The organism is Clostridium punense, assembly GCF_017874425.1.
In the GTDB taxonomy this organism is placed as follows: domain Bacteria; phylum Bacillota; class Clostridia; order Clostridiales; family Clostridiaceae; genus Clostridium_J; species Clostridium_J punense.
This window is the reverse complement of record NZ_JAGGLL010000032.1, coordinates 1-41,189: the sequence shown is the minus strand read 5'-3', so window position 1 is coordinate 41,189 and position 41,189 is coordinate 1. Positions and strand designations below refer to the sequence as shown.

Below are 41,189 nucleotides of genomic sequence, written 5' to 3'. Positions count from 1 at the left end.
GCTATGCGACCGCAAATGGTGACTCCTAGGGGAATCGAACCCCTGTTACCACCGTGAAAGGGTGGTGTCTTGACCGCTTGACCAAGGAGCCATATGTCATTTATCTTTTGTTATTCGAGTTACTTCGCCTTTCGGCTCACCCGACATGTTCTATAATACAAAAATTTTTAACGTATGTCAACATTATTTTAAAACTTTTTTTATTTTTTATTTTGGTAATTTTTTTATTGTCTAATTTCATAGGTTTATAGCACTATTTATTGACAATACTTATACTGTTATTAAATTTTATTAGCTCTATAAAACTATTATGACCTTTATACTGTATAATGAACCTATAATTAGCTCAAAGATTAACCTAGGTTATTTCTTTTAATAACTAAACTTGTATAAATATGATTATAAATGTTAGAAGCTATAGTTTCTTGAAAAAAATATAAAAACCCATTACTCTTAGATATATAGCTTTATATTAAGAAAGGAGACTTAATATTGAATTATGACTTAATTATTATAGGTGGCGGAGCCTGTGGTATTACTGCTTCAATTATGGCTAAGGACTTAGGAATAAATGTGGCGCTAGTTGAGGGCACAGATAGAATAGGAAAAAAATTATTAACTACAGGAAATGGAAGATGTAATATAACTAATTCTAAGATAAATTACTTAAGATATCACAGTGATAATGACTTATTTTTTAAATCTACCTTAGATAATTTCACTTTAGAGGATACCATAAATTATTTTAACACTTTAGGGATTTATTTAACTACCTTAGATGAGGGTAAAATGTACCCCATGTCCTTACAAGCTTCCTCTGTATTAGATATTTTTAGGATGAATTTAGAGGATAAATCAATTCCAATCCATGTTAATACTAAAATTAATAGTATAAAAAAAGATAAGAGTTTTAAGATTCAGGCTGAAAATGGAGATATATTTACCTCTGAGTATGTTCTTCTATGTACTGGAGGAAAAAGCTATACTAAGACAGGCTCTGATGGCTCAGGCTATAACCTAGCTAAAACCTTAGGTCATAGCATTATTTTCACTTCCCCTGGCCTTGTTCAACTTAAACTTCAATATAGTAAATTAAAAGCTATTTCAGGCGTTAAATTTGATGGTACAGCATCTATATTAGTAGATGGAACATTAAAAAGGGAAGAAACCGGAGAAATTCTTTTTACAGACTACGGTATTTCGGGCCCTCCTATACTTCAACTTAGTAGAATTGCTTCTAAAGGTATCCAGAACAATAAAAGTATTTCTCTTAAAGTTGATATGATGGATCAGTTTTCTAAGGATGATTTGATAAATTTCTTAGAAAATCATTTTGCCCTCTTTTCTTATCGTTCTATTTCAGAAAATCTAATTGGAATCATACATAAAAAACTTATTCCAATTATACTAAAGGAAGTTGGCATTGAAGATATCCATGAAGCTACCTATAATATTTCTTATGATCTTAGGTATAAGCTTTATAGCTTACTAAAGAATTGGACTTTTACTGTTTCAGGTACTAACTCCTTTGATAACGCTCAAGTGACCTTAGGCGGAGTTAATACTACTGAGGTAGATAATGTCACTCTCCAGTCTAAATTAGTTCCTAAGCTATATTTCGGGGGAGAAATCCTAGATGTGGATGGAGATTGTGGTGGCTTTAATCTACAATGGGCTTGGAGTAGTGCTAATACAGCAATAAAATCAATCTATAATTCCTTAAGTTCAAACTAATAGTAAAAGATAAGGTAAGAAGAACACGCTCTTCTTACCTTATCTTTTATAGAAACTATTCAACTGCTTTATTTAATTCTTGTAAAAGATCTTCTAAGTTAATTCCATGAACCATTGCTGCCTCTTCTAAGGTTTCAGCTTGAGCTGATGGGCATCCTACACATCCCATTCCAAATCTCATTAATATTTCTGGAGATTGTGGGTAAGTTCTAACTATTTCACCTATTGTCATTGTTTTTTGTATTTTCATATCTATCACCTCATAAATTATTTTAATTATATTATGTTTATAATGTATTTTTAATATTCTCTATGTGTCTATTATAGCATCAAGGAGAAATAATTAGTGTAACTTATGTTACAAAATTTATTTTATTTTTTTATTAATGAATTTTATTTATAGATTTATTAAATATCATCTTATAAGTATCCATACTTGTATCTTCTAGTAAAATTTCTTTGCTGGAAAATAAACTTATGCGTGAAGGTTTTTTTAAATTAAATCCTCTAAATGTTATTTTTGAAATACACTTATCCCTTGCTTATAATTACATTCTTTTAAGACAATTCACCCTATAGTTTTTTCCATTAGATTTCATCATTGCTAGTAAAACTAAAAGGGCACTAAGTCAGATTATTCCAAACTTAGTACCCTATTTATAATAATTATAAGCTATTTACCATCATAGTTTGGTCTCTTCTTGGACCTACAGATATGATAGAAATATTAACTCCTGTAAACTCTTCTATTCTCTTTAAGTATATCTTTGCATTTTCAGGTAATTCTTCATAGGTTCTAGCATCCTTAATGCTCTCATCCCAACCATCAAACTCTTCATATATTGGTTCACATTTAGCTAAATCCTCTAAGCTTGCTGGGAAGTAGTCAATAACCTTATCCTCTAGTTTATAACCAACGCATACTTTTAACTTTTCAAGTCCTGCTAGAGTGTCTATTTTAGTAACTCCAAAGCTTGTAAGACCTGAAATCCTAGCTGCTGTTTTAAGTATTACAAGGTCTAACCAACCACATCTTCTGCTTCTTCCTGTAGTTGTTCCATACTCAAAGCCCTTTTCTCTAATCCAGTCTCCAGTTTCATCATTAAGTTCTGTTGGGAATGGTCCCTTTCCTACTCTTGTAGTATACCCCTTAACAATTCCTATTGCACCATCAATCATAGTAGGTCCTATTCCTGCTCCAGTGCAAACGCCTCCAGCTACAGTATTAGAAGAAGTTACATAAGGATAAGAACCAAAATCTATATCAAGTAGAGTTCCTTGTGCTCCTTCAAATAACACTTTCTTTCCTGCTTTTATACTGTCATAAACTTTAACAGATGTATCTGTCACATATGGTTTTATTCTTTCTCCATGCTTAACATAAGCTTCATAAACTTCATCAAAATTAAGCTCTTTTCCTTCATAAACTTTTGAAATTAATGTATTCTTCATCTCTAAATACTCTTGAAGCTTTTCTTTTAAAACTTCAGGTTTTATTAAATCGCAGACTCTAATTCCACATCTTTCAACCTTATCTGTATAACAAGGTCCTATTCCTTTTTTTGTAGTACCAATATCATTCTTTCCTCTTGCTTCTTCCTTTAGCTCATCAAGTATCTTATGATATGGCATTATAACTTGAGCTCTATCGCTTATTAATAATCTCTCTGGAGTGATATCTTCTCCTAGAGCTCCTAAATAATCCATTTCTTTAAATAGAGCTTCTGGATCCACCACTACTCCATTTCCAATTATATTTAATTTTTCCTTATATAATATGCCTGAAGGTATAAGATGAAGTTTATATTGCTTCTCCCCAACTTCTACAGTGTGACCTGCATTATTTCCTCCTTGGAATCTAACAATAACCTCTGCAGTTTCTGCTAGGTAATCAGTCATCTTCCCCTTTCCTTCGTCTCCCCATTGAGCTCCTAATACTACGTATGATGACATAATAATTCCTCTCTTTCTTTTACTAAATCATATATAGAACAGTTGGGTTAAAATAACACTACTCAACTGCCTTACAAAAATTAAACTCTGCTCACTTATAAATTTTGCCTTCATTTTAGTATTTATCATATTAAACAGAATTTAATGAGTTAAATAACTAATTATACTTTTTCTCTAAAATTCTTGCTACATATACTCCACTAGCTGAAGCTTGAGATAAAGAATGAGTTACTCCTGAACCATCTCCAAGCACATATAGGCCTTTTATCTTAGTTTCTAAGTTATTATCTACTTCTATATTAGAGTTATAGAATTTAACTTCAACGCCATATAAAAGGGTATCTTCGTTGGCTGTCCCTGGCGCAATATTATCAAGAGCATATATCATCTCTATTATAGCATCTAATTGACGCTTAGGTATTACTAAGCTTAAATCCCCTGGTGTAGCCTTTAAGGTTGGGTTGGTAAAACTCTTGCTAAGTCTATGGTCATTAGTTCTTCTTCCTTTAACTAAATCTCCAAACCTTTGAACTAACACTCCTCCACCAAGCATATTGCTAAGTCTTGCAATAGATTCTCCATACTCATTACTATTCTTAAAGGGTTCAGTAAAATTATTGGAAACTAGTAGGGCAAAGTTTGTATTATCTGTATGAAGTTCTGGATTAGAATAGCTATGTCCATTTACTGTTACTATTCCATTAGTATTTTCATTTACTACTTCTCCATGTGGATTCATACAGAAGGTTCTTACTAAATCCCCATACTTTTTAGTTCTGTATACTACTTTACTTTCATAAACCTCAGCGGTTATATGTTCAAAAACTGCTGCTGGCAGCTCTACCCTAACTCCAATATCTACTCTATTGCTCTTAGTTTCTATTCCTAAATTCTCACAAACCTTAGATATCCACTTAGACCCTGAACGCCCACTAGCTACTATTAAGTCCTTGCACATATACTGTCCATTATCAGTAGTAACTATGAAGTTACCTTCCTCTTTAGAAATCTCCTTAACCTCTGTATTGAAAATCATATCTATTTTTTCTTTCAAATGATTGTACATGTTTCCTAATATCTTAAGGTTCCTATCTGTACCAAGATGTCTTACTTTTGCATCTAGTAGGTGTAAATCATGTTGAAGTGCTTTAGTCTTTAGAGAACTATTAGCTGTAGAGTAAAGTTTTGCATCACTTCCTCCATTATCACAGAGAACTTTATCTACATAATACATTAAATCTAAAGCTTCTTCTCTTCCAATATATTTATATAAATCTCCACCGAAATTGTTTGTAATATTATATTTTCCATCTGAAAGACTTCCTGCTCCTCCATATCCATTCATTATGTTGCAATATTTGCAATGAATACAACTTTTTATAGTCTTTCCATTAATAGGGCACTTTCTTTTTTCTAAACTATTACCTTTTTCAATCATTAAAACCTTTGCCTTAGAATTTAAAGCCATTAATTCATAAGCAGCAAATATTCCGCTGGCACCTGCACCAACGATTATAATGTCATATAAGTTATTCATTATTATCACCCCATAATTATATTAGCAAAGTACACTTACTTTAGTCAACGAAAACACGAATAATTATATTAATTAGATTTAAATAATTCGTTAATCGTCTATGTACTACCTTCTCCTTTTACTTTCATATAAAATTATCATGAACCTTTAAGTTGAAATTTATGTAACCACAACTACAAAGATGGATAAATAAAAAGCTATTTAAATTACTTTTAATAAGCAACTTAAATAGCTTTATAGGCTCCTAATATATATTTTGCCTTGCCCATATCTTTAAAAGATTCAAGGGAATCAAGGTAGACTCCTGTATAAGTTCAATCTACCTTGATTCCCTATATATTAAATCTTAGATTTATATAAAGTTATATTTTCTAAGCTATATATCTTCTCTGAGAATTCCCCTTCATTAACATCATGTAACGCCTTTTGCATATCATACATTCTAGCATCTAAAATATCTAAATAATGAAGCATTTCGGCTTCAGGGATCATAGGTTTTTTAGGACTTCCGTATTCTGGCTCATAGTGATGAGATAAAATCATGTGTTGAAGTAACATTATAACTTCATTATCTGCTTCTAGTTCTCTACCAGCTCTATCGATTAAGTTAATTCCAAGGATTATATGACCTAAAAGCTGACCTTCAGCAGTATATTGAGAAACTATGCCTAATTCACTAGAATCCATCTCATAAATCTTGGCAATATCATGAAGGATTATTCCTGCATATAGCAAATCCTTATTTAAATGAGTATAAACCTCTAAAAGTTTTTCCCCAGCTTTTAACATTGTAGTAGTATGATACAGTAGCCCTCCTCTTATGGCATGATGATTAGACTTTGCTGCAGGATAGTGCATCATCTTATTACTACATTTTAAAATTATATTTTCCACAATACCTCTTATATCCTTGTTCCCTATTTTCTCCGTAAATTCTAGTATGGTATCGAACATATCCTCAGATTTATAAGGTGCTGATAACACAAAATCATCAATATTAATCTTATCTTCTGAAGTGATATTTCTTATTTTTTCAATTTTTAATTGTAGTTTTCCCCTATACTCATTAACTACAGCTCTAACCTTTACTACCATATTGTCCTTAAACATTTGCTCAAGCTCATTATTCCACTCCCAAAGCTTTGCATTAATCTCTCCTGTAGAGTCTGTAAGGTTAAAGTCCAAATACTTATTAGTGCTGCTGTTATTTGTTATTTTACAATCCACAGTTTTTACTAAAAAATATCCTTCTATTTTATCATTCCTATTAAACTCTGCTATTTTCTTATTTACCATGTAATCTCTCCTCAACTTAGCTTTAATAAGCCCATATGATGTTTTATCACATAAGACATCTGAAAATAAATAATAAGTAAACTATGTAACGAATATTTTGAGTTCATAAGCAAGCTTGTGGCGAAAAAGAAACAGGGTCCTTAACTAGTAGCACCATCTAAGGATTCTGTTGACGCAGTATAAATCAAATAGACAAGCATACTAACTTATTTATTTTTGAAGATGCCTAAATGAATATTATCAAATTAAAAATAATTATACAATAATAATTATGAAAAAAGATGTGACCTTAAATCACATCTTTATGCTACCTCTGCAATAGAGTTTTTATTTCTCTTTATTTTTCTTCCATCTTCATCTGTAAATTCATTCAATGCAATAATTACCAAATCTACTAAAGTCCATATTCCAAAGCCTCCAAAGGTCAGTAGCATTAAAATTGCAGTACCTCCTTTTCCTACATAGAATCTATGAAACCCTATAAGTCCTAAGAGTATACATAAAATTAATACCATAGACCACTTCTTATTACTTACTTCTTCAGCCTCTTCTGCAGACTGTGAAGAAGTAACTATGTTTTGGTTTTTTACATGTTTAGAATTTATTTCATCAAAGCTTTCCTCTATTAAAAGATTATGTCCACAGTTTGAGCATACCCGTGCATTACTATCGTTAATGTAATTACACTTAACACATAGCATAAGGATACCACCTTTCTCTCAAAGTTATATTATATCCTTATGATTAATATTATGTTTATATTACTCTAAATTCTTTATGAAAGATTAATTTATTGAAAATAATTTTAGCGAAAATGTTAATGATAAAGTAGCTGTATATACTTTGCTACTTAGTATTCGTATTGCTATCTATGAGACTAAATAAATCTTAATTATCCACCATATAAGCTTCACTAAAATTATATAAATCAATAGGGAAACCAAGGTAGCTTTTCATTATAATACATTCCTAACCTTGCTTCCCCTATTATAATAGTTTTTTATAACTGGTGATTATTGTTGGTGAACTACATCTAAATTGCCAAACTTACTAAACTGACCAAGCCAAGCAAGCTTTACTGTTCCAACAGGACCATTTCTTTGCTTAGCAATTATACACTCAGCCACATTTTTTTCTTCCGTTTCCTTATTATAATACTCATCTCTATATAAGAACATAACTAAGTCAGCATCCTGCTCAATAGAACCTGACTCTCTTAAGTCAGATAACATTGGTCTATGGTCTGCCCTTTGCTCTGGCGCACGTGAAAGCTGTGATAGTGCAATTACTGGACATTTCATCTCCTTGGCTATAGCCTTAATACTTCTTGATATTTCAGATACCTCTTGTTGTCTATTATCTGGATTGCTTCCACTCATGAGTTGAAGATAGTCAATTATTATCATATCTATACCATGTTCAAGTTTTAATCTTCTACATTTTGAACGCATTTCCATTACAGAAATACCTGCAGTATCATCTATGAAAATTTTAGCAGCTGCAAGTGGTCCTGAAGCTCTTGCAATACTCTCCCAATCTTTATCCTCAAGATTACCTGTTCTAAGCTTTAACATATCTACATTAGCTTCTGCACATAAGAGTTTATAAGCAAGCTGCTCTTTACTCATTTCTAGGGAAAAAATAGCTATTTTCTTTCCTGCCCTAAGTGCCGCATGTTGAGCTAAGTTAAGAACAAAGGTAGTCTTACCCATAGAAGGTCTAGCAGCAATAAGAACCATGTCTCCGCTTTGAAAGCCAGAGGTTTTATCATCAAGATCCTTAAATCCACTAGGAACTCCAGTAGTATCCCCCTTGTTATTAAATAGTCTTTCAATCTCTAGGAATCCTCTTTCAAGTACTACATTCATAGGCTCAAAGTCACTAGAATTTTTTGTTTGAGAAAGTCCAAATATTTTCTTTTCCGCTAAATCCATTACTGCGTCTACATTATCTTGCTTATTATAACTTTGCTCTATTATTTCTGTAGAAGTTCTGATAAGTTTTCTTAAAGTGGACTTATCTTCTACAATTTTTATGTAAGAAGCTATATTAGCCGTTGTGGGCACTGAAGCACTAATTTGACTTATGTAAGTAATCCCTCCAGCTTCTTCAAGCTTCTCTGTGGATTTTAAATAATCAAGAAGTGTTATCATATCAACGGGTATATCTTTTTGGTATAAGTCTCTTATAGCACTAAAAATCACTTTGTGTGTATCTCTATAAAAGTCTTCTGCATTTAATACCTCTACAGCTTGAGCTATAGCAGTTTTGTCTATAAGCATAGAACCTAGTACCGACTGCTCTGCATCTAGGTTTTGAGGCATACTTCTAATAGTTTCTTCCATGTATTCATCTCCCTTCAAGCAAGGTTCATAAAAATAATAAATATGATTACTAAACTAATATTCGAACAAGCTCATTACTTCAAGTATTTATAAATATATAAACTCTTTATACTTTCTCTAGCTTGCTGAATGTATAAATTATACCCTGCCATGTAATTATAGCAGGGTTTAAAATTTAAACATATAATGTTAGTACTTATAACAATTAAAATATAATATTTAAACCACAATAACTCACCCTAACTTCTAAGGCTTTAACTATGTTTTTATATTTTATATAAAATCTAAGGTTTAAAATACTATATCTAATAATTCCTCAATAGTTGATACTACCTTAACTTCTATATCTTCAAGACCTACTGGAACTTCTTTTTCATTGTCTTTTGGTACAACTACAGTTTTGATACCTTTTCTTCTAGCACCATAAACTTTTTCAAAGATTCCACCTACTGGTTTAACCTTACCCCTTAAAGATACTTCTCCTGTTACTGCAATGTCTTGTTTTATAGGTCTGTTTAAAAGCGCACTGATTATACATACAGTTATTGCTGCTCCTGCAGAAGGTCCATCAATCTTTCCTCCGCCTACAATATTTACATGTATATCATAATCCTTAATATCCTTATTAGTTATCTTTCTTATAACAGAAGCTGCATTAAATACAGAGTCTTTTGCCATGGAACCTGCAGTTTCATTAAATCTTACAGTTCCTGCCCCTTTATCTTTAGCCTCAAAAACTACAGCCTCAATTTCCAAAGTTGAACCTAAGAATCCTGCTACTCCAAGTCCATATATTTGACCAATTTCTTTTTCATCATTGGTGTTTACCTCTTCATAAGGCTTCATTCTGCTTATAGAAATAACTTCATTTAAATCTTCCATAGTTATAAGAGTTTCGCTGCCTTCCTCATAACCCTTATTATATAATACGTATCCATATACATCAGCTAGCAAATTAACTGCTTTTCTTCCTTCTATTGTATACCTGCTAATTTCCTTTGCAATGCCAGGCTCTAACTTAATATTTAACTTTTTAGCAGCATTTAATACAATGTTTTCAACATCTTTAGTTGAAAGTGGCTCAAAATATACCTCTGTACATCTTGATCTTAAGGCTGGGTTTATCTCCCCTGGTTCTCTAGTAGTTGCTCCTATAAGTACGAAGTCTGCTGGAGCTCCCTTATCAAATAAAAATTTTATATACTGAGGAGTGTTTTCATCATCTGGGTCATAATAAGAAGATGAAAATTCCACTCTCTTATCTTCTAAAACCTTTAATAACTTATTTTGAAGAGTTGAATCTAACTCCCCGATTTCATCTATGAATAATACTCCACCATGAGCCTCTGTAACAAGACCTGGTTTTGGTTCTGGGATTCCGGTCTCTGCTAAATCCCTTTTACTTCCCTGATAAATAGGATCATGTACTGAACCTAAAAGCGGATTTGCTATTTCCCTTGGATCCCATCTTAAGGTTGTCCCATCTACCTCCACAAATTTAGCACTCTTTTCATAAGGAGTGTACTTAAGCTTCTTAGCTTCTTCTAGAGCTAACCTTGCAGCACTAGTTTTTCCTACCCCAGGTGGTCCATATAAAATAATATGTTGTGGGTAAGGAGAAGACATTTTTGAAATTAGAGACTTTATGGCTCTTTCTTGTCCCACAATTTCAGAAAAACTTTCTGGTCTTAACATAGACATTATATTCTGAGTAAGCTTTTTAGAATCTAAAACTTCTAATTCAGCATATTTTTTTAAAGTCTTTGCATTCTCTGGGCCCTTTTGTTTTTTCAGTATACCAAGCCTAAGCTCATCTACATACTTGTCTTGTTTTTCCATTAAGTATTGTTCTACTTGAGTTTCAATTTTATTTTGAACATATCTTTTAGCAACTACATCACTAAGTGCCTTGCTAGTTGCTTGTAAAACCTCTAATGCATTACTGCTGTTAGGGGTTATTTCAACTCCCTTACCATTAGTAACAATCTTATTTAAAGCATAAAGTCTTTTATAAACATCTTTACTATTTATATATTTTTGCAGCTTGTACTTAACGGTTCTAGCTTTTATTGTTCCTTCATCTAGCACCTTATAAAGAAGTTCAAACATGACTTCTACTTGCATATCTACTGATATTGTCTTATCAAAATCAAAGCCATTGAATTCATTAATAGATTGTAATCTCAAAATTAAGTCGCATTAGAAGGTATCATAAACCTTCTAATGCATTTCCTCCCTTCAGCTTTTAAAGTTATTGGGCATTACTCTGAAACAACAACCTTAATCTTTGTAGATACTTCTGGATATAGTTTTATCTCCACATCAAAAGTTCCCATAGTTTTTATAGTATCCATTACAAGTTTCTTTTTATCGATATCTACATTATGTTGTTTGTTTAGCTCTTGAGCAATATCCTTGCTTGTTATGGCTCCAAATAGCCTTCCATTTTCTCCTGCTTTAGCTGAAAGCTTAACAACCTTATCTCTAAGCTCTCCAGCTAATTTTTGAGCTGCTTCAATTTCAGCAAGCTTCTTCTTTCTATCTGCTTCATTCTTCTTATTTAAAATGTGCATATTAACATCATTGGCTTCTTGAGCTAATTTCTTAGGAAATAAAAAGTTTCTTGCGTATCCGTCTGAAGCATTAATCACCTCTCCTTTTTTTCCTACTCCCTTAACATCTTGTAATAATATAACTTTCATTACTTTTCACCTTCCCTTAAGTATTTGTCTATGGCCTCATTTAACTTTTCTGCTGCTTCATCTAAGCTCATAGATTTGAGTTTTGCACCAGCCATAGTCATATGGCCTCCCCCACCTAAGGATTCTAGTATTACCTGCACATTAACATCACCAAGTGATCTACCGCTAATATAAGCGTCTCCTTCCATTTTAACAATAACAAAGGATGCTTGGATACCTGTAATATTTAGTAATTCATCCGCTGCTTGGGCAGTTAATACAGTATCTTCTATATTTGGAGGACATTTTGCCACTGCTATTCCATTTTTAACCTGAGCTGCCTTAATTATTTCAGCACGCATTAAGTAAACATTTAAATCATCAGTAAAAATTCTTTTCACATCTATGGTATCTGCACCAAGTCTTCTCAGAAATGCTGCTGCTTCAAAGGTTCTTACCCCAGTTTTGAAGTAAAAATCTTTAGTATCAACACAAATACCTGCTAGTAGTCCAATAGCTTCTATTTTACTTAGTTTTGGTTTTTCCACCATATACTGAATTATTTCAGTTACAAGCTCTGCGGTAGAAGAAGCATATGGCTCTATATAACTTAATATAGTTCCTTGAATAAAGTCCTTAGCTTTTCTATGATGATCTAAAACTACTACTTTATCAAAAGAATTGACCACATCCATAGAAAGCACATAACCCTCATTATGAACGTCTACTAATATTAATAGACTTTTTTCATTTTTGTAGACTTTAGTTTTTTCAATATTAATAAAGGTATCAACATAAGAACCATCTTCATCTAATACGTCTAACATTTGCTTAACAGCATTATTTGGCCCATCTAAAACTACATAACACTCTTTATTCAAGGACTTAATTATGCTGTACATTCCAATGGCTGAACCAAGGCAATCTATATCAGGATTTTTGTGGCCCATTATAAATATATTACTACTTTCATTAATAAGGTCAAGTAATACATGACCTATAACTCTAGCTCTTACCTTAGTTCTCTTTTCTACTTCCTTAGTCTTTCCACCATAGAAGGATAGTTTTTCAAAACTTTTTACTACTACCTGATCTCCACCACGGCCTAAAGCTAAATCTTTAGCAGTTACTGCAAAGTCATGATTTTGAGCAGGTGTTTCTCCTCCACGTCCAATACCAATACTTAATGTAACCGCTAATTTATTTCCCACATTTATTTCTCTAATGGCATCTAAAATCTCAAATTTTCTTTCCATTTCTTTTTCAATATGTCTATCTTTAGTGGTTAATACATATTTATTAGAAGCATACTTTTTAATCATAGCATCTAGGTTTTGAGCATAGCTATTTATGGTTCTTTCAATATCTGCTACTAGCTGAGGAGCTGTCCCCTCTGCCGTAGTTTTAATAACATCATCTAAATTATCAACTTCAATAAGCATTACACTTTCTTTATTTTCATTAATATTTTTCAATAGCTTTACTTTTTCAGTAACATCATAAAAATATAATAGTATTATTTTATCGTTTTCATCATTAGAAATTTCAATATCTATAATATTAATATATATATCATAGAAGCTATCTTTTATTGGAATGTTGTTGTATACTTCCCTCTTACCTTCAATTACTTGTTTTATATTAAATTCCTTTATAAACTCTTTAATATTTTTTCCTAAGATTTGTTCTCCTTCAAGCTTAGAAGACAAGTTAGGATTATACCAAAGTATGTTACCTTTATTTCCAACCATTATTAAAGGAAAAGGTAATTTAACAAAAGTACTAGTAGTTGCTATATCCATTTTAGAGGATACTGATTCAATAAACTTTTTTAGTTCCGACTTCTTATTTTTTATAGTATATATATTATATACTACAAGAATTATATAAAAAATTAAGGACACAATACCAATTACAAAATGTTTAAAATAAAAAATTATGCCTATTAATATGGCAATTAACATCATATAAACCTTACTGCTACCAAGATTGAAAAAATTATATTTCAGTTCCTTATTATCCATAAACTACACCTTTCTTATTCTATAGGGGTCTAGTCTTCTATAGTCAAATATCATTTCTACAAAACCAATAGTAAAATATAGTTCTCCTAATCCAACGATAAAAGAAAAGAATATTAGTAAAGTAGTAACCCTTTTAGATAATAATCTCTTTTTTTCCATGAAATATGAAGCTGCTGCAACACCATTTAAAATGAAAATAAATTTTATTATAGAAATCATAGATTTATAGAAATACTCAGCTCCATAAACATTTTTTCCACTTAATATAATACCAATACAAGTAACTCCAATTAATGCAGCTCCTACTAAGTTGGAAACATAGAAATTACTAAAAGGTAAAACTTCCTCTATCTTATATCTTAATTTTTTTAAAACTTTTATTGAAACTATATAGTTTATATAAGCTGCCATAAATCCATAAAATAAAATGCTTACTGGTAACATGAGTAGCATATTTTCTATATTTATCATAGTCAGTGCTTGATCCATTTGCTCTAACTGTTTACCACTAACTCCCATGTTCACATAATAACTTCTAGCTTCTTCAAAAGAAGCTTTAAAACTATTTATAGCAGTGTTGGCTGAATCAGTTAAGAAAGTTATCAAGCTAGTTTTTTCTATAAAAACAAGCATTATGAGAGCACTTAAAATATTTGTTAGAATACAAGCTAAAGTTAGCATTAACACAGTAACGTAAGCGCTTTTTTTGCTTTTTATACAGTAACCTAAGGTTAATCCTATTGAAGCATAATTAATTGCTGCATTTATTGATATTATTGGATTAAACAAAAGTGCAGTAATTATTGTACTTACCACTATACAGCTTAGAGTTATATTAAAGTTTTGTCTTAAATATAATACTGCAATGGGTATTGGTAAAATTAAAGTACCAAAGAAAGATAAAATTGGCACATAACCGGTTACAATTAATATAACTATAACAAAAACTGCCATAAGTGCTGCTTCTACCATTGCATTAGTATTAAATTTTGTTTTTTCCATGATTCCCTCCTTTAACTTCTTTCTCTTATGTGATTATAAAGTTTACTTAAACTTTTTCCCTCTCTTTCCATCTGATCGTCCTCAACCATACCTATTTTTAACTTTCTCTTCATACTTTCATCAACGGCTAGATGTGAATATCCTAATTTCTCTGCTAATATATATAACATTATTATTGCACCAGATATGCAGTCTAGTAATGCTTCTTGTGCTATATTGCTGCCCTTACTTAAAAGCTTGAAAAGGTCACCTATAGCACATAGTAGTTCTGCCTTTAACCCTTCTACTACTTTAACATTGGACATAATATTAAAATCTTCTTTTCTCACCTAAACCACCCTTTCCCAGAGGTTATAAATCTATTTTAGTTTTTTTTCTATATTTATGCAACAACAGAAAGCTTTTAAAAATTTTTACAATAAATGGATAATATAATTATACTATATATTCCCATTATTACATATACTTATAAATTAAGATATATAACTTAAATATTATTTTTCTTTCATTATCAATACTTTCACTTCAAGAGTTCATATGTTTTAAATCTCTCTTGTTTATTTTCCTTAATAAGTTTATCCTAAAATGGTAAAAATACTAAAGATTTTATTGTATATAGAATGTAATAAAGCTATTACATAAAAATATAATTGCATTTTCTTTAATATAAGCTACTTAAAGTTTTCATATAATGTAGAAATTATATCTATAATTATATAATAAGTATTTTATCATATAATATATAAATAAATAAGCAGAGCTAACCTGCTCTGCTTGTTTATTTTTCTCCCTTTTCTTCACCTTTTTTAACTATTTTCTTAATGCTGTTCTCAAACTTATTTCTAGGTAACATTACTATTCTATCACAGCCTAAGCATCTTATTTTAACGTCTGCTCCAACTCTTATAACTTCCCACTGTTTGCTGCCACAAGGGTGAGTTTTCTTTGTTTCAACAATATCATGTAAATCAAATTCTTTCATATAATCAGACTCCTATCTTTATACCTATTATGTAATACCTATAACTCTAGCTTAGAAACTTAGATTGAAAATCATAAGTATATGTTCTAATAAAGTTTATATATTTATAAACTAGGTTTTCATTCAGTAACCTTATAGTGAAATTAATTTTCATTACTGGAGATCACATATTAAAAAGTTTAATTTATAATTTAATATTTACCTAATATTAATCAAACTTTAAAGTTTTTTAAATTCTTATAAAAACCTATATGTATATTATATAAAAAATAAGTAATATCTCCATAGACATTACTTATTTTTTATACTATATTCTTACAACTCAACTTGTTTAAGAATATTTTCGTTCAATTCAAATACACCTTTATAAGTTATTTTATTATCGCTTATGAGCTCTTTTAAGCCTTCAAAATCACCTTTACCTACTCTAAGGCTTATACCACAGCTTTTTGTTATATAAGTTGGAGTTGGCATCATAATAACCTTTATTTGTGAACTTAAACACGCACTCTCAGCTTTCATTGCTTCATGAGTATTATTAAAAGTTAATATATAAAAATTATTCATTAAAATCTCTCCTATTTATTATGCTATAATTTTATAGTTTTAGAGTTATTCATAATTTCTATTATAGCATACATGTTTGTAATTTCACCAATTCTTAATGAATCTTTTATTTTATAAAAATCAAGACATAGTCCACAGCTTTGGATTTCAACACCTCTTTGTTGAAGTTTTTCTAGACTATCTAAAACTAAGGACCCTTCTACAACTAATTTTACACCGCTATTAAGAAAAATTAAGTTATTCGGAATTTTTTCAGCTTCAGATAAGGCAAATAAATAACTTTTCATTAAAGCTATGCCTAAATCATCATCACCATTACCTAATTTATCTGACCCTACAACTATAGTAAAAATTTCATCATTGGATTCTTTAACCTCTGAAGATTTATCCTCTTTGATGCCTTCACCCTTTGTTATTAATATATGATAAAGGCCATCTCTTTCCTCCACCTCATATTTAAAGCCGCTATTTTCCACAAACTTAATTATATTATTTTTAGCTACTTCATTGTCTACTATAGTAGTACTTATTCCCTTTTCTATAGTATCAAAGTATTTTTTTGTATTCACTACTGGAAGTGGGCAATTCATTCCCTTGCAATTAATTATATTACTCATAATGTCGACTTAAAGTCTTCCCCCTTTATTCTTATAGGTTTTAAATATTTTTATTAACCTTTATATTATGATATTATTCTAATATATATATTACTTAATTCTAATAAGTTTAGCTTACTCACTTATATGTTAATTCATCACACCACTACTTTAAAGTGGTAGCATTGCAAATTAAATAAATATTCTACAATATTGAATTTTCCTCTTAATATATTTATTATAATACGTGTATATTCTAATTTTATTAGTATATTCTTTAATTATATCAAAGGAAATTAGCAATAACTATTTTTATTACAAATAGATAACTTATATCTATTTGAATTGCCTATTAAATTTATTAACATTATTGCAAGGAGGACTTATTTACTATGCAAATATATTTAGATAATGCTGCAACTACCTTTCCTAAGCCAACTTCAGTTTATAATGCCATAATGAACTACATGACAAACATTGGTGCAAATCCAGGAAGAGGTGCCTCTAGTTCTTCTCTTAAAGGAAACAAGGTAATCTTTGAAGCTAGAAATACCCTGTCAAATTTTTTCCACTTTGAACAGGTTGAAAATGTAATTTTTACTCCAAATATAACCTACTCATTAAATATGCTCATAAAAGGGTCTGTTAAAGCTGGATGGCATGTAATCACTTCCGCAATGGATCACAATAGCACCTTAAGAACATTAAATAGCCTATCTAATGCTGGAACCATAGAACTAGATATTTTAAATGCAAATACTCTTGGGGAAATAAGTATAGATGAATTTAAACAGAAAATTAAATCTAATACTAAGCTAGTAGTACTATCTCATGGGTCAAATGTTACTGGTACTATACAACCACTTATAGACATTGGCAATATATGTAAGGAAAGAGGGATTTATTTTATTATCGATAGTGCTCAAACTGCTGGTGTTTTAGACCTGAATTTTGATGAACTAAATTGTAGTGCACTTGCTTTCACTGGTCATAAAAGCTTATTTGGTCCGCAAGGAATCGGTGGTTTCTTAATTAGTGAGGAATTTAATAACATTTGTACCCCTCTTATAGAAGGTGGAACTGGAAGTGTATCTTCTGATATAATTCAACCAAACTTTCTACCTGATAAATTTGAAAGCGGAACCATGAATGGCCCTGGTATTGCTGGCTTACTTGAAGGAATTAAGTTTATTAACGCCGAAGGACTAACTGCTATTAAGGAGCATGAGGATTTCTTAACAAAAGAATTCATAGAGGGCGTTTTAAATATTCCCACGATCCAAGTTTATGGACATAAGGATGTTGCTCACAGAACCTCAACTATATCTATTAATTCAAGCAAAATAGATAATAGCGAACTTGGGTTTTATCTAGACTCAGAGTATGGAATAACTACTAGAACAGGACTTCATTGTGCACCTTTAGCCCATAAGGCCATTGGTACTTATCCAAATGGTTCTTTGCGTTTTAGCTTTGGATATTTTAATGATTTAAAAGATGTTAAATATGCACTTTCAGCTATCAATAAAGTAATAAATAATTCAAACTATAGATAAACCTTAAAATAAAAGCTTACATTATAATAACCACATAAAAGCACTTCAATAACTTCTAAAGTTAATTTTAATCAATAGCTTTAGAAGTTATTTATTTTAAAAGTAAAGTTTGTTCCCTTGAAATATTATAAAGCAAAAATATTATTGAACTTATACTTTGGGACTTTTTACTCTCATGAGGAATATTTGTTTTTCAAAGTTCATAAACTTTAATACATTTCTACAAACTGGCTCTTAATTATTTACTTACTTAAAAAACATTTTATAAACCAGTTTATCTTGTGGAAATATTTATAAATAAAAGTATACAACCCCTTTTATATGTCAATAATTTTATATAGGAGGGGTTCATTTATGATTAACAAATTAACTTTTGATTCTTTATCCCATGATTGTGCTTATAACATTAGAGAAGCCTTATCAAAAGAATTACTGCCTGTTATTAAATCTAATAAAGAAATAGTAATATTATGTATTGGAACTGATAGGTCTACTGGAGATAGTCTAGGACCATTAGTTGGAGATAAGTTGAAATTTTTAATTAGGGACAAGGTTCATATTTATGGAAACCTAGAGAATCCTGTTCATGCTAAAAACATAAGGGATGTATTAAATGATATACATGTAAAACATATTGATCCTTTTATAATTGCAATAGATGCCTCTTTAGGAGCTCTACAAAATGTAGGAAAGGTTGTTATAGAATCAAAACCTCTAAGCCCTGGTGCAGCTCTTAATAAAGACTTACCTAAAGTTGGTGATTTAAGTATCACTGGTATTGTGAATATTTCTGGATCTTTAGAATTTATGGTACTTCAAAATACTCGCCTATATGTAGTTATGAAACTTGCCGAAGCAATATCTACTGGAATTTATCATACAGTCTTAAAAACTATAGGAGGTAAAAAAAGCTCTGTCCATCTCTCAAAAGATATAGTTACTGAACTAATAAGTAATTTAGAAAGTTAAAACTCATATAGTAGAAATTTGTAATATTAGATTTAAGCATAATAGTAACTCAGTGATAAACAACGTATAAATATATATTTTTAAACTTTCTCATTTTTCTAAATACTTTTCTAATTCTTCTTCTATATCATCTAAATAACCTTAGGTTTTAATGATTTGAATCATAAGCCTATGAGTTTAAATAATATCTTTAAATATTATTTTTTCATTATATAATAATTTTTAACAACTCATATTAAAGAGAATGCAAAATAAAATTATCTATATTTATTCACCATCTTTATTTCATTTTATATATTAATATAATAACTTTCTTTCATATTCACATATAACTAACAAAAACTTAACTCTACAGTTATGGAGCCAAGTTTTTGTTAGTTATGAAATTATATGCTCATCATTTTTTTACTAAGGTCATAAATCTTATGCTTATTAATAACTAAGATGATATTAATTCTTACACTTTCTAAAGTTAATAATAGGTAATTTAAAGCTATATTTGTATAAAAATATACCACATCTTAAATATACCATTTAAATTTCGAGTGAGTTCCTTATATTAATTCCTATTAAGCTAAATTGTATAATAAAAAGTTCTATTGTTTCACATGAAACAATAGAAAAAATAACTAAACATACATTTTCACTTTATCCATGCAAGTACTTAAATTATACACAATTTGAATTATTTAAAACACAAATTATCACATAGTAATATTTAGTCCCCGTATGTAGGCATGCCTAGCGAACTCAACTTGTATCTAGCTTATTTTTTTAATACAAATTGCTTTATAGAATAATAAATGTAAATTTTAAAATTATTTAAATATAAAATACCAATTAGCTTTTAGGATTAATATATAATTGTAATGTAAGGTCACAAGTTTATTATAATAATACAGAATTACATATTATGCTCATACTTATCCTTAACGTTAAATTCTCTACTTTTAATTATATTCTCAATATCATTCACTGATTTACTGCCTTTATCTATAATTAATGTGCCATCTTTTTTATAGGTATTTCCAAAGTTATATTTTATTAAGTCATCATTTTTTAAATTACATATTATTACGTCATAATTTTCATTTTTTTCATTTTCTAAATAAACCTCAAAACCTTTATTAGATAGTTCCTGTGCAATATTATCATATTCACGTGAAACTGCAATTTTCATGAATTAATCACCTCTTAGAGTAGTATTGACATAAAATAAAATGTTTAATCTATTTATATTTTCAAGTCTATATACATTTATTTTCCTTTTGTACTTTTATTTAAGACTTGTCTCTCATCTTTATGACCCATTACTTACATATAAAAAAATTAAGGTTTTCATTAATCAAAGGAATATATTAAATAATAAAAAAGCACTAAAACTAGAATTTTAATCCTAATTTTAGCACCTTACCTGTTAGTGTTCTGTATTTATAGCCTGATGTAATACTTTTTCTTCTTCTTCAGATAAATCATATCTTGAGATTCCATTGTCTATAGGCTTAGCATAGGTGGTACTTTCATTTCTTCCATAAATGCTTGTTATTAAAATACCATTATTCTTACCATCTAGCATAGCTATTGAGTAGCTTAAGTCACTACCAATATCCTCAAAGGCCTTATATCTAATAATAGATACTTTTTGTACGCAATTAGTAGTTATCTTAGTTGTTTCATCACAAAGAGTCTTTACTTCATCTGAAACTTGTTTAACTTCATCAATTTTATCTAAGTAACTTAATAATAATTCCTCTATGTTTTTGCTATTTGTTCCTCTCATAAGTCTTTTGTACTTACGTTCTAACTTATTCAAAGCTGTTAAACAAGTAATTACTACTATAATTAATATTAAAACTAAAGCACATAGTGCAATTGTTATGTAAAGTTGCTGCTCATTAATAAAGGTTAGTATATTATCCATTGCCTCTTCTCATCCTTCCTATGTTTTGTTTCATGTGAAACATTAAACCTTTAGTAATTCCACTATTCTTTGTAAATCATCTTCAGAGTAATATTCTATCTCTATTTTGCCTTTATTATTACTTTTTTCACTTAACACTACCTTAGTATTAAAATATCCCTCTAACTTAGCTGCAATATCCTTGTGATATGGATTTACAATGTTTTTCTTTTCTCTTAGAGCTTTTTCATTTCCATAAGTCTTAATTAACTTTTCTGTTTGTCTCACATTTAAATCTTCATCTATAACTTTTTGTGCAACCTCGTATTGAACATTATTATCCTCTATTCCAAGAATTGCTCTACCATGGCCCTCAGATATTACCCCATCAATTAAGTATTCTTGAACTCTCTTATCCAAATTTAATAATCTCATACAATTAGCTATAGCACTTCTAGACTTAGAAACTTTTTTACTAATTTCCTCTTGAGTTAAACTAAAGTCTCTAATTAACTTTTTATAAGCTAAAGCTTCCTCTATTGGATTTAAGTCTTCTCTTATAATATTCTCAATTAATGAAACCTCTAATACTTGTCTATCAGATAAATCTAGAATCACCACAGGAACTTCTTTTAATCCAATTGACTTTGCGGCTCTCCATCGTCTTTCACCAGCAATGATAGTATAAGTATCTCCATCCTTTTTTAAAACGATAGGTTGAATTATTCCGTGCTCTTTAATAGATTCTGCTAACTCCATAATTTTTTCTGGGTCAAAGTACTTTCTTGGTTGATCTTCATTAGGCTTTATGGAGTTAATTGATACAGTTAATATGGACTTACTATCTTCTGTTTCAATATTGTCTTCTGGAATTAAAGATGCTAGTCCCTTTCCTAGTGCAGACTTCTTCATCATATTACTTTCCCCCTTGTCTCTTTAAAAACTCATTTGCAAGATCTTCAAAGGCTTCTGCCCCTTTACACTTATCATCATAAAGCATAATTGGAAGGCCAAAACTTGGAGATTCAGCTAGTCTAATGTTTCTAGGAATTGTAGTGTTATACACTTTTTCCTTAAAGTACTTTTTAACTTCACTTACTACTTCATTTGAAAGTTTTGTTCTTGCATCATACATACTCATAACAACACCTTCAATTTCAAGGGTCTTATTTAAGGATTTTTTAATAAGCTGTATTGTATTAACTAGTTGACTTACTCCTTCAAGTGCATAGAATTCACACTGAATAGGTATTAGTACTGAATGAGCTGCTGTAAGCGCGTTAATAGTAAGTATGCCAAGAGAAGGTGGACAGTCAATAAATATGTAATCATATTCATCTCCTAGTTCCTGTAACTTTCTCTTAAAAATTGTCTCCCTATGAGGAGCATTTATTAATTCTACTTCAGCTGCAGCAAGTTGCATAGTTGAAGGAGCTATATGAAAATTCTCCACAACCTCACATTTTTTTATTACCTCTTTTAGTGGCTTATCTGATGTTAATACATCATACATAGAAAATTCTAATTCTCTTTTATCAAAGCCTAAGCCACTAGTTGTATTACCTTGAGGGTCAATATCAATTGCTAAAACCCTATAACCATTCATAGCTAAGTATGAACATAAGTTAATATTAGTAGTAGTTTTACCTACTCCTCCCTTTTGATTAAAAACGCATATTACTTTCACAATTCTAACCCCCAATCTTTCTCTTATTTCTAAAATTTCATGAAGAATTAACCTTCATATATATCCTATGATATTTTAATTGTTTTTAATATGTAAATATCCCAGTTGTAATCTACTCTATTCACATAAAGGCACTAAAATAGAACCAAGGTGTAAATAATATACTTAATAAGCCTTGTCATTGCTTTTCTACAAATTTATATAAATTTAAACATAACTTTAACTGATAAGCTTATATAATATTAATCTAAAATCATGAATTATATAATAAATAGATGATTTATAAACTCATTACTCAGTTATAAATAAATTCTATATATTAAATATATGAAATCCATGAACTTACAGTTTTTTATACAGAATTTTATGTTATATTAATTATTATAGCTTTATAATAAAATTTATTAAAGTACTTATGTATAATATTATTAAATTTTATTGAAATAATATTATAATTATTATCTTTAATGTGATTGAAATAACATTTATCTTGTAAAATTATTCAATGTTCTAGAATTTTATCATATTTATAGCATATTTAGTTCTACTACTTAGTAGAACTTTCTCTACCAAGTGTCGTTAAAAGGCATATGTTTCATGTGAAACATATGCCTTAAATTTATCTATTAATTTACTTTTTTTGAATTGTAATAGTAACTTGAATACTATCTTCTAATTCTTTTGATCTATATTTAGCATCAATTCCATATTTATCGAACACTTGTTTTACAGTGTTAACATAAATCGCAGCATTGAATATTCCCTTAATTCTTTTTTTGCCATCTGCGGCAACTTCGCCATTAGCTAATTTTAAAAGTTCTCTATCAATTAACTCTTCAGTATTTTTAACATTTAAAGATTTTTCTACAACCTTTTCAAGAACCTCTTTTTGTAATTCTACAGTAGGTAATTTTAACAAGGCTCTTGCGTGACGCTCAGTTAACTTATTCTCAATAATTGTATTTGTTATTTCAGGTGGCAGTTTTAAAATTCTTAACTTATTAGCAATAGTAGATTGCTTTTTGCCGATAGTTTGAGCTAACTGCTCCTGAGTATAAGAATGATCTTGAATTAAATTATAATAAGCTAAAGCTTCCTCATAAAAATTTAAATCTTCTCTTTGTAAATTTTCTAAAAGTGCAATGGCAGCTGAATCCTTATCACTTATATCTACCACTATAGCAGGAACCTCAGATAGACCAGCAAGCTTAGCAGCTCTAAGTCTCCTCTCCCCTGCTACAAGCTCATATTTGTCTTCTCCTAGTTTTCTAACTGAAAGTGGCTGAATTATACCGTAAGCCTTTATAGACTGAGCAAGTTCTTCTATAGTATTATCATTAAATACTTTCCTAGGTTGATAAGTATTTGGAGCTATTAAATCTGTAGATATAAAACTAACATTTTTTTCCATAATGTACCATCCCTCTGTATATTTCCTTATATTTACAATTCTATATAAGTTTCAAAATCCCTTCTTTTTTCTTATAATTTAACAAATATTATTATACATTATTTTAGAGGATTTTTAGTTACCATTCCAGCTTTTCGTGGATATTTTTTAGGAGTTTCCTTAATCTTTCTTATTACGACTAAATTATGATTTAAGTCACTACCTTCAATATCTACTTTTAGAATTTTTTCTACTTCTCCCCCAAGAAGTTTTATAGCATTTTTTGCATCCTTCATCTCTTCATCGATTGCTGGACCCTTCATTGCTACAAAATATCCTCCAACTTTTACATAAGGTAAGCAAAATTCGCTAAGTACTGCCAAATTTGCTACTGCCCTAGAAACTGCTGCATCAAATTTTTCTCTATATTTAACTTCCTTTGCAAAGTCCTCTGCTCTACCATGTATAGTTTCTATATTTTCTAGGTTTAGTTCTCTTATAACTTCATTTAAAAAGTTAATTCTTTTATTTAAAGAATCTAAAAGTACAATTTTTGAAGTAGGATTTATTATTTTCATAGGTATTCCAGGAAATCCTCCCCCAGTACCTATATCGATAATTTTTCTTGCATTCTTTAGTTCTTCACATTTAAAAACCTTAATGGAATCAATAAAATGTTTTTGTATTATCTCTTTATCTTCAGTAATAGCTGTTAGATTAACTTTTTCATTCCATTCCTTAATAAGTTCCTTATATTTTATAAATTTACTATATTTATCCTCATTGAATTCCAAGCCTTCATTGTTACTAGCTTCATTTAAAATATCAAAATACTCCATAAATACCTCCAAAGGTCTATTCACTTTTCTCTATATTGTCACTATTAGCATTAATTCTATTTCTTTGTTCTAAATAAATAAGCAGAACAGAAATATCTGCAGGGGAAACTCCAGATATCCTAGATGCTTGCCCTATGCTAATAGGTCTAATGTTGTTTAGTTTTTGTATTGCTTCAATTCGTAAACCTTTTATATCTTCATAATTCAAATCTTTAGGTATAAGCTTCTCCTCATACTTTTTGAATTGATTAATTTGCTCTAGCTGTTTTGTAATATAACCTTCATACTTAGAAACTATATTAACCTGCTCTTTTACTGCCTCACTTAGTTCTTGTCTTTCTAAGTCTAATTCAGCTACGTTATAATAGTCTAACTCTGAACGTTTTATAAGTTCGTATAGGCTAATAGGCTTTCTTAATGCTACAGAACCTTTACTTTCTAAAAACTCATTAACTTCTCTTTTGTTAGTTATCTGCAATGATTTTATTCTTTCAATCTCTTTTTCTATATCCTCTTTTTTAGAAGTAAACTTATTATATCTTTCCTCTGTAACTAGTCCTACTTTATATCCTATTTCCGTTAATCTTAAATCTGCATTATCTTGCCTTAAAAGCAGTCTATACTCTGAACGTGAAGTCATCATTCTATAAGGTTCATTAGTTCCTTTAGTAACTAAATCGTCCACTAAAACTCCAATGTAAGCATCAGATCTACTTAAAACTAATGGTTCTCTATTTTGAAGTTTTAATGCAGCATTTATTCCTGCTAATATTCCTTGGCCTGCTGCTTCCTCATATCCAGAACTTCCATTTACCTGCCCTGCTGAGAAAAATCCATCAATATGCTTAAATTCCAAGGTTGGTTTTAGTTGAGTTGGATCTATACAATCATACTCAATTGCATAAGCAGTTCTCATCATTTCCACATTTTCAAGCCCTGGAATTGTTTTAAGCATCTCTATTTGTACATCTTCTGGAAGAGAGCTACTCATCCCTTGAAGGTAAAGTTCTTCTGTATATTCTCCTTCTGGTTCAACAAATAATTGATGTCTTTCCTTATCTCTGAATCTCATTACCTTATCCTCTATGGAAGGACAATATCTAGGTCCCGTACTTTTTATAGAACCATTATATAACGGAGATCTATGTATATTTTCCATTATAACCTCATGGGTTCTTTCATTGGTATAAGTTAGATAACAAGAAACTTGAGGTCTTTCAATATTTTCACTTATAAATGAAAAAGGTACTACCTTTTCATCTCCTCTTTGTTCCTCCATTTTTGAAAAATCCACGGATCTTCTATTGACTCTAGCTGGAGTTCCTGTTTTAAATCTTCTTAGGGATATTCCAAGTGATTCCAAAGAACTTGATAACTCATTGGCAGGGAATAGCCCACTTGGTCCTTCATTTAAGGTTACTTCTCCAATTATTACTTGAGATTTTAAATATGTACCACTAGTTAAAATTACTGCTCTACAAGTGAAATAAGCTCCATGTCTAGTAAGAACTCCTTTAACTTTATTATCTTCAACATCTATGCTTACAACTTCAAGTTGCTTTAGATATAAATTAGGTTCTTTCTCAATAACATTCTTCATTCTTTCAGAATATCTTTTTTTATCTGCTTGAGCCCTTAAAGAATGAACTGCTGGGCCCTTTGATGTATTTAGCATTCTTGACTGAATATAGGTATGGTCAATATTAATACCCATTTCTCCACCTAAAGCATCTATTTCTCTGACTAAATGTCCCTTTGCTGTTCCCCCAATATTAGGGTTACAAGGCATAAATGCTACACTATCTAAGTTCAAAGTACACATTAGAGTTTTACAATTCATTCTAGCTGTAGCTAGTGCAGCTTCACAACCTGCATGACCAGCTCCAATTACAACTACATCATAATCTCCTGCAACATATTTCATAAGCTCACCTACTTTCCTAAACAAAACTCTTTAAATATTTTATCAATAATATTCTCTTCAAGAGAATCTCCTGTTATTTCGCCCAAATATGACCAAGCATTTCTAATGTCTATAGAAGCTAAATCTATGGCAAAAGTATTATTTAATACATCTATAGCACTAACTATACTTTCCTTAGCTCTAAATAAAGCTTCTTTATGGCGAGTATTGGTTATAATAATGTTATTTGCATTTATCTCTCCTTTAAAGAATAATTCTTTAATGGTAGTTTTTACTTCATTTATTCCTTCACCTGTTTTTACAGAAATGTTAATCATATACTTTGAATTAAGTTCTTTTAAATCATCTTTATTTATTTTAACATCTAAATCAGATTTATTTAATAAAACAATATATTTCTTATCTTTAATATGGCTTATTATTTCTTTATCTTCCTCATCTAACTCTCTACTAGAATCCAACATTAAAAGAACTAAGTCAGCCTCATTTATTTTTTCCTTAGATCTTTCTACCCCGATCTTTTCCACTACATCTTCCGTTTCTCTAATTCCAGCAGTATCAATTACCTTAATTGGAACTCCAGAAATATTTATATATTCCTCTATTACATCTCTTGTAGTGCCTGGTACATCAGTTACTATAGCTCTATTTTCTTTTGTTAAAGCATTTAATAGAGAAGATTTACCTACATTAGGCTTTCCAACTATTACTGTACTTAAACCTTCTCTTAATATCTTGCCTTCTTCTGATGTTTCAATTAGCTCCCCTATTTCATCCTTAATCTCTAAAAGTTGTTTTACAGCCATATCTGCAGTAACCTCTTCTAGATCGTCCTCTGGATAATCAACTGTGGCTTCTATATGAGCTATAGTTGAAAGTAAGGTTTCTCTAAGTCTTCTAATCTCCTTTGATACTCCTCCCTCACTTTGCATAAGGGCAGATTTCATACTAAGATCTGTTTTCGCTCTAATAATATCAATTACTGCTTCTGCTTGAGATAAGTCTATTCTCCCATTTAAAAAGGCTCTCTTAGTGAACTCCCCTGGGTCTGCCAGTCTAGCTCCATTTTTTATCACTTGCTCTAAAATTTTATTAGTAGCTACTACTCCCCCATGACAGTTTATTTCAATTGTATCTTCAGCTGTAAAGCTTCTTGGCCCCTTCATAAAAGATACTATAACTTCATCTATATGTTCATTATTTTCATCAATAATATATCCATATCTCATAGTGTAAGTTTTAATATCATCAATGGTTCTTCCATTTCTTCCTTTAAAAATCCTTGAAACAATTTGTAAAGCCTTATCTCCTGATACTCTGACAATTGCAATACCGCCTTCTCCTAAACTAGTAGCTATAGCTGCAATAGTATCAAAATCTTTCATGTTTATCACTCCTATTTATGAAAGTATCTATATTATAGTTGCTGGCTCAAATATAAAGTAAACTAAGTTTAATTATTTATATAACAGTTATAACCAGCTAAAATACTATATCTTCTTATCTTCTTATCTTAATATATTCTTATCTTTATTTCATTTTGAACAGGTTCATTTTTCGTGCTGCTTTGGAACCATACTTTAATTTATTCAGTATGAATAAAATTTATCTTCATAAACCCTTAGGGGAACCAGATCAGGACTCATGTATAAGTTAAGTTCTAATTCTGGTTCCCTATACTTAAACAAATATATCTATATTTTGTCCCTTACTTCCAATTATATCCTATAATCTAATAGAAAATATAAATTAAACTAGCAATAACTTCTATATTGCTAGCTTTTAATATACAAGCTTATTATAAATTATACTCTAAGCTATGTCATTAACTTATTGTATTATTATGTATCAAATTGAACTTTTTATATGATAAGTTTTAATCTAAACATAATAAAAAGAAAGCCTATTAAGCTTTCTTTAATTCAATAACTACTCTTCTATAAGGTTCTTCACCCTCACTATAAGTTTTAACATAAGGGTCGTTTTGTAACGTAGAATGTATTACTCTTCTTTCATATGGATTCATAGGCTCTAATTTTAAGGTCTTTCCACCAACTCTAACTTTATAAGCCATTTTTGATGCAAGCTTCCTTAAAGTTTCTTGTCTATTGAATCTATAGTTCTCTGTATCTAGAATTACTCTTTTATACTCATTATTGTGATCTTTATTTATAACCAAACTTACTAAGTATTGAAGAGAATCCAAAGTTTCTCCTCTATAGCCTATTAAAATCCCCATATTAGGACCAACTAAATTAATTTTTACATCATTGCCTTCTTCTTTAATTTTTATTTCAGCCTTAATTTTCATAGAATTTAAAACTTCTCTTAAAAAATCATAAGCTTCAGCAATGTAATCTCTTTTAACTGTAACCCTAACTTTAGCTGGCTTTACACCAATAATATTTAAAAATCCTTTGCTACCTTCTTCTAAAACCTCAATAGTAACCTTATCTTCAGTAACCTTTAACTCTGATAATGCATTTTTAATAGCATCTTCAGTAGTTTTCCCCATGCTTTCTATAGTTTTCATACCCTAGGCACCGCCTTTCTACTATTAAAATAGGCTATATTATAATACTTCTGTATTTGGTTTTTTAAATTCTTTTTTTAGTAATAAGTTTTGAAGTAATTGAATTATGTTGTTTACAACCCAATAAAATACTACTGCTCCTGAAAACTTAAGAGACATAAAAACAAAGAATATGGACATACCAATATTCATTGTAGATGCTTGCTTAGCTGCTGCATCATCTCCGCCTGCTTGCATTGATTTAGTAGATAAATAAGTTGTTAAACCTGAAATTATCGGCATTATATAAGTTTTATCTGGTGATGATAATGGTTTTAGCCATAAAAAGCTTGCGTCTCCATAATTAATATGCTGTAACACATAAAACATTGCAATTACTATTGGAAACTGAATAAGCATTGGTAAACATCCACCCATTGGACTTACATTATTATCTTTATAAAGTTTCATAACCTCTTGCTGTGCTTTTTGAGGATCCTTTTTATACTTTTCTTGAACTCTCTTTATTTCTGGCTGAATAGCACTCATTTTTGCTGTAGATTTTGTTTGTCTTATGCTTAATGGTAATAACAATACCCTAATAGCAACAGTAAACAGTATTATAGTAATACCAAAAGACCAATTTGGATCTGATACCATATTTTGAACTAATCCATGAATGCCATTAAAAAAATTTTCAAACATTTTATTTAAGAATGTCGTCAAATTTAAACCCTCCTAATATTTTATTTTACTGGGTCATAACCACCCTTATGATACGGATGACATCTTAGAATCCTCTTTAATGCCATAAAACCACCTTTTATTGCCCCATATCTTTCTATTGCTTCTATTGCATACTCAGAACATGTGGGGACATAGATACAACAAGGTGCTTTAAGTGGTGATATGTACTTTCTATAAAATTTAATTACTTTTAGTAATATTTTTTTCAACATTATTAAGACCTGATTTCCTAAATAAGTCCTTAATTGAACTTTCTATTTCTTTATAACTTTTATTATTAGAAGCAGTTCTTGCAACAAAAACCAAATCATACCCTTGTTTTAATCCCTGTTTATTAAGCCTATAACTTTCACTTACTAACCTTTTTACTCTGCTTCGAATTACACTTTTTCCTACCTTTTTACTTACGGAAATTCCTACTCTATTTATATTCTTGTTATTTTTAAAGATGTACAGTACTAATAGAGCATTTGAAAAAGACTTACCTCTTCTATAAACTAATCTAAATTCAGGATTTTTTCTCAATCTCTCTTCTTTCATTTTAAGTTGCGTCCTACTTTCCTAAGTAACTTTATTAAATTGCAGAAAAAGGCCACATCTGCGGCCCTTATGCTGTCAATCTTTTTCTTCCTTTAAGTCTTCTTCTTTTAAGAACGTTTCTTCCAGACTTAGTGCTCATTCTCTTTCTGAATCCGTGCTCTTTTTTTCTTTGTTTCTTTTTAGGTTGGTATGTCATGAACATGCGCTCCACCCCCTTCTGTTTTTTCCTACATTTTATTTATAGCAATTTGTTATTACTATTTTATCGTTTTACTATTAGATTATATAGTCAAGGTTTATTAATGTCAAGACACCTATTGTGACAAAAGAATGTTAGTTTTTACATAATTTTGTTGATAAATTATATAAGTTATTAGTTTTTTTGTGGATAACTTCTTGAATAGCTTTTTAAGTTTTGATATCATGTAAACATAACTGTTAATAACTTATACTTTTAAAAGTTATGCACAACCTGTTGATAAATATGTGTATAACTTGTTTCTTTGTTGTATATTACTTGTTTTTCTTAGGATATTATAGTCTAATATCCGGGATTTTATACAGTTTAATAATGTGAATAATTATCTTATTACATATGTTAATAACTTTTTGTAATCATAATTATCCATATAATTATAAACATGTGAATAATTTATTGGACATTTGTCAACAACTCTAAATGTGTCATAAATTTGTTAGTATTATTGTTTATTTGTTGTTAGTCTTATGTGAATAATTTTTTCTCATTTATATAAATAATTTTTTCATAGAACGGGAGGATATGAAATGAGCACCCAAGTAAGAGAAATATGGGACAAAACCTTAAACACACTTAAGGGCGAGCTTACTGAAGTAAGCTTTAATACTTGGATAAAAAGCATTGAACCGATGTCTATAAGTGATACTACTATAAGATTAGGTGTTCCTAACAATTTCACAAAAGATATCCTTGAAAATAGATATAAAGACTTGATTAAAAATTCTATACAAGCAGTGTTTAATAAATCCTATAATATTGAGTTTTTTATTATATCTGAAGAAGCTGTTGAATTAGAATCTAATAAAAAGTCTGAGGAATCAAAACCTACCTTGATAGTAAATGATGAGATGTCTGCTACGCTAAATCCAAAATACACCTTTGACTCTTTTGTCATTGGTAATAGTAACAGGTTTGCTCATGCTGCATCCCTTGCCGTTGCTGAATCTCCAGCTAAAGCCTACAACCCCTTATTTATATATGGAGGCGTTGGACTTGGAAAAACTCACTTGATGCATGCTATTGGACACTATATTCAAAACATAAACCCTAGATCCAAAGTTGTTTATGTTTCCTCAGAAAAGTTTACTAATGAACTTATCAACTCTATAAAAGATGATAAAAATGAGGAATTTAGAAGCAAATATAGAAATGTGGATGTACTGCTAATAGATGATATTCAATTTATTGCTGGGAAAGAACGTACACAAGAAGAATTTTTCCATACCTTTAATACCTTACATGAGGCCAGCAAACAAATAATTTTATCTAGTGATAGACCACCAAAGGAAATTCCTACTTTAGAGGATAGGCTGCGTTCAAGATTTGAATGGGGACTTATTGCTGATATACAAGCTCCAGACTTTGAAACAAGAATTGCAATTTTGAAAAAGAAAGCTGATGTAGAAAAGCTAAATATACCAAATGAAGTAATGGTATATATTGCGACTCACATAAAGTCTAACATTAGAGAATTAGAAGGTGCACTTATAAGAATAGTTGCTTATTCTTCACTAACAAATAGAGAAATTAGTGTAGAGCTAGCTTCTGAGGCACTTAAAGATATTATTTCAAATAAAAATGCAAAACAAATTACTATAGAACTTATTCAAGATATAGTTTCTTCTTACTATGGACTCAAGATAGAGGATTTTAAGTCCTCAAGAAGAACTAGAAATGTAGCATTTCCAAGACAAATTGCTATGTATTTATCTAGAAAACTTACAGATACTTCATTGCCAAAGATTGGTGAAGAATTTGGTGGGAGAGATCATACCACTGTAATTCATGCCTATGAGAAAATATCCCAAAGCTTAAAAAAGGATGATAACTTACAATCAACTGTTGCAGAGCTTACTAAGAAAATCAGCCAAAAATAAAAACTCTATAATTAACAGTTGTTGATACATTTATAAATTAGCATTGTTGATAAAAAAGTTAATATTGTTGTCTTGTTAACATTGTGGATAAATGTAATTTTCAACTCGGAATTTATCCACAATTATTTTTATACAATTTTTCTTAGTTTATATGGGGTTGAGGCACTTATCCACAAACCCACAGCCCCTACTACTATTACTACTATTTTTTTATTATTATCTAGTCTATCTTACCGTGTATTTTTCATGTGTATAAAGGAGGATTTATTTATGAAATTTATTACTGAAAAAAGTTTACTACAAGATGCCATATCTACAGTTCAAAAAGCAATTACAGGAAAATCTACAATGCCTATACTTCAAGGAATATATATATCAGCAAAAGATAGTACATTAACTCTTATAGGCTCAGATATAGATGTAAGCATTGAAACTAAAATTGAAGCAAACATCATAGAAGAGGGAGAAATTGTCCTAGATTCTAGGCTTTTCGGTGAGATTGTCAGAAAGTTACCTAATGATCAGATTGAAATTACTAAGATAGCAAATAATAATATAGAGATTATTTGTCAAAAATCCATTGTTCAACTTATACATATGAGTGGGGAAGAATACCCAAATCTACCTATAGTTGATGAAGATGTAGTGCTATCAATATCACAAAGAAGTTTAAAAAATATGATAAAATCCACAATATTTGCTATTTCTCAGGATGATACAAGACCAATACTTACTGGTGTTTTGTTTGAAATAAAGAATAAAAAACTAAATTTAGTAGCACTAGATGGATATAGAGTGGCCTTTAGAAGTGAAAATACAGATTGCAGTTATGACAAAGAAGCTGTAATTCCTGGAAAAACTTTAAATGAAATCTCAAAAATACTTAATGATAGTGATGACGAGGTTCAAATTACCTTCACTAACAACCAAATTTTATTTAATTTTGGGAATACAAAGGTTATTTCTAGACTTTTAGAAGGAGAATTTATTAAATATAGCTCAATTATTCCTCAAGAATACAAACTAAAACTGTCTGTAAGAAGAGATGATATGCTAAGTTGTATTGAAAGAGCATCTTTAATGGCTAAGGATGGAAATACTAACCTGGTAAAATTAGATATTGAAGAAGATGTTATGATTGTTACTTCTAATTCTCAATTGGGAAAAGCAAGAGAAGAAGTAAATATTAATCTGCAAGGTGAAGGTTTGAAAATTGCATTTAACTCTAAATACCTTATTGATGTGTTTAAAATCATGGAAGAGGACGAAATTATAATGGAACTTACCTCTCCAGTAACGCCTTGTGTTGTTAGAAATAAAAATGAAGATAACTGTACTTACTTATTATTGCCAGTAAGACTTTTAAATAATAACTAGGAGTGATAAAATGGTAGAAGTTGAAATAACTACTGAGTTTATAAAATTAGATTCTTTTTTAAAGTTTACTGGGGCCGTTACTTTAGGTTCAGAAGCTAAGTTTTTTATACAAAGTGGTGAAATCAAGGTCAATGGTGAAGTAGAGACTCAAAGAGGAAAAAAATTGTATAAAGGTGACCAAGTAGAGTTTCAAGGTGAAATATACAAAGTTAAATAAATTATTATAGAGGCTGGGCAGGTACAGCCTCTTTTAAATTTATAAATATTTTAGAGTTTTTTAGGGTTTATTTGAATATAATATAAACATTTGAAACTTTTATTCAATGTAGTAAAATAATAGGTATAGGTAATTACAGTTATTTTACTCAATTACTTACACTTGACTAAAATATTATGATATAATTTAATAGGTGTTTTATGTATATTAAATATTTAAATTTGATGAATTTTAGAAACTATAAGGAATTAAATCTTGAATTTTGCAATGGAACAAATGTTTTTGTAGGAGATAATGCACAAGGTAAAACAAATATCTTAGAAGCACTTTATTATACAAGTATCGGAAAATCCCACAGGACTAACAAGGATAAAGAGCTAATAAACTGGAATGAGGACGAAGCATATATTAGCACATATATATCCAAAGACAGGTTAGATAAAAAAATCCAAATTAAAATTTTTAAAGAAGGAAAAAAAGGAATAAATATAAATTCTATAAAGATAACCAAGCTTCAGGAACTAGTTGGAGTATTGAATGTGGTTATGTTTTCTCCTGAGGACTTAAATATAGTAAAAGATTCACCGTCTTACAGAAGAAGATTTATAGATATAGAACTATGTAAGTTAAACACTAGGTACTACTATAGCTTATCCATGTACAAAAAGGTGCTTAATGAACGAAATACTGTGCTTAAAAGATATAACAGTAATCCAGATATGTTGGACATATATGATATTCAACTTTCAGATTTAGGAAGTTATATAGTAAAAGAAAGATTAAAGTATATAACAAAACTAAATGAACATGGAAGTAGGATACACAAGGAGATTACTCAAAATAAAGAGGTTATAGAGTTTAAATATAATACATCATTAAAGTTAACAGAGGACATTAAGGGTGAAATTTATAACTCATTAATTAATAATAGAAAAAGAGATATGGAAAGAAGAGTAACTTCTGTTGGTCCCCATAGAGATGATTTAACTATCTTAATAAATAACATGGATGTAAAAGTCTATGGTTCTCAGGGGCAGCAAAGAACATCAGTGCTTTCAATTAAGTTTGCATCTCTTTATATTATTAAAGAGCTTACTGGTGAATTTCCTCTTCTTCTTTTAGATGATGTGTTGTCTGAACTTGATACAAAAAGGCAAGAATATATATTAAGTTCAATAAAAAATGTTCAAACTTTGATTACCTGTACAGGTATGAATGATATAAAAAGCAGTTTAAAAAGTGAAGTATTCAAGATATTTAAGGTTAAAAATGGTCATATAGAAGAAGGATAAAATTAAGGAGGGTCACAATGTTTCTGCATTTAGGTGAAAATGTAGTGGTGCCAATTAAAGATGTTATTGGAATTTTCGATATTGAAGCCACTATGTATAGTCCAGATACAAGTCAATTTTTAAGAATGGCAGAAGAAGATGGGTTTGTGGAGAGAATTACAAAGGACAAACCTAAATCCTTCGTAATAGCAGAGGTTGATAAAAAGAGTAAAATATATCTTTCTCCAATCTCTTCAGCTACTTTAAGCAAAAGAACAGATATTGTATATTGTGAGCTTTAGTTTAAGTTAGGAGGATGAAAATGAGTAATAATCAAGTTTATGATGAAAATCAGATACAGGTGCTTGAAGGTCTTGAGGCTGTAAGAAAAAGACCAGGAATGTATATTGGTAGTACTAGCTCAAGAGGACTTCACCACCTAGTATACGAAATAGTTGATAATAGTATAGATGAAGCTTTGCAGGGTTTTTGTGATAAGATTGAGGTTATAATACATGAAGATAACTCAATTACAGTAAAAGATAATGGAAGAGGTATGCCAGTAGGTATACATCCAAAGATGAACATTCCTACTGTAGAGGTTATAATGACAGTTCTTCACGCTGGAGGAAAATTTGGTGGTGGGGGATATAAAGTATCAGGAGGGCTTCATGGAGTTGGAGCATCTGTTGTAAATGCTTTATCTGAACTTTGTGAGGTTATAGTAAAAAGAGATGGCCATGTATGGAAACAAGCCTTTTCAAGAGGTAAGACTATATCACCTTTCGAATGTCTTGGAGATACTGAGGACCATGGAACTACCACCCATTTTAAACCGGACCCAGATATATTCGAAGAACTAGAATATGATTATGATACTTTATGTCAAAGACTAAGAGAACTTGCTTTTTTAAATAAGGGTATTAAAATAGCAATAAGTGATGAAAGAAATAATAAAGCACAAGATTTTCACTATGAGGGAGGAATAAAATCCTTCGTAGAATACCTAAATAGAAATAAAGGTAAAATCCATAATGAACCTATCTATGTAGAAGGGGTGAAGGATTCTACTTCAGTTGAAATTGCTCTTCAGTACAATGATACTTATATAGAGAATTTGTTTTCCTTTGCAAATAATATAGATACTGTTGAAGGTGGAACTCATTTAGTTGGCTTTAAGACAGCATTAACAAGAGTTCTAAATGACTATGCTAAAAAATTTGGATTCTTAAAGGAAAATGATAAGAATCTATCTGGAGAAGATGTTAGGGAAGGATTAACAGCTATTGTTTCTGTTAAACTAACAGACCCACAGTTTGAAGGACAAACAAAAACTAAACTTGGAAATAGTGAAGTTAGAGGTATTGTAGAAACTGTAGTTGCAGACACGGTAAGTGCCTTCTTAGAAGAAAATCCAGGAGTTGGTAAAAGTATTATTGAGAAGGGCTTAAATGCAGCAAGAGCAAGGGAAGCTGCTAAGAAGGCTCGTGAGCTTACAAGAAGAAAATCTGTTCTTGAAAGCACATCTCTTCCAGGAAAGCTTGCAGATTGTTCCTCTAAAGACCCTGAAGAATGCGAAATTTACATTGTTGAGGGAGATTCTGCGGGAGGTTCTGCAAAGCAAGGGAGAGATAGAAAGTTCCAAGCAATACTTCCTTTAAGAGGAAAAATCATGAATATTGAAAAGCAAAGGCTAGATAAGATTCTAAATTCAGAGACTATAAGGTCTATGATTACAGCCTTTGGAGCAGGAATAGGCAAAGAATTTGATGTATCAAAATTAAGATATAATAGAATTATTATAATGACGGACGCCGATGTAGATGGAGCTCATATTAGAACACTATTATTAACTTTCTTCTACCGTTATATGAAAGAGCTAGTTGAGCAAGGACATGTGTTTATTGCACAACCACCATTATATAAAGTTACAAAGTCTAAAAAAGACTATTATACTTATAGTGACTCAGAATTAGATAATTTACTTGCTGAACTTGGCGGTAAAGACAATAATACTGATATCCAAAGGTATAAAGGTCTTGGAGAAATGAATGCAACTCAGCTTTGGGATACTACAATGAATCCAGAGGTTAGAACGTTACTTCAAGTTACTGTAGAGGATGCTATGGCTGCAGACGAGATATTTACTATTCTTATGGGAGATAAAGTTGAACCACGTAGAGAATTTATACAAGAAAATGCTAAAAAGGTTGTGAATTTAGATATTTAACCTTTAGGAAATAAAGTGAGGGTGTAGTACATGAATAATGAACATAGGGTATTACCCGTTGATATAAGACATGAAATGAAAAAATCTTATATAGATTATGCCATGAGTGTTATAGTAGGCCGTGCTCTACCAGATGTTAGAGATGGTTTAAAGCCTGTTCATAGAAGAATATTATATTCAATGCATGAACTTGGAATAACACCAGAAAAGGGATATAGAAAATGTGCCAGAATTGTAGGAGACGTTTTAGGTAAGTATCACCCACATGGTGATAGCTCTGTCTATGATGCACTAGTTAGAATGGCACAGGATTTTTCAATTAGATACACATTAGTAGATGGACACGGTAACTTTGGTTCTGTAGATGGAGACTCTGCTGCTGCAATGAGATATACAGAAGCTAAAATGAGTAAAATTACAGCTCAAATGCTTCGAGATATCAATAAGGAAACTGTAGACTTTGGACCAAACTTTGATGGTGAGGAAAGAGAACCATTAGTATTGCCATCTAGATTTCCTAATCTTTTAGTTAATGGTTCATCAGGTATAGCAGTTGGAATGGCTACAAACATACCACCACATAACTTAAATGAGGTTATTGACGCTGTAATAATGCTTATTGATAATAGTGAAGCTACAGTTGAAGAGTTGATGACAAAAATAAAAGGCCCAGACTTTCCTACAGCTGGAATAATTCTAGGTAAGAGTGGAATTAGAAGTGCATATGAAACTGGTAGGGGAAAGGTTCTTGTAAGAGCTAGAGCTGTAATTGAGGAACATAAGGGAAGAAACTGGATTATAGTTTCAGAAATACCTTATCAAGTTAATAAGGCTAACTTAATTGAACATATTGCAGAGCTTGTTAAAGATAAGAAGCTTGATGGTATCTCAGACCTTAGAGATGAATCAGATAGAGATGGTATGAGAATAGTTATAGAACTTAAGAGAGATGCTAATGCCAATGTAGTATTAAATAGGCTTTATAAGCATACAAAAATGCAAGATAGCTTTGGCATTATAATGCTTGCTTTAGTTGATAATGAGCCACAAGTACTTAACTTGAAACAAATGCTCGTATATTATCTAAATCATCAAAGGGACGTTATCAGAAGAAGAACAATCTTTGAACTAGATAAGGCAGAAGCTAGAGCTCATATACTTGAAGGTCTTAAAATTGCTTTAGACCACATAGATGAAGTTATAAATTTAATTAGAAGTTCTAAAAATGGTAGTGAAGCTAAGGAAGGCTTAATGGCTAGATTTGGGCTTACAGATAAGCAAGCTCAGGCAATACTTGATTTAAGACTTCAAAGATTAACAGGTCTTGAAAGAGAAAAAATAGAAGAAGAGTATAAAGAAGTCTTAGAAACTATTAAATACTTAAGATCTATTCTTGAAAATGAAGAAATCTTATTAGGTATAATTAAAGACGAGTTAACTGAAATTAAAAATAAATATGGTGATGAGAGAAGAACTGTTATAGAGAAAAATCCTTATAGCATGGATGAAGAGGATTTAATTGACGAAGAAGATGTTGTTATCACCTTAACTCATACTGGTTATATAAAAAGATTGCCAGTGGATACTTATAATGCTCAGAAAAGAGGGGGCAGAGGAATACAGGGCGTAAATGCAAAGGAAAATGACTTTGTAGAGCATGTATTGATTACTCCTACTTTAAATAGCATACTATTCTTCACAAACAGAGGAAAAGCTTATAAGCTTAAGGCTTACGAAATTCCTGAGGGAAGCAGAACTTCCAAGGGGACTAATATAGTAAACATACTTCCGTTAGAAGCTGGTGAGTCAATCCAAGCTGTAATATCTTTAAGAACCTTTGATAAGGATAATTATCTTGTAATGGGTACTAAAGAAGGAATCGTTAAGAAGACTTCTCTTGATAAGTATGAGCATATAAGAAAGAATGGACTAAATGCTATAAATCTTAGAGAAAATGATGAGCTTATAGGGGTTAGAATTACCACTGGAAATAGTGAAATAGTATTTGTAACTAAGTGTGGTTATTCTATACGCTTTAGTGAGAAAGATGTTAGAGAAATGGGTAGAACTGCAACAGGTGTTAAGGCTATTACCTTAAGGGAAGATGATATTGCAGTTTCTATGATTATTGCAAAACCTAATGAAGAATTATTAGTAATCAGTGAAAAAGGCTTTGGAAAGAGAACAGATATTTCAGAGTACACGCTTCAAAGAAGAGGTGGAAAAGGCCTTAAAACCTATAGAGTTACAGAAAAAACTGGTAGATTAGTTGGTGCTAGAGTAGTTAGGGATTTAGATGAAATGATGCTTATTAATAGTGATGGTATAATCATTAGAATTAATGTAAGTGATATTTCTACAACTAGCAGAAATGCTATGGGAGTTACCCTAATGAAGACTGGTGAAGACGTAAATATAGTTGCTATAGCCAAGATTAACTATGTTGATGCAAAAGATGAAGAGATAGAACTAGAAGAATCTAAAAATATAATAAATGATGGATCAGATGTAGCATTAGAGTTAGATAATGACGAGGATTTTGAAGATGATGATGTTATGGAAGAGGATTTAGAAGAAGAATTAGAAGAAGTAAAAGAGTTAGAGGATGAAATATAGTCCTTAATAACTTTATTTAGTAGATTTCACAGTGAAAAAAGACTAAGTTAGATAACAATCTAGCTTAGTCTTTTTTATATTATTAGGGGTTTTAAGATATACAATATATAATAATTAAGCTAAACACTTCCTAGTGTATCAATAATTAAAAAATAGAGATATTTAAAGGAATTTATAGATATTATAGGGTTATTTTAGCCACAGTAAGGATTGTGTGATTATCACATCAATAGATTATGGTAAGATATTTCTTGTCCTTAAGAACGGACACAAACACTAAGAAAACTTCAACAGAGTTTTGAAATTGAAATAAAAATTTTAAAATAAAAAAGTGTTGACAATAAGTTTTGAAAGTGATAAGATATACAAGTCGCCAGTTGATGGCGCTGCTACAATGTAGCACTAAATTGGTCTTTGAAAATTAAACAGAGAAAAAGGTAAAACCAGTTAATTCTAGTGAACTAATAGTTCACAAAATGACTTTAACAAGTCAGCGATAAATAGAGCATAGCTCGAACATCAATTTTAAATTGAGAGTTTGATCCTGGCTCAGGACGAACG

At 30.3% G+C, this 41,189-nt stretch carries 37 protein-coding genes and 1 tRNA gene; 10 read left to right on the top strand and 28 right to left on the bottom strand.

Annotated features, from left to right (window positions below; translation table 11 throughout):
• Positions 1-16 precede the first annotated feature (16 nt).
• Positions 17-91 (bottom strand) — tRNA-Glu (locus tag J2Z44_RS16815).
• 401 nt (positions 92-492) lie between these two features.
• On the opposite strand from J2Z44_RS16815, the gene J2Z44_RS16810 reads away from it, so the two are divergent.
• Positions 493-1,734 (top strand): BaiN/RdsA family NAD(P)/FAD-dependent oxidoreductase, encoded by a 1,242-nt coding sequence (locus J2Z44_RS16810; RefSeq protein ID WP_021282446.1) that lies wholly within the window; start codon positions 493-495, stop codon positions 1,732-1,734.
• A 55-nt stretch (positions 1,735-1,789) separates the two neighbouring features.
• Here the strand turns inward: J2Z44_RS16810 and J2Z44_RS16805 are convergent, their stop codons facing one another.
• The 14 genes from J2Z44_RS16805 to yedF form a co-directional block, all read right to left on the bottom strand.
• Positions 1,790-1,984 carry a DUF1858 domain-containing protein gene (locus J2Z44_RS16805; protein ID WP_021282447.1) on the bottom strand — a complete coding sequence of 65 codons (195 nt, stop codon included), beginning with the start codon at positions 1,982-1,984 and terminating at the stop codon, positions 1,790-1,792.
• 416 nt (positions 1,985-2,400) lie between these two features.
• Positions 2,401-3,687, bottom strand: a complete 1,287-nt coding sequence (locus tag J2Z44_RS16800; RefSeq protein WP_021282448.1) for an adenylosuccinate synthase — start codon at positions 3,685-3,687, stop codon at positions 2,401-2,403.
• A gap of 157 nt (positions 3,688-3,844) precedes the next feature.
• Positions 3,845-5,224 (bottom strand): NAD(P)/FAD-dependent oxidoreductase, encoded by a 1,380-nt coding sequence (locus J2Z44_RS16795; RefSeq protein ID WP_021282449.1) that lies wholly within the window; start codon positions 5,222-5,224, stop codon positions 3,845-3,847.
• 339 nt (positions 5,225-5,563) lie between these two features.
• On the bottom strand, positions 5,564-6,520 hold the full coding sequence (locus J2Z44_RS16790; protein ID WP_021282450.1) for a 3'-5' exoribonuclease YhaM family protein: 957 nt from the start codon (positions 6,518-6,520) through the stop codon (positions 5,564-5,566).
• A 302-nt stretch (positions 6,521-6,822) separates the two neighbouring features.
• On the bottom strand, positions 6,823-7,221 hold the full coding sequence (locus J2Z44_RS21640; RefSeq protein WP_021282451.1) for a TM2 domain-containing protein: 399 nt from the start codon (positions 7,219-7,221) through the stop codon (positions 6,823-6,825).
• Between the two features lie 312 nt (positions 7,222-7,533).
• Positions 7,534-8,865, bottom strand: coding sequence for a replicative DNA helicase (locus J2Z44_RS16780; RefSeq protein WP_021282452.1), 1,332 nt, complete (start codon positions 8,863-8,865; stop codon positions 7,534-7,536).
• A gap of 291 nt (positions 8,866-9,156) precedes the next feature.
• The gene (lonC, locus tag J2Z44_RS16775; protein WP_245353390.1) at positions 9,157-10,989 is read right to left on the bottom strand and encodes a Lon family ATP-dependent protease; all 1,833 of its coding nucleotides are present in this window, start codon (positions 10,987-10,989) and stop codon (positions 9,157-9,159) included.
• A 137-nt stretch (positions 10,990-11,126) separates the two neighbouring features.
• Positions 11,127-11,567 carry a 50S ribosomal protein L9 gene (gene rplI, locus J2Z44_RS16770; RefSeq protein ID WP_021282455.1) on the bottom strand — a complete coding sequence of 147 codons (441 nt, stop codon included), beginning with the start codon at positions 11,565-11,567 and terminating at the stop codon, positions 11,127-11,129.
• Complete coding sequence (locus J2Z44_RS16765) at positions 11,567-13,570, bottom strand: DHH family phosphoesterase (RefSeq protein ID WP_209649843.1); 2,004 nt, start codon at positions 13,568-13,570, stop codon at positions 11,567-11,569. The genes rplI and J2Z44_RS16765 overlap by 1 nt, the downstream gene beginning before the upstream one ends.
• Positions 13,571-13,573: 3 nt before the next feature.
• The gene (locus tag J2Z44_RS16760; RefSeq protein WP_021282458.1) at positions 13,574-14,572 is read right to left on the bottom strand and encodes a YybS family protein; all 999 of its coding nucleotides are present in this window, start codon (positions 14,570-14,572) and stop codon (positions 13,574-13,576) included.
• Positions 14,573-14,583: 11 nt separating this feature from the next.
• On the bottom strand, positions 14,584-14,901 hold the full coding sequence (locus J2Z44_RS16755; RefSeq protein WP_021282459.1) for a MazG-like family protein: 318 nt from the start codon (positions 14,899-14,901) through the stop codon (positions 14,584-14,586).
• Between the two features lie 449 nt (positions 14,902-15,350).
• Complete coding sequence (locus tag J2Z44_RS16750; RefSeq protein ID WP_021282901.1) at positions 15,351-15,554, bottom strand: DUF951 domain-containing protein; 204 nt, start codon at positions 15,552-15,554, stop codon at positions 15,351-15,353.
• Between the two features lie 315 nt (positions 15,555-15,869).
• Positions 15,870-16,121: a putative Se/S carrier protein gene (locus J2Z44_RS16745; protein ID WP_209649841.1), complete on the bottom strand. Its 252-nt coding sequence runs from the start codon at positions 16,119-16,121 to the stop codon at positions 15,870-15,872.
• Between the two features lie 23 nt (positions 16,122-16,144).
• Positions 16,145-16,738, bottom strand: a complete 594-nt coding sequence (yedF, locus tag J2Z44_RS16740; RefSeq protein ID WP_021282899.1) for a sulfurtransferase-like selenium metabolism protein YedF — start codon at positions 16,736-16,738, stop codon at positions 16,145-16,147.
• A gap of 371 nt (positions 16,739-17,109) precedes the next feature.
• Between yedF and J2Z44_RS16735 the strand changes: the two genes are divergently transcribed.
• Both J2Z44_RS16735 and yyaC read left to right on the top strand, forming a co-directional pair.
• Positions 17,110-18,273, top strand: coding sequence for an aminotransferase class V-fold PLP-dependent enzyme (locus tag J2Z44_RS16735; protein WP_021282898.1), 1,164 nt, complete (start codon positions 17,110-17,112; stop codon positions 18,271-18,273).
• Between the two features lie 354 nt (positions 18,274-18,627).
• Positions 18,628-19,242 (top strand): spore protease YyaC, encoded by a 615-nt coding sequence (gene yyaC, locus J2Z44_RS16730; RefSeq protein ID WP_021282897.1) that lies wholly within the window; start codon positions 18,628-18,630, stop codon positions 19,240-19,242.
• 904 nt (positions 19,243-20,146) lie between these two features.
• On the opposite strand, the gene J2Z44_RS16725 is transcribed toward yyaC, so the two are convergent.
• From J2Z44_RS16725 to rpmH, 13 genes are all read right to left on the bottom strand, one after another.
• A complete protein-coding gene (locus tag J2Z44_RS16725; RefSeq protein WP_021285031.1) occupies positions 20,147-20,422 on the bottom strand; it encodes a YkuS family protein in 276 nt (91 codons plus the stop codon).
• Positions 20,423-20,659: 237 nt separating this feature from the next.
• A complete protein-coding gene (locus tag J2Z44_RS16720; protein ID WP_021285030.1) occupies positions 20,660-21,163 on the bottom strand; it encodes a DUF4446 family protein in 504 nt (167 codons plus the stop codon).
• Positions 21,164-21,205: 42 nt separating this feature from the next.
• On the bottom strand, positions 21,206-22,057 hold the full coding sequence (locus J2Z44_RS16715) for a ParB/RepB/Spo0J family partition protein (protein ID WP_021285029.1): 852 nt from the start codon (positions 22,055-22,057) through the stop codon (positions 21,206-21,208).
• A gap of 1 nt (position 22,058) precedes the next feature.
• Positions 22,059-22,829 carry a ParA family protein gene (locus J2Z44_RS16710; protein ID WP_021285028.1) on the bottom strand — a complete coding sequence of 257 codons (771 nt, stop codon included), beginning with the start codon at positions 22,827-22,829 and terminating at the stop codon, positions 22,059-22,061.
• A 631-nt stretch (positions 22,830-23,460) separates the two neighbouring features.
• A complete protein-coding gene (gene noc / locus J2Z44_RS16705; protein WP_209649839.1) occupies positions 23,461-24,240 on the bottom strand; it encodes a nucleoid occlusion protein in 780 nt (259 codons plus the stop codon).
• A gap of 98 nt (positions 24,241-24,338) precedes the next feature.
• Positions 24,339-25,058: a 16S rRNA (guanine(527)-N(7))-methyltransferase RsmG gene (rsmG, locus tag J2Z44_RS16700; RefSeq protein WP_209649838.1), complete on the bottom strand. Its 720-nt coding sequence runs from the start codon at positions 25,056-25,058 to the stop codon at positions 24,339-24,341.
• Between the two features lie 16 nt (positions 25,059-25,074).
• A complete protein-coding gene (gene mnmG / locus J2Z44_RS16695; RefSeq protein ID WP_021285023.1) occupies positions 25,075-26,982 on the bottom strand; it encodes a tRNA uridine-5-carboxymethylaminomethyl(34) synthesis enzyme MnmG in 1,908 nt (635 codons plus the stop codon).
• A gap of 8 nt (positions 26,983-26,990) precedes the next feature.
• Positions 26,991-28,367, bottom strand: coding sequence for a tRNA uridine-5-carboxymethylaminomethyl(34) synthesis GTPase MnmE (mnmE, locus tag J2Z44_RS16690; RefSeq protein ID WP_021285022.1), 1,377 nt, complete (start codon positions 28,365-28,367; stop codon positions 26,991-26,993).
• Between the two features lie 521 nt (positions 28,368-28,888).
• Entirely contained in the window at positions 28,889-29,515 is a 627-nt protein-coding gene (jag, locus tag J2Z44_RS16685) for an RNA-binding cell elongation regulator Jag/EloR (protein ID WP_209649836.1), read from the bottom strand.
• A 39-nt stretch (positions 29,516-29,554) separates the two neighbouring features.
• On the bottom strand, positions 29,555-30,199 hold the full coding sequence (gene yidC, locus J2Z44_RS16680; RefSeq protein WP_021285020.1) for a membrane protein insertase YidC: 645 nt from the start codon (positions 30,197-30,199) through the stop codon (positions 29,555-29,557).
• 41 nt (positions 30,200-30,240) lie between these two features.
• Positions 30,241-30,453, bottom strand: a complete 213-nt coding sequence (gene yidD / locus J2Z44_RS16675; RefSeq protein ID WP_021285019.1) for a membrane protein insertion efficiency factor YidD — start codon at positions 30,451-30,453, stop codon at positions 30,241-30,243.
• Positions 30,422-30,781 (bottom strand): ribonuclease P protein component, encoded by a 360-nt coding sequence (gene rnpA / locus J2Z44_RS16670; protein ID WP_209649834.1) that lies wholly within the window; start codon positions 30,779-30,781, stop codon positions 30,422-30,424. Before rnpA ends, yidD begins: the two co-directional genes overlap by 32 nt.
• A gap of 67 nt (positions 30,782-30,848) precedes the next feature.
• Positions 30,849-30,983, bottom strand: coding sequence for a 50S ribosomal protein L34 (rpmH, locus tag J2Z44_RS16665; protein ID WP_017415157.1), 135 nt, complete (start codon positions 30,981-30,983; stop codon positions 30,849-30,851).
• Positions 30,984-31,567: 584 nt separating this feature from the next.
• On the opposite strand from rpmH, the gene dnaA reads away from it, so the two are divergent.
• The 7 genes from dnaA to gyrA all read left to right on the top strand — a co-directional run bounded on the left by dnaA (position 31,568) and on the right by gyrA (position 40,628).
• Positions 31,568-32,917 (top strand): chromosomal replication initiator protein DnaA, encoded by a 1,350-nt coding sequence (dnaA, locus tag J2Z44_RS16660; protein ID WP_021282902.1) that lies wholly within the window; start codon positions 31,568-31,570, stop codon positions 32,915-32,917.
• A gap of 270 nt (positions 32,918-33,187) precedes the next feature.
• A complete protein-coding gene (gene dnaN / locus J2Z44_RS16655; RefSeq protein ID WP_021282903.1) occupies positions 33,188-34,294 on the top strand; it encodes a DNA polymerase III subunit beta in 1,107 nt (368 codons plus the stop codon).
• A 10-nt stretch (positions 34,295-34,304) separates the two neighbouring features.
• Positions 34,305-34,511 (top strand): S4 domain-containing protein YaaA, encoded by a 207-nt coding sequence (gene yaaA, locus J2Z44_RS16650; RefSeq protein WP_021282904.1) that lies wholly within the window; start codon positions 34,305-34,307, stop codon positions 34,509-34,511.
• 200 nt (positions 34,512-34,711) lie between these two features.
• Positions 34,712-35,803, top strand: a complete 1,092-nt coding sequence (gene recF / locus J2Z44_RS16645; protein ID WP_021282905.1) for a DNA replication/repair protein RecF — start codon at positions 34,712-34,714, stop codon at positions 35,801-35,803.
• Between the two features lie 17 nt (positions 35,804-35,820).
• Positions 35,821-36,084: an extracellular matrix regulator RemB gene (gene remB / locus J2Z44_RS16640; protein ID WP_021282906.1), complete on the top strand. Its 264-nt coding sequence runs from the start codon at positions 35,821-35,823 to the stop codon at positions 36,082-36,084.
• Positions 36,085-36,104: 20 nt separating this feature from the next.
• Positions 36,105-38,012: a DNA topoisomerase (ATP-hydrolyzing) subunit B gene (gyrB, locus tag J2Z44_RS16635; RefSeq protein ID WP_021282907.1), complete on the top strand. Its 1,908-nt coding sequence runs from the start codon at positions 36,105-36,107 to the stop codon at positions 38,010-38,012.
• Between the two features lie 30 nt (positions 38,013-38,042).
• Positions 38,043-40,628: a DNA gyrase subunit A gene (gyrA, locus tag J2Z44_RS16630; protein ID WP_209649832.1), complete on the top strand. Its 2,586-nt coding sequence runs from the start codon at positions 38,043-38,045 to the stop codon at positions 40,626-40,628.
• The last annotated feature ends 561 nt before the right edge of the window (positions 40,629-41,189 follow it).

Coding starts and splice junctions, on each gene's coding strand:
- J2Z44_RS16805 (WP_021282447.1), bottom strand. CDS start 1,984: ATGAAAATACAAAAAACAATGACAATAGGTGAAATAGTTAGAACTTAC.
- J2Z44_RS16800 (WP_021282448.1), bottom strand. CDS start 3,687: ATGTCATCATACGTAGTATTAGGAGCTCAATGGGGAGACGAAGGAAAG.
- J2Z44_RS16795 (WP_021282449.1), bottom strand. CDS start 5,224: ATGAATAACTTATATGACATTATAATCGTTGGTGCAGGTGCCAGCGGA.
- J2Z44_RS16790 (WP_021282450.1), bottom strand. CDS start 6,520: ATGGTAAATAAGAAAATAGCAGAGTTTAATAGGAATGATAAAATAGAA.
- J2Z44_RS21640 (WP_021282451.1), bottom strand. CDS start 7,221: ATGCTATGTGTTAAGTGTAATTACATTAACGATAGTAATGCACGGGTA.
- J2Z44_RS16780 (WP_021282452.1), bottom strand. CDS start 8,865: ATGGAAGAAACTATTAGAAGTATGCCTCAAAACCTAGATGCAGAGCAG.
- lonC (WP_245353390.1), bottom strand. CDS start 10,989: ATGCAAGTAGAAGTCATGTTTGAACTTCTTTATAAGGTGCTAGATGAA.
- rplI (WP_021282455.1), bottom strand. CDS start 11,567: ATGAAAGTTATATTATTACAAGATGTTAAGGGAGTAGGAAAAAAAGGA.
- J2Z44_RS16765 (WP_209649843.1), bottom strand. CDS start 13,570: ATGGATAATAAGGAACTGAAATATAATTTTTTCAATCTTGGTAGCAGT.
- J2Z44_RS16760 (WP_021282458.1), bottom strand. CDS start 14,572: ATGGAAAAAACAAAATTTAATACTAATGCAATGGTAGAAGCAGCACTT.
- J2Z44_RS16750 (WP_021282901.1), bottom strand. CDS start 15,554: ATGAAAGAATTTGATTTACATGATATTGTTGAAACAAAGAAAACTCAC.
- J2Z44_RS16745 (WP_209649841.1), bottom strand. CDS start 16,121: ATGAATAATTTTTATATATTAACTTTTAATAATACTCATGAAGCAATG.
- yedF (WP_021282899.1), bottom strand. CDS start 16,738: ATGAGTAATATAATTAATTGCAAGGGAATGAATTGCCCACTTCCAGTA.
- J2Z44_RS16735 (WP_021282898.1), top strand. CDS start 17,110: ATGCAAATATATTTAGATAATGCTGCAACTACCTTTCCTAAGCCAACT.
- yyaC (WP_021282897.1), top strand. CDS start 18,628: ATGATTAACAAATTAACTTTTGATTCTTTATCCCATGATTGTGCTTAT.
- J2Z44_RS16725 (WP_021285031.1), bottom strand. CDS start 20,422: ATGAAAATTGCAGTTTCACGTGAATATGATAATATTGCACAGGAACTA.
- J2Z44_RS16720 (WP_021285030.1), bottom strand. CDS start 21,163: ATGGATAATATACTAACCTTTATTAATGAGCAGCAACTTTACATAACA.
- J2Z44_RS16715 (WP_021285029.1), bottom strand. CDS start 22,057: ATGATGAAGAAGTCTGCACTAGGAAAGGGACTAGCATCTTTAATTCCA.
- noc (WP_209649839.1), bottom strand. CDS start 24,240: ATGGAAAAAAATGTTAGTTTTATATCTACAGATTTAATAGCTCCAAAT.
- rsmG (WP_209649838.1), bottom strand. CDS start 25,058: ATGGAGTATTTTGATATTTTAAATGAAGCTAGTAACAATGAAGGCTTG.
- mnmG (WP_021285023.1), bottom strand. CDS start 26,982: ATGAAATATGTTGCAGGAGATTATGATGTAGTTGTAATTGGAGCTGGT.
- mnmE (WP_021285022.1), bottom strand. CDS start 28,367: ATGAAAGATTTTGATACTATTGCAGCTATAGCTACTAGTTTAGGAGAA.
- jag (WP_209649836.1), bottom strand. CDS start 29,515: ATGAAAACTATAGAAAGCATGGGGAAAACTACTGAAGATGCTATTAAA.
- yidC (WP_021285020.1), bottom strand. CDS start 30,199: ATGTTTGAAAATTTTTTTAATGGCATTCATGGATTAGTTCAAAATATG.
- yidD (WP_021285019.1), bottom strand. CDS start 30,453: ATGTTGAAAAAAATATTACTAAAAGTAATTAAATTTTATAGAAAGTAC.
- rnpA (WP_209649834.1), bottom strand. CDS start 30,781: ATGAAAGAAGAGAGATTGAGAAAAAATCCTGAATTTAGATTAGTTTAT.
- rpmH (WP_017415157.1), bottom strand. CDS start 30,983: ATGTTCATGACATACCAACCTAAAAAGAAACAAAGAAAAAAAGAGCAC.
- dnaA (WP_021282902.1), top strand. CDS start 31,568: ATGAGCACCCAAGTAAGAGAAATATGGGACAAAACCTTAAACACACTT.
- dnaN (WP_021282903.1), top strand. CDS start 33,188: ATGAAATTTATTACTGAAAAAAGTTTACTACAAGATGCCATATCTACA.
- yaaA (WP_021282904.1), top strand. CDS start 34,305: ATGGTAGAAGTTGAAATAACTACTGAGTTTATAAAATTAGATTCTTTT.
- recF (WP_021282905.1), top strand. CDS start 34,712: ATGTATATTAAATATTTAAATTTGATGAATTTTAGAAACTATAAGGAA.
- remB (WP_021282906.1), top strand. CDS start 35,821: ATGTTTCTGCATTTAGGTGAAAATGTAGTGGTGCCAATTAAAGATGTT.
- gyrB (WP_021282907.1), top strand. CDS start 36,105: ATGAGTAATAATCAAGTTTATGATGAAAATCAGATACAGGTGCTTGAA.
- gyrA (WP_209649832.1), top strand. CDS start 38,043: ATGAATAATGAACATAGGGTATTACCCGTTGATATAAGACATGAAATG.